56 protein-coding genes, 1 tRNA gene and 1 riboswitch (2 of these 58 only partly in view) are annotated in these 57,410 nt (G+C 55.4%); of the genes, 26 read left to right on the forward strand and 31 right to left on the reverse strand.

What is annotated here, in order from left to right; genetic code table 11:
• From BLV48_RS02475 to BLV48_RS02520, 10 genes are all read right to left on the reverse strand, one after another.
• Nucleotides 1–629 carry the 5' portion of a flagellar basal body P-ring protein FlgI gene (locus BLV48_RS02475; protein ID WP_091822883.1) on the reverse strand. 466 nt of this gene lie to the left of the window's left edge, so 629 of the gene's 1,095 nt are visible here — the first part of the coding sequence; the start codon lies at nt 627–629; the stop codon falls past the left edge of the window.
• Between the two features lie 29 nt (nt 630–658).
• Entirely contained in the window at nt 659–1,339 is a 681-nt protein-coding gene (flgH, locus tag BLV48_RS02480) for a flagellar basal body L-ring protein FlgH (protein WP_340147925.1), read from the reverse strand.
• 21 nt (nt 1,340–1,360) lie between these two features.
• Nucleotides 1,361–2,146, reverse strand: a complete 786-nt coding sequence (gene flgG, locus BLV48_RS02485) for a flagellar basal-body rod protein FlgG (protein WP_091822542.1) — start codon at nt 2,144–2,146, stop codon at nt 1,361–1,363.
• Nucleotides 2,147–2,164: 18 nt separating this feature from the next.
• Nucleotides 2,165–2,908, reverse strand: a complete 744-nt coding sequence (gene flgF / locus BLV48_RS02490; RefSeq protein ID WP_091822545.1) for a flagellar basal-body rod protein FlgF — start codon at nt 2,906–2,908, stop codon at nt 2,165–2,167.
• Nucleotides 2,909–3,027: 119 nt separating this feature from the next.
• Nucleotides 3,028–4,980: a flagellar hook protein FlgE gene (locus BLV48_RS02495; protein WP_091822547.1), complete on the reverse strand. Its 1,953-nt coding sequence runs from the start codon at nt 4,978–4,980 to the stop codon at nt 3,028–3,030.
• Between the two features lie 29 nt (nt 4,981–5,009).
• Entirely contained in the window at nt 5,010–5,693 is a 684-nt protein-coding gene (locus tag BLV48_RS02500) for a flagellar hook capping FlgD N-terminal domain-containing protein (protein ID WP_091822550.1), read from the reverse strand.
• Between the two features lie 21 nt (nt 5,694–5,714).
• Nucleotides 5,715–6,149, reverse strand: coding sequence for a flagellar basal body rod protein FlgC (gene flgC, locus BLV48_RS02505; protein ID WP_091822552.1), 435 nt, complete (start codon nt 6,147–6,149; stop codon nt 5,715–5,717).
• Between the two features lie 2 nt (nt 6,150–6,151).
• Complete coding sequence (gene flgB, locus BLV48_RS02510) at nt 6,152–6,550, reverse strand: flagellar basal body rod protein FlgB (protein ID WP_091822555.1); 399 nt, start codon at nt 6,548–6,550, stop codon at nt 6,152–6,154.
• 194 nt (nt 6,551–6,744) lie between these two features.
• Nucleotides 6,745–7,584 carry a CheR family methyltransferase gene (locus BLV48_RS02515; RefSeq protein WP_091822558.1) on the reverse strand — a complete coding sequence of 280 codons (840 nt, stop codon included), beginning with the start codon at nt 7,582–7,584 and terminating at the stop codon, nt 6,745–6,747.
• Nucleotides 7,585–7,600: 16 nt separating this feature from the next.
• Complete coding sequence (locus BLV48_RS02520; RefSeq protein ID WP_091822560.1) at nt 7,601–8,539, reverse strand: chemotaxis protein CheV; 939 nt, start codon at nt 8,537–8,539, stop codon at nt 7,601–7,603.
• 65 nt (nt 8,540–8,604) lie between these two features.
• Here BLV48_RS02520 and flgA point away from each other — a divergent pair, with 65 nt between their 5' ends.
• The 8 genes from flgA to BLV48_RS02560 all read left to right on the forward strand — a co-directional run bounded on the left by flgA (nt 8,605) and on the right by BLV48_RS02560 (nt 15,172).
• Nucleotides 8,605–9,309 carry a flagellar basal body P-ring formation chaperone FlgA gene (flgA, locus tag BLV48_RS02525; RefSeq protein WP_091822563.1) on the forward strand — a complete coding sequence of 235 codons (705 nt, stop codon included), beginning with the start codon at nt 8,605–8,607 and terminating at the stop codon, nt 9,307–9,309.
• Between the two features lie 126 nt (nt 9,310–9,435).
• A complete protein-coding gene (gene flgM / locus BLV48_RS02530; protein WP_091822566.1) occupies nt 9,436–9,756 on the forward strand; it encodes a flagellar biosynthesis anti-sigma factor FlgM in 321 nt (106 codons plus the stop codon).
• A gap of 6 nt (nt 9,757–9,762) precedes the next feature.
• Nucleotides 9,763–10,260 carry a flagella synthesis protein FlgN gene (locus BLV48_RS02535; protein WP_091822568.1) on the forward strand — a complete coding sequence of 166 codons (498 nt, stop codon included), beginning with the start codon at nt 9,763–9,765 and terminating at the stop codon, nt 10,258–10,260.
• Between the two features lie 41 nt (nt 10,261–10,301).
• Nucleotides 10,302–10,378, forward strand: a tRNA-Arg gene (locus tag BLV48_RS02540).
• 524 nt (nt 10,379–10,902) lie between these two features.
• Nucleotides 10,903–11,895, forward strand: coding sequence for a helix-turn-helix transcriptional regulator (locus BLV48_RS02545; protein ID WP_091822571.1), 993 nt, complete (start codon nt 10,903–10,905; stop codon nt 11,893–11,895).
• 94 nt (nt 11,896–11,989) lie between these two features.
• Nucleotides 11,990–12,880, forward strand: coding sequence for a transporter (locus BLV48_RS02550; RefSeq protein WP_091822574.1), 891 nt, complete (start codon nt 11,990–11,992; stop codon nt 12,878–12,880).
• An 11-nt stretch (nt 12,881–12,891) separates the two neighbouring features.
• Nucleotides 12,892–14,064: an MFS transporter gene (locus BLV48_RS02555; RefSeq protein ID WP_091822577.1), complete on the forward strand. Its 1,173-nt coding sequence runs from the start codon at nt 12,892–12,894 to the stop codon at nt 14,062–14,064.
• Nucleotides 14,057–15,172, forward strand: a complete 1,116-nt coding sequence (locus BLV48_RS02560) for a class II histone deacetylase (protein ID WP_091822580.1) — start codon at nt 14,057–14,059, stop codon at nt 15,170–15,172. Before BLV48_RS02555 ends, BLV48_RS02560 begins: the two co-directional genes overlap by 8 nt.
• Before the next feature lie 348 nt (nt 15,173–15,520).
• Here the strand turns inward: BLV48_RS02560 and BLV48_RS02565 are convergent, their stop codons facing one another.
• Nucleotides 15,521–16,381, reverse strand: a complete 861-nt coding sequence (locus BLV48_RS02565) for a helix-turn-helix domain-containing protein (protein WP_254774950.1) — start codon at nt 16,379–16,381, stop codon at nt 15,521–15,523.
• 222 nt (nt 16,382–16,603) lie between these two features.
• Here BLV48_RS02565 and BLV48_RS02570 point away from each other — a divergent pair, with 222 nt between their 5' ends.
• The 7 genes from BLV48_RS02570 to BLV48_RS02600 all read left to right on the forward strand — a co-directional run bounded on the left by BLV48_RS02570 (nt 16,604) and on the right by BLV48_RS02600 (nt 23,312).
• On the forward strand, nt 16,604–17,743 hold the full coding sequence (locus BLV48_RS02570; protein ID WP_091822893.1) for an ornithine cyclodeaminase family protein: 1,140 nt from the start codon (nt 16,604–16,606) through the stop codon (nt 17,741–17,743).
• An 82-nt stretch (nt 17,744–17,825) separates the two neighbouring features.
• Nucleotides 17,826–18,248 (forward strand): RidA family protein, encoded by a 423-nt coding sequence (locus BLV48_RS02575; protein WP_091822583.1) that lies wholly within the window; start codon nt 17,826–17,828, stop codon nt 18,246–18,248.
• Between the two features lie 48 nt (nt 18,249–18,296).
• Nucleotides 18,297–19,589 (forward strand): NAD(P)/FAD-dependent oxidoreductase, encoded by a 1,293-nt coding sequence (locus tag BLV48_RS02580; protein ID WP_091822587.1) that lies wholly within the window; start codon nt 18,297–18,299, stop codon nt 19,587–19,589.
• A gap of 110 nt (nt 19,590–19,699) precedes the next feature.
• Nucleotides 19,700–20,185: a universal stress protein gene (locus BLV48_RS02585; RefSeq protein WP_091822590.1), complete on the forward strand. Its 486-nt coding sequence runs from the start codon at nt 19,700–19,702 to the stop codon at nt 20,183–20,185.
• A 41-nt stretch (nt 20,186–20,226) separates the two neighbouring features.
• Nucleotides 20,227–21,174, forward strand: coding sequence for a tripartite tricarboxylate transporter substrate binding protein (locus BLV48_RS02590; protein WP_091822593.1), 948 nt, complete (start codon nt 20,227–20,229; stop codon nt 21,172–21,174).
• A 90-nt stretch (nt 21,175–21,264) separates the two neighbouring features.
• Nucleotides 21,265–21,810 (forward strand): hypothetical protein, encoded by a 546-nt coding sequence (locus BLV48_RS02595; RefSeq protein ID WP_091822597.1) that lies wholly within the window; start codon nt 21,265–21,267, stop codon nt 21,808–21,810.
• A gap of 14 nt (nt 21,811–21,824) precedes the next feature.
• Nucleotides 21,825–23,312: a tripartite tricarboxylate transporter permease gene (locus tag BLV48_RS02600; RefSeq protein WP_091822600.1), complete on the forward strand. Its 1,488-nt coding sequence runs from the start codon at nt 21,825–21,827 to the stop codon at nt 23,310–23,312.
• A gap of 538 nt (nt 23,313–23,850) precedes the next feature.
• On the opposite strand, the gene BLV48_RS02605 is transcribed toward BLV48_RS02600, so the two are convergent.
• The 3 genes from BLV48_RS02605 to BLV48_RS02615 all read right to left on the reverse strand — a co-directional run bounded on the left by BLV48_RS02605 (nt 23,851) and on the right by BLV48_RS02615 (nt 29,797).
• Nucleotides 23,851–25,266: a diguanylate cyclase gene (locus BLV48_RS02605; protein ID WP_091822603.1), complete on the reverse strand. Its 1,416-nt coding sequence runs from the start codon at nt 25,264–25,266 to the stop codon at nt 23,851–23,853.
• A gap of 172 nt (nt 25,267–25,438) precedes the next feature.
• Nucleotides 25,439–25,516, forward strand: a riboswitch (cyclic di-GMP riboswitch).
• A gap of 73 nt (nt 25,517–25,589) precedes the next feature.
• Complete coding sequence (locus BLV48_RS02610) at nt 25,590–28,703, reverse strand: efflux RND transporter permease subunit (protein WP_091822606.1); 3,114 nt, start codon at nt 28,701–28,703, stop codon at nt 25,590–25,592.
• A 2-nt stretch (nt 28,704–28,705) separates the two neighbouring features.
• Entirely contained in the window at nt 28,706–29,797 is a 1,092-nt protein-coding gene (locus BLV48_RS02615) for an efflux RND transporter periplasmic adaptor subunit (RefSeq protein WP_217632930.1), read from the reverse strand.
• Between the two features lie 207 nt (nt 29,798–30,004).
• Here BLV48_RS02615 and BLV48_RS02620 point away from each other — a divergent pair, with 207 nt between their 5' ends.
• From BLV48_RS02620 to BLV48_RS02630, 3 genes are read left to right on the forward strand one after another with little or no spacing between them, the layout of a single operon-like run.
• Entirely contained in the window at nt 30,005–30,814 is an 810-nt protein-coding gene (locus tag BLV48_RS02620; RefSeq protein ID WP_091822612.1) for a putative ATP-dependent zinc protease, read from the forward strand.
• Complete coding sequence (locus BLV48_RS02625) at nt 30,811–32,328, forward strand: inactive transglutaminase family protein (RefSeq protein ID WP_091822615.1); 1,518 nt, start codon at nt 30,811–30,813, stop codon at nt 32,326–32,328. The genes BLV48_RS02620 and BLV48_RS02625 overlap by 4 nt, the downstream gene beginning before the upstream one ends.
• Nucleotides 32,328–33,365 carry an alpha-L-glutamate ligase-like protein gene (locus BLV48_RS02630; protein WP_091822618.1) on the forward strand — a complete coding sequence of 346 codons (1,038 nt, stop codon included), beginning with the start codon at nt 32,328–32,330 and terminating at the stop codon, nt 33,363–33,365. Before BLV48_RS02625 ends, BLV48_RS02630 begins: the two co-directional genes overlap by 1 nt.
• Here BLV48_RS02630 and BLV48_RS02635 read toward each other — a convergent pair.
• Nucleotides 33,331–34,539 carry an MFS transporter gene (locus BLV48_RS02635; protein WP_254774951.1) on the reverse strand — a complete coding sequence of 403 codons (1,209 nt, stop codon included), beginning with the start codon at nt 34,537–34,539 and terminating at the stop codon, nt 33,331–33,333. The genes BLV48_RS02630 and BLV48_RS02635 overlap by 35 nt on opposite strands.
• 69 nt (nt 34,540–34,608) lie before the next feature.
• Nucleotides 34,609–35,961 carry an NADP-specific glutamate dehydrogenase gene (gene gdhA / locus BLV48_RS02640; protein ID WP_091822620.1) on the reverse strand — a complete coding sequence of 451 codons (1,353 nt, stop codon included), beginning with the start codon at nt 35,959–35,961 and terminating at the stop codon, nt 34,609–34,611.
• Nucleotides 35,962–36,301: 340 nt separating this feature from the next.
• Here gdhA and BLV48_RS02645 point away from each other — a divergent pair, with 340 nt between their 5' ends.
• The 4 genes from BLV48_RS02645 to BLV48_RS02660 all read left to right on the forward strand — a co-directional run bounded on the left by BLV48_RS02645 (nt 36,302) and on the right by BLV48_RS02660 (nt 38,656).
• Nucleotides 36,302–37,300: a cytochrome-c peroxidase gene (locus BLV48_RS02645; RefSeq protein ID WP_091822622.1), complete on the forward strand. Its 999-nt coding sequence runs from the start codon at nt 36,302–36,304 to the stop codon at nt 37,298–37,300.
• A 108-nt stretch (nt 37,301–37,408) separates the two neighbouring features.
• On the forward strand, nt 37,409–37,930 hold the full coding sequence (locus BLV48_RS02650) for a disulfide bond formation protein B (protein WP_091822625.1): 522 nt from the start codon (nt 37,409–37,411) through the stop codon (nt 37,928–37,930).
• A gap of 64 nt (nt 37,931–37,994) precedes the next feature.
• Nucleotides 37,995–38,198, forward strand: coding sequence for a hypothetical protein (locus tag BLV48_RS02655; protein WP_091822627.1), 204 nt, complete (start codon nt 37,995–37,997; stop codon nt 38,196–38,198).
• 152 nt (nt 38,199–38,350) lie between these two features.
• On the forward strand, nt 38,351–38,656 hold the full coding sequence (locus tag BLV48_RS02660; protein WP_091822630.1) for a c-type cytochrome: 306 nt from the start codon (nt 38,351–38,353) through the stop codon (nt 38,654–38,656).
• Nucleotides 38,657–38,743: 87 nt separating this feature from the next.
• Here BLV48_RS02660 and lipA read toward each other — a convergent pair whose 3' ends face one another.
• From lipA to BLV48_RS02725, 13 genes are all read right to left on the reverse strand, one after another.
• A complete protein-coding gene (lipA, locus tag BLV48_RS02665; protein ID WP_091822633.1) occupies nt 38,744–39,721 on the reverse strand; it encodes a lipoyl synthase in 978 nt (325 codons plus the stop codon).
• A gap of 6 nt (nt 39,722–39,727) precedes the next feature.
• Nucleotides 39,728–40,381: a lipoyl(octanoyl) transferase LipB gene (gene lipB / locus BLV48_RS02670; protein WP_091822636.1), complete on the reverse strand. Its 654-nt coding sequence runs from the start codon at nt 40,379–40,381 to the stop codon at nt 39,728–39,730.
• Entirely contained in the window at nt 40,381–40,656 is a 276-nt protein-coding gene (locus BLV48_RS02675; protein WP_091822639.1) for an HP0495 family protein, read from the reverse strand. Before BLV48_RS02675 ends, lipB begins: the two co-directional genes overlap by 1 nt.
• A complete protein-coding gene (locus BLV48_RS02680; RefSeq protein ID WP_091822641.1) occupies nt 40,653–41,519 on the reverse strand; it encodes an aminotransferase class IV in 867 nt (288 codons plus the stop codon). The genes BLV48_RS02675 and BLV48_RS02680 overlap by 4 nt, the downstream gene beginning before the upstream one ends.
• Before the next feature lie 70 nt (nt 41,520–41,589).
• Nucleotides 41,590–42,762, reverse strand: coding sequence for a D-alanyl-D-alanine carboxypeptidase family protein (locus BLV48_RS02685; protein WP_091822643.1), 1,173 nt, complete (start codon nt 42,760–42,762; stop codon nt 41,590–41,592).
• Between the two features lie 78 nt (nt 42,763–42,840).
• Nucleotides 42,841–43,686 (reverse strand): septal ring lytic transglycosylase RlpA family protein, encoded by an 846-nt coding sequence (locus tag BLV48_RS02690; RefSeq protein ID WP_091822646.1) that lies wholly within the window; start codon nt 43,684–43,686, stop codon nt 42,841–42,843.
• A gap of 1 nt (nt 43,687) precedes the next feature.
• Complete coding sequence (mltB, locus tag BLV48_RS02695; RefSeq protein ID WP_091822649.1) at nt 43,688–44,686, reverse strand: lytic murein transglycosylase B; 999 nt, start codon at nt 44,684–44,686, stop codon at nt 43,688–43,690.
• A gap of 12 nt (nt 44,687–44,698) precedes the next feature.
• On the reverse strand, nt 44,699–45,841 hold the full coding sequence (gene rodA, locus BLV48_RS02700; RefSeq protein ID WP_091822651.1) for a rod shape-determining protein RodA: 1,143 nt from the start codon (nt 45,839–45,841) through the stop codon (nt 44,699–44,701).
• Entirely contained in the window at nt 45,838–47,727 is a 1,890-nt protein-coding gene (mrdA, locus tag BLV48_RS02705; RefSeq protein ID WP_091822654.1) for a penicillin-binding protein 2, read from the reverse strand. The genes rodA and mrdA overlap by 4 nt, the downstream gene beginning before the upstream one ends.
• Before the next feature lie 9 nt (nt 47,728–47,736).
• Nucleotides 47,737–48,204, reverse strand: coding sequence for a 23S rRNA (pseudouridine(1915)-N(3))-methyltransferase RlmH (gene rlmH / locus BLV48_RS02710; protein ID WP_091822656.1), 468 nt, complete (start codon nt 48,202–48,204; stop codon nt 47,737–47,739).
• A 10-nt stretch (nt 48,205–48,214) separates the two neighbouring features.
• Nucleotides 48,215–48,568, reverse strand: a complete 354-nt coding sequence (gene rsfS, locus BLV48_RS02715) for a ribosome silencing factor (RefSeq protein WP_091822659.1) — start codon at nt 48,566–48,568, stop codon at nt 48,215–48,217.
• Entirely contained in the window at nt 48,558–49,235 is a 678-nt protein-coding gene (gene nadD, locus BLV48_RS02720; protein ID WP_091822662.1) for a nicotinate-nucleotide adenylyltransferase, read from the reverse strand. Before nadD ends, rsfS begins: the two co-directional genes overlap by 11 nt.
• Nucleotides 49,235–50,491: a glutamate-5-semialdehyde dehydrogenase gene (locus BLV48_RS02725; protein ID WP_091822904.1), complete on the reverse strand. Its 1,257-nt coding sequence runs from the start codon at nt 50,489–50,491 to the stop codon at nt 49,235–49,237. The genes nadD and BLV48_RS02725 overlap by 1 nt, the downstream gene beginning before the upstream one ends.
• A gap of 179 nt (nt 50,492–50,670) precedes the next feature.
• On the opposite strand from BLV48_RS02725, the gene BLV48_RS02730 reads away from it, so the two are divergent.
• Entirely contained in the window at nt 50,671–52,398 is a 1,728-nt protein-coding gene (locus BLV48_RS02730; RefSeq protein ID WP_091822665.1) for a hypothetical protein, read from the forward strand.
• Nucleotides 52,399–52,418: 20 nt separating this feature from the next.
• Here the strand turns inward: BLV48_RS02730 and parC are convergent, their stop codons facing one another.
• Entirely contained in the window at nt 52,419–54,668 is a 2,250-nt protein-coding gene (gene parC, locus BLV48_RS02735; RefSeq protein ID WP_175527550.1) for a DNA topoisomerase IV subunit A, read from the reverse strand.
• Between the two features lie 165 nt (nt 54,669–54,833).
• Between parC and BLV48_RS02740 the strand changes: the two genes are divergently transcribed.
• From BLV48_RS02740 to BLV48_RS02750, 3 genes are read left to right on the forward strand one after another with little or no spacing between them, the layout of a single operon-like run.
• Nucleotides 54,834–55,157 carry a hypothetical protein gene (locus BLV48_RS02740; RefSeq protein ID WP_091822666.1) on the forward strand — a complete coding sequence of 108 codons (324 nt, stop codon included), beginning with the start codon at nt 54,834–54,836 and terminating at the stop codon, nt 55,155–55,157.
• Nucleotides 55,157–56,041, forward strand: a complete 885-nt coding sequence (locus BLV48_RS02745; protein WP_091822669.1) for a ChaN family lipoprotein — start codon at nt 55,157–55,159, stop codon at nt 56,039–56,041. The genes BLV48_RS02740 and BLV48_RS02745 overlap by 1 nt, the downstream gene beginning before the upstream one ends.
• A 39-nt stretch (nt 56,042–56,080) precedes the next feature.
• Nucleotides 56,081–56,899: a TlpA disulfide reductase family protein gene (locus tag BLV48_RS02750; protein WP_091822671.1), complete on the forward strand. Its 819-nt coding sequence runs from the start codon at nt 56,081–56,083 to the stop codon at nt 56,897–56,899.
• Here the strand turns inward: BLV48_RS02750 and mepK are convergent.
• Nucleotides 56,884–57,410: the 3' portion of a peptidoglycan L,D-endopeptidase MepK gene (gene mepK / locus BLV48_RS02755; protein ID WP_091822674.1), read on the reverse strand. The gene runs 70 nt beyond the window's last position; the window shows 527 of its 597 coding nt (coding positions 71–597); its start codon lies beyond the right edge, outside the window; it ends in the stop codon at nt 56,884–56,886. The genes BLV48_RS02750 and mepK overlap by 16 nt on opposite strands.

A 57,410-nucleotide genomic window follows, 5' to 3' on the forward strand; every position in this document is an offset into this window, starting at 1 on the left:
GGCCCCAGCAGGTTATTGATCTGCTCGGCCACTCGACGAGCGGTAGTAAAGTCCGGATGGTTGAGGTTGAACATCAAGCTGTCACCCTGTGCAAACGCATTGGGCACTGTGCGCTCAACAGTCGCACCGTTGGGAATCCGCCCGACACTGGGCACGTTCAGAGACAAGCGCGAGCCGTCACTGCCCTGTACACCGAAACCGGACACCACCAAGTTACCCTGTGCTATGGCATAGACATTGCCGTCAGCACCCTTGAGCGGCGCCATCAACAGACTGCCGCCACGCAGGCTTTTGGCATCACCAATGGTGGAAACGGTGACATCAATCGGCTGACCCGGTTTGGCAAAAGGAGGCAAGTCCGCATGGATCGCCACTGCTGCAATATTCTTTGATTTCGGATCAACATTGGGTGGAATCGCCACGCCGAAATTGTTCAGCATGTTACGGAATGTCTGTGAGGTAAAACTGGTTTTGTCACCAGTACCGTCAAGCCCCACTACCAGACCATAGCCCACCAGCTGGTTGGTACGCACACCCGCGACGCTGGTGATATCCTTCAGCCGTTCAGCCTGCACAGGAGCAGCCAGCAGGGCCGACAGAGACAGTAACAGCAATCCAAGTCGAAACATTTTATTCATGGTGTTCTCCTCAGAAGCTCTTAAAACGGCCACAACGGACTGATAAAGAAGCGTGCCAACCAACCCATAACGTTTGCGTCATGAGTAGCTCCGGTGCCGCTGTAGGTAATGCGAGCATCAGCAAGGCGTGTAGACTCGATACTGTTGTCAGGTCCGATATCCTGTGGCCGCACCAGACCACTCACGCGGATATATTCATCTCCCTGATTCAGGGTCAGCCATTTTTCACCGCGAACCAGCATTGTACCGTTGGGCATCACCTGATGAATGGTCACGGTAATATTGCCACTGAGGCTGTTACGCATATCGGAATTACCCGTGCCTTCAAAACCGCTGTTGCTGTTCATGGAAGCACTGAGAGGGTTGCCGAACAGGGTCAGATCCTGACCCAATACGTTGGGTACACCAATACCGATATTGGTGGTTTTGTCGGTATCGGTTGATGAGCTTTTAGAAGACTGGGTGCGCTCCGTCAGGACCACCGTGATAATGTCACCCACACGATGCGCACGCCCGTCGCTGTACAGATCCATTCCGGTGCCCGCCTGATAGATAGAGCCATTCACCGGTTTGGGTTGCTGCATCTGCGCGGGCTGAATTGGCGCATAATAGGGATTGTCCGGCTTGGGGGCCTTATTGACACATCCCGTCAGCAGCACCAAGCCAAACAATGGCCACAGTCGCAAAAGTCTGGTCATCATTATGTTCACCTTAGCCTGTCATTAGAGCTGCTGGCTAACATAGGACAGCATCTCGTCTGCGGTCGAGATCACTTTGGAGTTCATCTCATAGGCGCGCTGGGTGGTGATCATATCCACAAGCTCTTCGACCGCATTCACATTCGAGCCTTCAAGCATCCCCTGCTTGATGATGCCGCGCCCCTCTTCTCCGGCAAGGCCAACAATCGGCGCACCGCTTGCAGCCGTCTCAATGTACAGGTTCTGGCCTGTTGCCTGCAGCCCCTGAGGGTTAACAAAATCGGCCAATTCCAGCTGTCCCAACTCTTGAGGGTTGGGATCACCCGCTACCGTTACACTCACGGTGCCATCATTGCCCACCGAAAAATTGGTTACCTGGTCCGGCAGGGTGATTGCAGGTTCAACCAGGTAGCCTTCTGAAGTGACCAGACGGTTCTCGCCATCAAGGTGCAACTCGCCATTGCGGGTATAGGCGATGTCACCATTGGGCATGGCAACTTGTAAAAAACCACGACCATTGATTGCCACGTCAAAAGGCTGGTCAGTGATCTGCATGTCACCGGTACGAAACATCTTCTGGGTGCTGACGGTACGGACACCGCTGCCCAGCTGCAGACCAGAGGGCAGCATTGAGTCTTCACCGGTAGCCGCACCGGGCTGGCGACGGATCTGATACAACAGATCCTCAAACTCCAGCCGATCTTTCTTGAAGCCAACAGTACTGACGTTGGCCAGATTGTTGGAAATCACCTTGAGCTGAGTATCCTGTGCACTCAGACCGGTTTTAGCAACATGCAAGGCACCGTGCATGGGTCATACTCCTTAATATCAGCTCAGTGAAAGAATTTCAGACGCAGAAGTAGACATCTCTTCTGCCGTCTTCATCATTTTGACCTGCATCTCGAACTGACGCTGCAGGCCGATCATGGCCGTCAGTTCGGAGATGGCGTTTACATTACTGGCTTCGAGATAGCCCGAACGAAGCTGGGCATTGAGCGCCTGAGGCAAGGGCACATCATTATCGGTGTGCATGAAGCCATCACGCCCCTTGAACAGCTGACCATTTTCCGGCTGTACCAGTTTTATCTGGTCTACCAATGCAATTTCGACCGCATTCTCACCCAGCGGACGGATGGTAATGGTGCCATCATTGCCGATCGTAATATTTTCGGCTGGCGGAATGATGATCGGAATGCCTCCCGCGCCGATCACCGGCAAACCGCTGCCCGTCACCAGCTGGTTGGCGGCATTGATCTGCAGGGAGCCATTACGGGTATACACTTCGTTGCCGTCCGGTCCCTGAATGGCGATCCAGCCATCACCTTCCACAGCCACATCAAGATCGCGACCGGTCTGCATCAGCGTACCGCTGTCCATATCCGTTCCTGGGCGTTCGCTCATGGAGTACACGCGAGACTCGAAGCCCTCACCCAGCACCCGCATGGCACGGGCCTGCTCGAAATCACTTTTGAAGCCGGTGGTCGTGGCATTGGCCAGGTTGTTGGCATGAGCTTGCTGCGCATACATGTTCTCGCGCGCGCCGGTCATGGCGACATACAGCACTTTATCCATCGTTTACTCCGGTAAAACCTTGCCGTTTTAACTGGCTTTACCTTGCATCAAGCAAACTATGTGCCATAAACGAGAAAGCCGGGCATATAGCCCGGCTTGTGGTGTTGATATACCACTGATCAGATCTGCAGAATCGTCTGCGTAATCGCATTCATGGTCTCTAGGGTCTTTGAGTTGGCCTGATAGTTGCGCTGACCTTCAATCAGCTTCACCAGCTCTTCGGACAAATCAACATTGGACGCTTCAAGTGCAGCGGAGCGCAACGTGCCGTTCAAGCCTGTTCCGGGCGGGTTCACAATCGCGTCGCCTGAATCCAGCGTGGCGGCCCACTCGGTATCACCACTCGGCTGCAGACCCGCCTGGTTTTCAAAGGTTGCAACGGCCACAACACCCAGCGACTTGTTCTGTCCATTACTGAACGAAGCCACCATTTCCCCGGTTGCTGAGAACGTCACACCGATCAGATCACCTTTGGTGTAACCATCCTGCAGCGACCCTTTCACGATGGATGCGGAAGCAAACTGAGTACTACCGGTCAGATCCAGTGTGATTTCCGTCAGAGAGTTGGCTGGATCCGCACCCTTAATGGTAAGAGCAGGTACCTGTCCACCAGCCGGAAACGCCTGACCATTAATCTCTCGCAGCAGACCGTTGGTGGGGTTAAACTGGACCAGTATCGGCCCCGGCTCAGTAAGCGTTCCCTTGCCCGGATCCTGTACCTTACCAATATCCAGCAACTCTTCATTGTTCAGGTAGGCATACATGCGATAGTAGCCTCTGTAAGAGTTATCGCCCTGGATTGAAGCATCAGCATCATGCGCAGCAGTGACGTTACCGGTTACAGTTACTGGATAGGGATCGTTAAGCTGGCCAGGCTCTGGAGTGATGTCACCCTCATCTGCTTTAAAGCGCACCTGCAATATAACGTCGCCTGCAGCGTTGGTCGTAGCCTGTATTGATTCTATCGAAGGGTTGTTCTCCAATATACGGGCTTCACGTGCCGCAATCAGCCCAGCAATGCCATCGGCTGTATTATCAGCAGCTGAAACCTGAATTTCTTCCCCTGCCAAAGAAATGGTTCCGCTGCCTGCACCCGGGGTCACGGTATATACGCGGACCTCATTAGCATCACGATAACGGTCTTCTACCGCTGTATTGAGGTTCGCAAGGGTGGCTCCACCCTCTTCCACCAAAACATCACCAGAATCCGTCGCCCACGCTTTCAATTCAAAGCTGAGCTCTCCCGTGCCGGTATCGTATACAACCGTCGAGAGATCGATGCGGTCATCAGCAACTGCCAGTTCATCATAGCCAGTTGTCGCGGGCGAGTTGTCAATCAATCTTCCATTAGCGTCAAAATCCCCTGCCTGAAGCTGGATACCGGATATTTCTGGATAGTTGGTGGGGGTTGTAAGCTGAAAGTTGAGCACCTGTTTGACTGGGCGCTGTTCCGCAAAGTTGTACTTGATAGTGTGCTCATTACCCAAGCTGTCAAAAGTACGGTCTGTCGTTGTCCAGGTAAAAGAACCCGGCTCATCCTTGTTGTATGTCGGTAGAAGAGAGGCCGCATCAGAGCGCGCATCAATATTGAACGACAAATCGATGTTTTCAGTTGCTTTTGGTGGACTTTCTTTCTCAGTGACTGCCATGTTGCCAATTGGTAGCCTGTTACCATCGGCATCAAGGCCATACCCTTGCAGGTATTTCCCGTTTTTGGAAACGATAAAGCCTTCTTTGTCCAGCTCAAACGCACCGGCTCGGGTGTAGGTCACACTGCCCTGACCATCATCAAGCTGGAAAAAGCCTGAACCATTGATCGCCAAGTCCAGGTTGTTGTTGGTGAACTCAATGGTACCGGCACTGAAATCCTGGGCAATATCGGTCACGGTGACACCTGACCCAGGGGTATTGGACGAACCCGCACCGACAACGGCAGTGGCATAGATATCACCAAACTCGGTACGCGATGACTTGAAGCCTACAGTGCTTGAGTTTGCGATGTTGTTACCGGCCACATCCAACATGGCTGTAGATGCTTTGAGACCTGTTACGGCTGTGCTGAAACCTGCCATTGTTATTACCTCGCTAGACTGTGACTGGGTTAGCCCAGCTGTTTCACTTCACTCATGTCAATGGAACCGATGGCCGTATTCACTTTCATGCCAATTCCATTTTGCCCCAGAGTGACGCTGTTGATATTGAAGCCCATGTAGGTGGCCACCTCTTCGTACTCGCCGTCCGCCCCCATAGGAACTTCAGCCACTATCCGGTAGTTACCCGGTGGCACGCCTTCTCCGCCCTGCCACACAAAGTTATGATCACCCTTCGGTTGCGCCCCCATACTGACTTGGTCAATCTGATTGCCGCCCGCATCATAGATGGTGATGCGTACATCATTGACACTGTTCTCCAAACTGACCAGCCCATCCACATAACCTTCTTCCTGATGCAATTGGGCAATATTCGTATTCACGTATGCACGCTGCCCAACCATCGACGAAGCCTGTAACGCTGCCTGACTACTCAGCATTGAGTTACTCATGTTTTCCATGGTCTTGGACAGGTTTTGAATACTTTCCACGTTGCTCAACGTGGAAATTTGCTGCATGAAGTCAGCTGGATCCGCCGGGCTAGTCGGGTCCTGATTCTGCAGCTGCGCGATCAGCAGCTTCATGAACATCTGACTTTCTTCAGACTGAGAATTCAGCGCCTTGGACTGCGCCTGGTTCTTCTGATTGATCTGATCGTAGATGTTGTTACTGCCGACGCCGTTTACATTACTCATGGCGTTATCCTCTTACTGACCTTATTGCCCCAGCGTCAGCGTACGCTGCAGCATCTGTTTGGCCGTATTCATAATATCGGCGTTGATCTGGAACGAGCGCGAGGCTGAAATCATATCCGCCATCTCTTCCACCACATTTACGTTCGGGTACCAGATATACCCGTTTTCATCGGCCATCGGGTGATTCGGTTCGTACGCCATGCGCAGGGGCGAATCGCTTTCAATGATCCCTTTAACATCAACGCCTTGGCCCGGCACCAATGTCTGCAGGTGATCAGGCAGGTGTTCAGTCTGAGCTTCCTTGAGTGCAAACACCGGCTTGCGGGCGCGGTAGGTTTCCGCTTCGCTGGAACTGATGCTTTCCGCATTGGCCATGTTACTGGCGGTGGTGTTAAGCCGCACTGTTTGCGCTGTCATGGCGGAGCCCGCGATGTTGAAAACGTTACTCAACGACATGTTTATTCACCCTTGATTGCACGTGTCAGCCCCTGGAACTTGCTGTTCAGAAACTGAAAGGACGTTTGATAACGGAGCGCATTGTCTGTGTAGCGAGCCATCTCTTCCTGGGTCTCTACCGTATTGCCATCTACTGACGGCTGGTTCGGAATACGGAACATCAGGTCAGCCGCGGCATCCGGTGACAAAAACTCGGATTGATGACCGGATGCCGTTTTCTTCAACGACAGATTGGCGCCAGCGGTTTCACCTTCGAGCACGGCACTAAAATCCAGATCACGGGCCTTGTAGTTGGGCGTATCCGCATTGGCAATATTGTTGGCCAGCACTTCAGCTCGTCGCGCTCTGAGTATCAGGGCGTTTTCATGAATCCCCAGTGCTGAGTCAAAGTTGATCGCCATTGCCGCTTATCCGTTACAGGTTGCTATATCTACAATCAAGCAAGCAACGTGCCAGTAGCGGCAAAAACCCATGATGGGTGGGTTTGGGAAAGTTCGGACAGTTTCAGGGAGGCAATATACAGCGGCAAGCGGCAAGGCTGTACCGCTACAAATAATGCCGAGCGGCAAAGGGCGGCAAGACTGCCGCTCAGTTTTCAGATTGCCTGGTAGATAATACCGGGGCGGCAGTGGATCATTTTATACAAGTCAGACAGGCCTGAGAGAGACTCGGAAGCACCCAGCAGCAGATACCCCCCCGGGCGCAGCTGCTTGTGCATTTTGCGCAGGATTTCGAGTTTTACGTCTGACGAGAAGTAGATCAGCACATTGCGGCAAAAAATCAGATCAAACTGCCCCAGTGAACTGTAAGGCCCAAGCAGGTTGAGGCTTTGAAAGCGCACTCGGCTCTTGATGTGGGGTTTGATACCCCAGCTACCGGTGGGTGATGACTCAAAGTAGCGGTGCAGCCGCTCCTGAGACAGACCACGCCCCAACGCCAGCATTTCATATTCACCCCGTCGTGCCTGATCCAGCACTGTGGTGGAAATATCAGTCGCCAGTATTTCTTCGCCGGACGAAAAAGCTCCGGCATGACTCTGTTTGAACTCGTCAATTACCATACTGATGGAGTACGGCTCCTGCCCGGTGGAGCAGGCCGCAGACCAGATTCGCAGCTTCTGAAAGCGACTTTTCTCATGCAGCTCAGGCAGAAGTTTATTACGCAATATTTCGTAGGGATGAATATCACGAAACCAGAGGGTTTCGTTGGTGGTCATGGCGTCAATCACCTGCTCTTTCAGGCTGTTGCCACCCGCTCTGCCAAGACGCGCCACCAGCTCACTGAGGCTTGAACACCCTTGCTGCTGCATGATCTTGCCCAAGCGGCTTTGGACCAGGTACTGCTTGTGTTCAGCCAGCAGAATGCCGCAGCTTTTTTCAAGAAAGCTGCTGAACTCACGGAATTCCGCTGGTGTAATACTAAAGCTGCTGCTCACCCGGAGACGCTCCCCGTCAGCCTTGTTCGATCTGGCGGATACGGTTGACTACCACTCCGGCCAGATCGTTCGGGTTGAATTTGGCCAGGAATCCGTCGGCCCCTACCTTTTTCACCATCGATACATTGAAACCGCCGCTCAGTGAAGTGTGCAGCACCACATGCAGTTTAGACATACGCTGGTCTTCACGGATCATAGAGGTCAGGGTGTAGCCGTCCATTTCAGGCATTTCGATATCAGAAATCACCATCAGGAAAAAGCTTTCAACATCCACCCCTTTTTCGACCAACCCTTTCAACAGATCAAGTGCCTGACGCCCATTGTTGGCAATCGAAACTTTCACGCCAAGGTCTTCCAGGCTGCGCTGCATCTGATTGCGCGCCACGGCCGAGTCATCGACGATCAGAACGTGGCGCTGGCGTGCGCGGGCGCGATCATCCTGAGTCGCTACTTCATCGCTGACATCAGTGGACATCGGGTACAGGTCCGCGAGGATCTGTTCTACATCCAGAATCTCAACCAGCTTACCTTCGTACTCGAAAACAGCCGTCAGGTAATTCTCGTTACCGATCTCTTTCGGCGGGGCCATGATCTGGTCCCACTGAGTATTCAGGATACGGTCAACCTTGCGCACCATGAAGGCAAGCGTACGGCGGTTATACTCGGCCACAATCAGGAAGGTTTTGGGCAGATCCTCTTCCGGGATCGGCCTGCGACCAATCGCTTCAGACAGATCAAGTACCGGGATGGTTTCGCCGCGGATATGCGCCATCCCCTTGATTGCACTGGTCTGGCGCGGCACTTCAGTCAGATCCGGACACTGCAGCACTTCTCGTACCTTGAATACGTTAATGCCGTAGCGCTGATTGGTTTCCAGCCCGAAAAGCAACAGTTCAAGACGGTTCTGACCGACCATCTGCGTGCGCAGGTTTACAGTATCCAGGATCCCTGACATGATTTAACCAACCCCGAGGTCGCTAACAATGAGTTTCGCCCGGCTTCGAAAGCCAGGACACCCGCGTGAATAATATCAATTTAACACCAGTTGCCACTGTTTTTGCCATAGTCTGCATCCTGATGCTGCCTTTTTCGGCCTATGCAGATGATACCGCAGCACGGATCAACTTGCAGGTGACTGAAGCCATTAAACAACACTTGTTGTCTAAAGTACCAGACAGCCGGGTCGAGGTCAGCCTGAACCCGGTCAATCAGCACCTGCAACTCGCACCCTGTGAAGCTCCCGTTCATGTAACACTGCCCTTCCACAGTGGTGAGCGCATCACCGCAAAAGCCAGTTGCAGCACTCCACGCTGGAGCCTTTTTGTCACCGGCCGAGTGAAGCAGTATAAAGCGATTGTGGTCGCTGCAACGCCAATCGTCAAAGGCAGCCGTATAAGCGCCGGAAAATTGCAGCTGCGGGAGCGCGATATTGCCAGTTTGTCAGGTGATTATTTTTATCGTCAGCAGGATGTCGTCGGAAGTCAGGCCCGCATCAGTATCAGCGCCGACACTCCGATCACCCCCCGCATGCTGACTCAGGCAAACGCCGTCAGCCGAGGCGATCTGGTGATAATCGAGGCATCCCGAGGCGGCGCTGTCATCCGTACCGAAGGAACTGCACGTGAAGACGGACGTATTGGCGACATAATCGATGTCATCAACAATCGCTCAGAGCGACAAATCCGTGCACGTGTAGAAGGCGGCGGTTTGGTTCGCGTTCCATGATCACCGGTTAGCAGCCGCTGGCCTGTTCCGCTATACTGCCGATTAGTTCACTAATGTAAAAAACCTTAAAGTTTTACTCAGGGCGACCGATACCCTTGCATAGAACTGATTGCGAGGTAATTTAAAATGGCTATCGATTTTCCCGGCCTGTCTCCCGCCCAGTCGGCAGGCAACCGAGGTAAAGTCAGTGAGCAGCAGACCCAGGCCACCGGCAACAACACCGGAAACAAGCCTGCAGACAATACACCTGCTCGGAGCGACGACACTGTACGTATCAGTGATACAGCGCAAGCGCTGCAGCGCTCTGTGGGCGAAAACAGCGGAAACGCAGATGTGGACAGCAACCGTGTCGCTCAGATCAAGGCAGCCATCGAAGATGGCTCCTACAAGATCGATAATGAGCGTATCGCCGACCGTATGCTGCAGCTTGACAGTTTACTCGGCTGATAACTGATGACAGGCCAGCCCGTCAAGGATATCAGTATCCAGTTTGGCGCCCTGATCGACCAAGGCACTGCACTATTGTCACAGCTGCAGATACTGCTCGACACAGAACTCTCTGCGCTTGAGACGCGCGATCTTGAACAGCTCAAACAAAGCAACCAGCAGAAACAGGAATGCCTGCTGGGACTTGATCGCAACATTCGTGAGCGCAACGATCTGCTGACAAAGCTTCAGGTTGAAACCAACCGCGATGCTGTCATTGTCTTCATCCGTACCCTGCCCGCACCCGCCAGCGAACTGCTGGAGCAGGCATGGCAGCGCCTGGAACAGTCACTGGAACAGGTACGCGTGCTGAATCAGCGCAACGAGCAGACGTTGGTACGCAGTAAACAAAATACTGACCAACTGCTGGCATTACTGCAGGGGCATGCCCAAGGCAACTCCATTTATGACCAGAAAGGTGACAAGGGCCGCTACGAAGGTCAACGCAGGCTGGGTAAAGCCTAGAAAATTTGGACTGCTGGCGGTAGAATCCACAGCCTTGAAATGCCTCAGTAGCTCAGTTGTATAGAGCAGCCCCCTCCTAAGGGGCAGGTCGCAGGTTAGAGTCCTGCCTGGGGCACCAGTTAAATCAATACATTACACAGTTAACACTCCTTCAACTTCTTTCAGAACACGTCAAAAACGCCAAACAGCCCACCACCTAGCACATGCTTAATTTTTAAGCTGCAACTCTCGACGCTTTACATAGTTATATTTACAGGCTCGTCAAATCTGGTGTTCGACCATCAGACTGTGTTTCTGGCTAATTGGTCTTGTACTTACTTGCCGTTCTGTAACCTCACGCTTTTGTCCACGAGAGTCAGAAGTTACTCCGTTCTTCGCGCAGGCTTGTCATAGAACGGAGTACTTCTATTCGAAGCGTAACAAAACCCGCTCAAAGTTTTGTGCGCCTTGCCCCACTTCTTGTCCATCCATATCTCATGCAATACTACTTTCAACTTTGACTAAACTAACTTCGGCAATGCGCTGAGGATAATAACTGCAAAGCCTCCCATGCATTTGCAGGGTATTGCCAACGCTTTAAAACGGCTAGCCTGAGATAGAGCTCACGCCCACAAAGAAAAAAACATAAAAGAGGCCAGCCCAATGCCAACCCACACCCGCATCGACAATGCCGAGCTGCTGAATCAATTCAGCCATACATTGCTGGAACTTTACCGTTTGGCCCGTGAGGAACCGCTGGAGCGTTTTCTGCAAACGATGCTGGAATGTATCCAGCCCCTTATCCCTTTTCAGTCAGCTTGGTGGGGGCGCGGCACACCCTCATTTGACGAGCCTGAGTTACTGCAAAGCTTCTTTTTACTGGGTTTACCGGCCAGCTATTTTGAAGATTGGAAAAGCATTCGCAAACAAGACGACACCGTTGAGCGCGTATTCAAGGAACCTGGCAAGCCCGTTGTATTGACTATGGACCAGCCTGACATCTCTGAGGGCCTCAAGTGGCTGGCACACAAGTACGCTTTTTCAGAACTGATATGTACCATTTCCCGTGACGAGATCACCGGCTTTATCAATCACTTGAGCCTCTACCGTGGCAGTAATGCCCCTGCCTTTTCTGCAATAGAGCTGACCTTGATGCAATCGTTGATGCCCCACCTGTTATCAGCGGCATCTATTAACCAGATCCGTAACACTAATGTTTTCATGGAGTCCAATACAGAAAACCCCATGTCGCTTGCCGTTTCAGACACCAACGGCGTACTGCAGAGTTCGGAGCCTGGATTAGTCGACTTGTTGCTCACCGAGTGGCCTGACTGGCGCGGCCCCCAACTGCCGTTTACGCCAACCCCTAAGGGCTACCAAGGCCAAGCACTTGCCATTGATTGCCAGGCACGTGGCCAAAATTTCCTCTTGATTGCGCGCCCGCTATTCCCGATCGAGCAGCTTTCAGCTCGGGAGCAGGATGTCGCCGTACGCTTTGGCCAAGGCCGTACCTATAAAGAGATTGCCCGTGAAATCGGTATTTCCCCCAATACCGTTCGCTACTATCTGCGCTCCATCTACATGAAGCTGAACATCAACAGCAAAGCCGACATTAGCCGCCTGTTACACGACCTGCCCAACAGCAAACCCATATAAACCGCTAACCCAACCCGCAACACCCCACTTTTTAACTATCAGGTTTGATCTGAGGCCTCCACTCGCCCTGATAACAACCCAGGAAAACAAAACAATGAAAACAAAAAGAGACTTGCTGAAAAAAAGCCTGATCGGTGCCACTCTAGCAGCCACCCTACCTTTGAGTATGGGTGTGCAGGCCGCCGATACCAACGCCAAGGACTTTTACAGTGCTCCATCGGGCACTCAGCTGGGCGTTCTGTACCTGCCCATCACACAAGCCAGCCAGTACGACTCAGAAACAGGGACCTTCAAGGATGCTGAACTGAATGTGAAGGCGATGGCATATCGTCACATCTGGTTTACCGATATCTGCGGCACCCTATGTACACCTCAGGTCATCCTGTCCGGTGCTCGCATCAAGGCGAAATTGCCCGGCGCTACCGAAAGCATGAGTGATTCTGGCTTGGGTGATGCCCAGATCGGCGGCACCCTGTTCCTGTTGAATAATCCGGAGCAGCGTGAGTACAGCGGTTTTTTGTCACTCCTGACTGTGCCAATTGGCGACTACGACAGTAATACTGCGGATGTATCCGCTGGCGCCAACCGTTGGGGGGCCACTTTTCTACTCAACTACACCCGCGGTATCAGCGACAAGTGGACACTGGAAGGCTCTCTTGAAGCCCAGCTTTACGGTGATAACGACGATTACTACGGTCAAACTCTTTCCCAAGACCCGCTTTACCGCCTGCAGGCTTTTGCCTCCTACGACTTTACTCCCTCCACCTATGGCGCTTTGCGGCTTTACCACGCTCAGGGTGGCGAGCTGGAGATCAATGGCAACAGAGTCGACAACTCACGCCAGGAATATACCCAGGTGGGATTTGAAGTCGGTCACTGGTTCGATGGCCGCAATCAGGTGATGTTCACCTATGCGGACAACGTCGACTCTGAAAACACCTTCGACAGCAGCCAGCTCATGCTGCGATTCGCCCACGTCTACTAGGAGGCACTGAGATGACAAACGTTCATACCTCCACAGACAACCGCAAGACCATTTTGGCACTGACCCTGATAGCAGCAGTCGCCCCTGCACTGCTGATGATGGCTCCTGTCGTGGCTGGACAGTTGGGTGTCGAATTACATCTGGGTCCGGCTGCCATCGGCTCGCTGTTCACTGCTGAATTAGGCGCCATGAGCCTCGCCAGCTTACCCGCCTATTATTGGCTTTCCCGCGTTAACTGGCGTTTGGCCGGCACGCTGGCTGCATCGGTCTTCATTTTGGCGAATCTTGGCTCAATGCTGGCCGATTCGGCCTCTACGTTGATACCTTTACGTATTCTCAGTGGTCTCGGGGGCGGCTCCCTGATGATTCTGTGCATGGGTACAGCCTCCATGCTGCCCAAACCTGACCGAATCTATGGTTGCTGGGTGATGGGACAGCTGGTACTCGGAGCCCTTGGCCTGACCCTGCTGCCCAGCCTGTTTGCCCACTATGGGCTTGCTGTCTTCTTTGCCGTGCTCGCGGTACTGATGCTGCTGTGCCTGCCGCTGATTCGCTACCTGCCCGCCAACAAGCAGCAGAGTGCTTCCACGGCGAAAGCGGAAACAACAGCGCGCCTGTCCCTGCCTGCACTGGTGGGCCTGCTTGCAGTCCTGCTGTTCTATATCAGCCTGAATGGCGTCTGGACATTCCTTGGGGCCTTGGCAGAAAGCATCAATATCGACGCACAAGTGAGTGGCAATGTGCTGGCAATGGCCTCACTGCTGGGCATAGCTGGCGCCCTCAGCGCCACGCTTCTGGGTGGTCGCAAGCGCTTTCGTTTGCTGCTGGTTGGCGGTTATGCCGTGATGATCGCCGGCATTCTGCTGTTGACCGGCTCGCCGGACGAAACGCGCTTCACTCTGGCGGCACTGGGCTTCAAATATGCCTGGACCTTCGCCCTGCCCTTCATATTGGCCAGCCTCGCCAGCATCGACCGCAATGGACAGCTGATGAGCCTGGTCAATCTGGTGATTGGCGGCGGCCTGGCGCTGGGCCCTCTTGTCGCCGGCCGCATGATTGAAGAGCTGCACGGATTTCAGGCCGTGTTACTAGGCTCAGCCCTGATGGCCTTCCTTTCCCTTGTACTGATTCTGCTACTGCAAAGTAAAACCGAACAAACCCTTGGAGAACCTGAACATGTCTAACACAGCCTTTCTGTTTGATGAGCACTGCTTCTGGCACTCAGCCGGCAGCCATGTGGAAATTCTGCCGGTCGGTGGCTGGATTCAGCCGCCTTCTGCAGCAGGTCATGCCGAATCACCAGAAACCAAGCGTCGCCTGAAAAACTTGCTGGATGTGTCCGGCCTGAGCCAGTCACTTCAGGTTTCCAGTGCGCCAGCTGCTACTTTGGACGATTTGCTGCGCGTCCATCCCCAGACTTACCTGGAACATTTCAAGACATTGAGCGACAACGGCGGCGGCCCTTTTGGTGACAACGCCCCTGTTGGCCCCGGTACTTTTGAAATCGCACTTAAGTCCGCAGGTCTTGTGTGCGCTGCCGTTGAAAAAGTGATGCGAGGTGAAGCCGATAACGCCTATGCTTTATCCCGTCCACCTGGCCATCATTGCCTGCCGGATCAGGCCATGGGCTTCTGCTTCCTGGCCAATATCCCGGTGGCCATTGAACGGGCAAAAGCGATGTTCAACCTGGAGCGTGTTGCTGTCATCGACTGGGATGTCCATCACGGTAACGGTACCCAGGCGGTCTTCTATGATCGCCCGGATGTTTTGAGCATTTCCCTGCATCAGGCAAATTGCTTCCCACCGGGATACTCAGGTGCTGAGGATCGTGGTGAAGGGGCCGGCGAAGGCTGTAATCTGAATATTCCGCTCATGCCCGGCAGTGGCCATGACGCCTACATGTTCGCTTTTGACGAATTGGTCGCCCCGGCCTTACGCCAGTACAAACCCCAGTTGATCATCGTGGCCTGTGGCTACGATGCCAACGGTATTGACCCGCTTGCACGCATGCTCGCTTACAGCGATACCTTCCGCCAAATGACCGAAAGGACCAAGGCCCTGGCCGAAGAGCTGTGTGACGGGCGTTTGGTTTTGGCTCACGAGGGTGGGTATTCCGAAGGTTATGTTCCCTTCTGTGGCTTGGCGACCATCGAAGCACTGTCCGGGGTTCGCACAGAAGTGGAAGACCCTCTACTGGATCTCATTAAGCTGCAGCAGCCCAAAGGGGCTCAGCCCGAGTTGCAGTACAGCTTGTTGGAAAAGCAGGCCAAGTCCTTAGGCTTTAAAGACTGACGATAACGCACCTCCCACCGGCATTTTCCCCGGTTTGGTGGGAGGTGCAGCCACATTTTCAACGACTGTTTTCAGTGCCGCTTCGGTCATGGATCAACCGAGCGAAACGTTCATTATGCTGAGTCTGCTCTGTGGAAATCAGGGGCTAATGATAGGTTCGTTTATGACTGAAACATGAAGACAAAAAAACCAACGACCTGCCGGAGTTGATCAACAGGCACTAATTTAACTGGGGCAAGGCAACAGTAGGTCAGTCATAAGAATCAGCCCACCCTATCTGTACAAGGCAGCCTACCCAAAAAAACGCACCGTATGGGGGCAAATATTTGTTCCGCGCCTCGTTTTAGCTCACGCGTAACGAATCCGTTGCAAGTACGCGCTCTGCTTAACCTGACGTTGGTAGTTAACCGGAGTGGCCGAGACGAATTTTTTGAACTCGCGCAGAAAGTGTGGTTGATCACTGAAGCCGAGATCACAGGCCAGCTCAGAAAAAACGACACTGCTCTGGTGGTTGATCTCATGCACAGCGGACTGGCAGCGTACAATCCGACTGAATGTTTTCGGTGACATTCCCATATCACTTTGAAACTGTCTCTGCAGGGTCCGGCAGGTATAGCCGGTGATCTTTTCCAGCTGTTTAATGCGCAGATCGCCCTTTGCGTCGCATATGGCCCGGACGGCCTCCAACGTTAACACTGACAGTGTACGGGGGGCTTTCCCCGAATGAAACCGCCCGAAAAGCCTCACCTGACCCTCAAAGCAGTTCTCTGTAACGATTTGGGAAAATACAGACTCAATTCGAGGAGCAATATCAAGTAAATTCAGTTCACAATTCACCAGTTCATCCGCAGAGACGCTCAGAAATCCGGGAATCACGCCTAACTCGTAACGTACACCAAAGTAACGGTGGCCATGCTTCAGGCCTGCACTGCGTGCCTCCAACGTAGAACCGCAAACCTTGGCTTTCGGGTTGGTCTGATCGCAGTCAAAGAGAATATCGATACAGCCGTCGGGTATTGCGAATGTCGAGCCACCGGAGAGGTCTGCCTCAAACGCATAACAGTGAGAGACGACGGGATCGTCACTGACGGCGAGGTCATAGTGTTTTGCTGAGTTCAGTACAAACCAAGGCTGCTCAACATGAGCATACGCCATTCTGTTACCAAACGAAGCATTACGATTGCTACCATTGGAAACACTTAACATCATAAGTACCACTCAGAATGCAGGTTCCAATATCTGAGCAAGAATCATTCCACTCTATCTTGCGTCTTGTTTTTTCGCATGTCGTAAAAATTCAATACGACTATCACCCTCCCCGCTAGCATCGAAAGAAATGGCTGCCGGGAACAAGGAAATTCTGAAGTTCGAAGAAACAAATCGACATTTTCTTTACTTCGGCAGCAGCACCACATGATTACAGGTGATGTTATGTCTGAAACAACAAGAATCGATTTTATTTACCTGTCCGAGCCGGACATGATAAAAGCAGGCGTTACCGATATGTCTGCTTGCGTAGATACGATGGAAGAGATGTTCGTGCTGCTTCACAAGGGCGACTATCGCATGGCCGGGCCCAACAGTGACTCTCATGGCGCCATGATCACTTTCCCTGAGGAATCCCCCTTTCCGACCATGCCCAAACCCACTGCCGATCGTCGCCTCATGGCCATGCCCGCCTACCTGGGCGGTGACTTTCAGACCTGCGGTGTGAAGTGGTATGGCTCCAATATCGCCAACCGCGAGAAAGGCCTGCCTCGCTCCATCCTGATGTTCATCCTCAACGACATCGACACTGGTGCCCCTCTGGCCTACATGTCCGCCAACCTGCTGTCTGCCTACCGTACCGGTGCGATTCCGGGCGTTGGCGCGCGTTACCTGGCGCGCAAGGACGCCAAGGTCATCGGACTGCTGGGCCCTGGTGTAATGGGTAAAACCTCTGTGGCTTCGTTCATGGCCGCGCGCCCGAGCATCGACACCATCAAGATAAAAGGTCGTGGCAAGGCGAATCTGGAAAGCTTCCTAGCCTGGATCAAGGAAGAATATCCGCAAATCACCAACGTTGAGGTAGTCAACGCCGACGAAGACGTGGTTCGCGATTCCGACATTGTTACTTACTGTAACTCCGGCGAAGTCGGCGATCCTTCCAAATACCCGATCGTCAAGCGCGAATGGGTCAAGCCCGGTGCCTATCTGGCCATGCCCGCCAGCTGCATGCTGGATGACGGCATGAGCGGTGAAGGCGTACGCAAGGTGATGGACAGCATCGGCCTGTACGAAGCTTGGTATGAAGAGGTACCCAAGCCGGCACACAATGTCATCCCGCTGATTGGCATGCGTTTCATGGACATGATCGAAGACGGCCTGATGTCCAAGGACGAACTGGAAGACTTGGGTGCCATCGTGGCCGGTGACTCCCCCCCCCGTCAGAACGACGAGGAAATCATCATCATGTCCGTTGGCGGCATGCCGGTGGAAGACGTGGCCTGGGCTACCAAGATCTACCGTAATGCACTCGATAAGGGTATCGGCGTCAAGCTGAACCTCTGGGACACACCGGCGCTGCGCTAAGCACACCCAATACTTGTCGGGCCGGTCACACACAGTAAAACCGACCCACTGACTGACTCAGTTTTATACAGGACCAACTCCCATGACCAAGATCGTCAAAGTCAAAACCGGCTCCAAGTTCGAAGAGATCGCCAGCTACTCCCGTGTGGTTGCCGTAGACAACCTGATTCACGTGTCCAACACCGCCGGTCGCAACCCGGACACCCAGGAGATCCCGGAAGACGTAATCGAGCAGACCGAGCAGGTATTCAAGAACATTGAACGCGCTCTGGCGGCCGTGGATTCATCTCTGGCGGACGTTGTCATGTCCCGCGTGTTTATCCAGAACCCGGAAGATACACCGGCAGTCATGGAATTCATCGGCACCAAGTTCCGTGGCGTGAACCCAGCGACCACCGTGACTTGCCCTCCGCTGGGCTCCACCGTGTACAAGGTTGAACTGGAAGTGACTGCTTATCGTGGCGCCTCCCAGGCCGACGTCGAAGAGATCACCATCGCTCAGTAACGCCCTTCGGGGCCTCGGCCCCGTCGTGCCGGCAACAGGACAACTGTTATGACCAAAGCACTGGAACGCATCGCCACATCAGACGAACTGCCGTCTTCTGCCAGTGTGGTAATCATTGGTGGCGGTATCGTAGGAGTATCGGCCGCCCTGGCACTGGTCGAGCGCAACATCTCCGTGGTACTGCTGGAGAAAGGCCACATCGCCGGCGAGCAGTCCTCCCGCAACCTGGGCTGGATCCGCAAAACCAGCCGTCATGCGGCCGATGTTCCCATGGCACAAGCCGCCGACCGGCTGTGGCAACAGATGCCCGAACGCGTGGGCCGTACTGTCGGCTACCGTCAGGCCGGCATCATGTTCCTGGCCAAGACCGAAGAGCAGATGGCGATGTACGAAGACTGGCACACGTCCGTCGCCCCCCTGTCACTGGATTCAAAACTGCTCAACGTGGCAGATATCAATCGCCTGGCGCCCGACGGCCAAGGCCAGTGGGTTGGGGGCATACATACCCCCTCCGATGGCTATGCCGAACCCGCCATCGCCACCAGTGCTATGGCCGAAGCAGCCATGAAAAAAAGGGCGACCCTGATTCAGCACTGCGCCGTACGTACCCTGTCCCTGGAAGCGGGCAAGGTCGCCGGTGTCGTCACCGAGAAAGGCGAAATCCGTTGCGAGCAGGTTCTGCTGGCCGGCGGCGCTTGGTCACGCCGTTTCCTGGGCAATCTGGGTGTAGCCCTGCCCACGCTGCCACTGATCTGCTCGGTGCTGCGTACTCAGCCGATGGAAGGCCCTACCGATACCGCGGTAGGCGGTCCGAACTTTTCTTTCCGCAAACACCAGGATGGCGGCTACATCATTACCCAGCGCGGCAAACTGGATGCGCCGGTAACACTGGATCATCTGCTGATCGGTCACCGCTATCTGGATCAGCTGCGCACTCAGCGCAGTTTCCTGAAGATCGGTTTCGGCAAGGCCTTTTTCAAGGATCTGACCATGAAGCGTCGCTGGAACGCCGATTCGACGACGCCATTCGAGCAGGTGCGCACCAACGATCCGGCACCCAACATGGGCCTGAATCAGGACGCACTGAACAACCTTAAAGCAGCCTGGCCGGCGTTTGAGGAGGCCCGAATTGAGGAAGCTTGGGCGGGTTTGCTCGACGTAACCCCGGACTCCAATCCGGTGATCGACCGTATCGAAGCCATTCCGGGCTTGGTAATTGCTACTGGTTTTTCGGGGCATGGCTTTGGTACAGGCCCGGCTGCTGGTCAGTTGGCTGCGGACCTTTTGGCTCAGGTCGAGCCAATTGTTGACCCAAGACCTTACCGCTTTGCGCGACTGTGAGCTCTTACTTGCGCTTGATACTACCGGGAAAAGCAACATCAGCCCTATGGTTGGTACCTTAATTGTTCTGTAATCAATCACATTGCGATTTATCAAGAGGGCACAACATCATGCTGCCGAAAGTAAGGACCATCATCTATGCATCGGACATTGCAGAAGGCAGCCGCCCTGTGTTTCGTATGGCAGTGGAAGAAGCCGTTGCGCACGGTGCACATATTATTTTCCTCCATGCCATAGAGCCACTGGTCGCAGAGACCGATGAGATGGTGCGCGACTACCTGTTGTCCAAAGCCCAGCTGAAGCATACCGGCCAATTAATGGATCAATACCGGCTCAAGATAGAGCAGCGAATTGACGGCTTTCTGGAAAGTGAAATACCCGATGATGCCAGACTAAGCCATCCACCCCAGATCGAGGTAAGAATCGGAAAACCAGACAGCGTCATCGTCAAGGTTGCGCAGGAGCAAAACGCCGACCTGATCGTGATGGGAGACCGTGGTGGCTCTGCTGCATCGCGCATCTTCCTGGGCTCCACAACACAGAAAGTGATTCAACAAACCTCCACTCCGGTGCTGATCGTCCCCTTGAGGGGGTAGCCCGGCGGATCTGAAAACCTTGCCAATTACGAGGGAACACCATGAAAAAGCTAACAAAAATCCTGTCCATCGCTACACTGGCCATCTCACCTATCCTTGCCAGCGCCCCAGCAATCGCTGAGTACCCTGAACGGCCGGTCAAGTTTATTGTGCCCTGGCCTCCTGGCGACCTTGAAGACATTATCACCCGAATGATTGCCGAGGAGATGACCAAACAAACCGGCACGCCTGCTTCCGTCATCAACAAACCAGGCGGTGGTGGCATCGTTGGCGCATTGGACGTTGCACAGGCACGACCTGATGGTCAGACCATAGGCTCCTTTGTTGCTGACATTCTGACCACGCATATCCATTCGGGTAATGCACCCTACGACCAAACTACCTTTGAGCCGGTAGGCATTTTCCTGGATTACCCGTTCGTCATTGCGACAAAAGCAGATGCTCCCTACAACAACTTGGAGGAATTGGCGAAGTACTCCCAGGCGAACGACGTCTCTCTGGGGCATTTCGGTTATCAGGCACTGCCGACCGCACTCACGTTCAAAGCAGCCAAGCAGGAAGGTATTCGTATCGCCTCCGACTCAGCCTTCGATGAAAACAACTGCTCAACACTGGCTACTGGCGACGCTGACATCATCAATACCACGACTCAGCTTATTCTGTCCTGCCTGAAGTCCGGAGAGGTCAAACTTCTGACTTCCATTACGCAAGAGCGTTTAAGCATCGCCCCCGAAGTTGCCACTCTGGCCGAACAAACAGGGATTACCCAGACGCTATGGAACGGCCTGTTCGTGAAAAAAGGTACGCCTACTGAAGTGAAAGAGAAAGTGGCTGAAATCGCTCAGGCTGCACTTAAATCTGACCGTATTAAAGGTTTGAGCAACACTACTGGGGCTGGTATCTACTGGATTGGTGATAGTGCCGCAGAAGAGATGATAGCCAAGGATTTCGAAAGCTCCAAAGAATTGCTTGAGTTCATGAACAAGTAATCCCTGATGGAAACGGCAGGCCCCCTTTAGGCCGTTTCCTGCTCTCTTCGTCTTTACGACCAACATTGATTAGCCGCAAGAGTGATTGCCGTGTCAAACGAAACTGCTGTCAAAGCCGATATCTATTGGATTCTGCTCATCGCATCGATAGTACTGCTGGTACTGATGCCCGAACAGGCCCCGTGGGTGGAAACCAAACGTGGGTGGTATACACAGCCCATGATGGGGGCATTGCTGGGTCTGAGCATCATGGCTGTTTTCTCAGCATATCGCGTGATTCAACTCACCTGCGGCAACGGTAACAAGTGGCGCAGCACGGTGTTCCAGCAAAACCCTATCGAAAGTCTGGTATACATGCTGGACAGCTATCGCACCGCCCTGATTTCTTCCGTACTGTTTTATCTGTATATCAAGTCACTGCCCATTATTGGTTTCGTGCCTGCCACGTTCATTTTTGTAACCGTACTTCTGTGGCTGTCTCGGCTTTTTAACCGAACTTGGCTTCTTGCGACCATCGGTACCCTGATCGCGCTGGTGCTGATCTTCCGAGTAGCCGTGTCCGTCTGGATGCCAGACGTATGGCTCTATTCACTGCTGCCCGATCACATGGCGGACTTCGCCAATCGCTATCTCTGAGAGGCTAGAACACCATGGATGCAATACTGTTAGGCCTGAATGAAGTCGCCACACTGAATGTCATCATGGCGATCATTATTGGGGCCCTGATCGGCGTCACCATTGGCTCCATTCCCGGACTTGAGCCCGCCGGGGTCATGGCCATTCTACTGCCAATGACTTTTGCCATGGAGCCTCTACCCGGCGTTTCACTGCTGCTGGGTGTCTATGGTGGCGCCTGGTATGGCGGTGCAATACCCGCAATCCTGATGAACACTCCCGGCACCCCGGTAGCCGTGCTGACAACGTACGACGGCTACCCCATGGCTAAGCGCGGAGAAGCCCGCAGAGCACTGTCCATTGCTTACACTTCATCATTCGTCGGTGGTTTGATCAGCGTCTTTTCTCTGATCACGCTGGCGCCGATGCTGTCTCAGATCGCGCGCAAATTCGGTTCAGCCGAATTTGCCATGCTGGCGGCACTGGGGATGATCTTTGTGGTGCTGGCCCACCGCAAACATGTGGTAGAAGCGGCCATGATGCTAGGGTTGGGCATTTTTCTGGGCACTATCGGACTTGATCTGTCTTACAGCACGCAGGTCTACACCTTTGGTCAAAGTTGGCTGCTTTCCGGTATCCCACTTGTGCCTGCCGTTATCGGACTCTTTGCCATGTCGCAGGCATTTATCCTGCTGTCACAGCGTGGTAATGATGCCAGGGAAACAACACTGTCCGGAAGCGGCTTTTTCTCAGGTGTTTTTGACCTGCTCAGACACAAAATTACTGTCATTCGCTCAGCCGCGCTGGGCGTCGTGATGGGACTGTTGCCTGGCGTAGGTGAGTTTGGCTCGCAGTTCTTTTCGTACACGCTGGCACAAAGATTCTCTAAAACACCGGAGAAGTTCGGGGATGGTGCACCTGAGGGGCTGATCGCTTCAGAGACATCCAACAATGCCGTCACCGCATCGGTCATGATTCCTCTACTCGCGTTCGGAATACCTGCCGACGCGCTCATGGCCATGTTGTTGGCTGTGTTCATGGTCCACAACTACATTCCCGGCCCCACCCTGTTTGTTGAGCGTCCGGAATTTATCTCCGGGCTGTATGTTTCGCTTCTGCTGATGAACGTGGTGGTTTTCACCTATCTGACCTTTGCCACCAAGTGGATTGTGAACCTGACACGCATACGTGGACGCTTTATTGGCGCCTTTATTCTAGTGTTGGGTTTTATCGGCAGTTATAGCCAGAACTATCAGTTCAGTGACTGCCTGATTGCGCTCGGCTTTGCCATTTTCGGTTACGTGCTTAAACGTAACGAGATACCTGCCGTGCCTATCATTCTGGGACTGGTGCTTGGCCCACTATTCCTGACCAGAACACAGCAGGCACTGGGTATTGCTGGCGGTGATCTAACCATTTTCCTGCAGAGACCTGTCAGCTTGACGCTTTTCATCATGATTATTCTGTCGATTAGCATCTATGTATGGAGCCAAATACATCAGCGCAGAGCTGAAAGTCAGTAATCGATTTACCAAAGGTCTCACTAAGCTCTAATCCCTTTGGTTTTTGGGGGCCTTGCCCCCTTTTTTCCTGATTTTATTGTAGTGATCAACCAGTCCCGGACAGTACTTTAAGGTTTGCTTCTGTGGCAACAGACGAAATGCCGTCGTTAAATGCGTGAGGTTACTGCCTCCATCAGTACAACGATAAGTCGCGAGGTACAACGAAGTAGTGGTCGAGAGGCGTATCGTGCAGTAAAAGCAGACCGAAGGGTATGGAAGTACGCAAAACGCCCAAAGTCTGGGTTACGAGAATTAGTGAAACGCTTCAGGTCACGGCGTGGAGTGCGCCAGTCCAGGCAGAAGAGCAACCGCGAACCATTATTGTCGATGCGGTCTCGACACCAACCGGTTGCACTCACCGCTTCCTGCTCAAATTCAGGAGAAAAAGCACAGCGTTGTCTGATCATCAAACACCTCGTTTATGGTGGCGATTTTTCAACCTACGCTGGTGTACGGAATCATTGAACACTACATGCCTGGGACACCAGTCTTTTTTACATCAACCAGCTTCTGACGCCCCACCACCCATCGCCACTACCACTCTGTTGCGGCCATTGTTTTTGGCCTGATAAAGTGCATCATCGGCTTTGCGCAACACCCTCTGATAATCGGGGTGACCATCAAAGCAGGCCACACCCACGCTGATGGTGGCTTTCAGCTCTTTGCCATCGTACAGCAGGAAACTTTCCCGCTCGACGCTTTTACGCAGCTTCTCCGCCACAGTCCTGGCACGCGTGGCATCCATATCCACCGCAATGAGTAAGAACTCTTCACCACCCAAGCGGAACAGGTAATCGCCGGAACGGCTGTTGTTCAGCAATATCAACGCCAGCTGTTGCAGGACACTGTCCCCCGCCTGATGCCCATGAATGTCGTTTACTTGCTTGAAGTGATCGATATCAATAGCAAGGACGGCGAAGGCTGTTTTCTGAGTGCGGGATTGGCTAACCTGCTTGCTCAACACTACCGGCATGAACTTCCGGTTCAACAGCCGCGTCAGCACATCTCGACCGGATTCCAATTCATCGTTGCGCTCAAACAAATTGCTGAGGTGAAAGCGTATGCTTTTCACCTTGTCCCGCAGGTCTCGCAACAGGTGTACGCGTGAATCCTGGCTGATGGCGATGGTGTTGCCGCCATCCGATCCGAAAAGCGGCAGCAGCACACTGTCAATCTCTTCCATGGTATCCATCACCGCGCCGGCCTCAGCCGAGCCCTCAAAGGCATGAATACCTTTGTGACGGAACCATAAACCAAAGTCCGACGACTGTATGCGCGGCAGTTCACTCAGTTGAGTACCAACCGCCTGACTGAACATCAACTGATTTTCCCAGTCGAACAGAGCCGCCCTCTGCTGCTCTTTCTCGCTGGCAATATTCTGAGTGATGGCAAAAAGTCGATAGGCCTCTTCAGATCGCGAATTTCGATCGTGTGACAGGGAGTAGGCGTGTCCCATAACTTCCATTGTCAGATCGATGGTATCCGATGCCAGTCGCATCGCCGCATACTGATCTTCATCTGGCAGATTCGGTACTTCATGCAGGAGCTGAACAAAGCGATCCTTGAGGCAACGCGCACCTCTCAGCACCAGGTGAACAGGTATGCCAATGCGAGCATGCACTTCACCGATCTTGCGTTGTTCCGCTATCAATCGCAGCACATCACCTTCAGTGGTCGAGACAAACAGGCCCGCAACCCAACGCTGCATGGATTGACCCAAACGACTTTGTACCTCATCGTTTGACAGAAACTGTGATGCAGCGGGATCACCCAGCATCTCGCGATAAAAGTGCTCTGACAATGAGCTCGCGTGCCGCCGGGAAAAGTCGATGACAAACTGCTGAACCTCTGCGCTGAAGCGTTGATTGATTGCAGTCCACTCTGTACACAATTGCTCGGTCGAAAAGCGAGGCATGATCACTCCATGGCCCGTAGGAAGGAAACATCAAGTTAAAGTGTATCATGGCCCACGTTCTTATTGATCCGACTCAAAACCTTATGGTTGGCGAACGCACACTAATATTGCTAGTATGCAATCAGGTTTGGCTTTGATGTATGGCCTTTCCCGCTTTCCAGCGAAAGAATCTCTCCCGAAAGGGCAACCACTGTTCGCAGTGGGCGCAAAGCCTAGGGTCTGCAATGGATGAGACTGCCTGGCTACCGAAAGAGAGATTCGCCCTACCCTTATTTCCGTGCTACCCGTCCCGTAATAGACTTCGGGCCTCCCAAATTGCGTTCCTATTTGACCTCATCTTCTCGTCCTTTTGGCAACTCTCGGCTTAGTGCCTTTTCAACCGCACCCGCTGACTTGGCGTAGCGTGCCAGCAAGTTATACAGCACCGGAATGATGAAAAGAGTCAGCGTGGCGGCAAACAACAACCCGCCCAGAATGACCACACCAATAGCGGCACGGCTTTCCGCCCCCGCTCCTGTCGCCAGCACCAGTGGTATCGCACCGAAGATGGTGGAGATGGTGGTCATCAATACCGGTCTGAAGCGCATGATCGCCCCCTGGAGAATCGCCTCATGTACGTCCAGACCCTTATCACGCAACTGATTGGCAAACTCCACAATAAGGATGCCGTTTTTGGCCATCAGCCCCAGCAACATGATGATGCCGATCTGGCTGTAGATATTGAGACTGATCCCCGATGCCCAAAGCGCAGCCAGTGCTCCCGTCACAGCCAGAGGCACGGTCAGCATAATAATCAGGGGGTGAATCCAGCTCTCGAACTGAGCCGCCAACACCAGGAAGACAATGACAAATGCCAGTGCAAACGTCAGATAGATCGCCGCTGAAGATTCCTGAAATTCACGGCTGAGTCCCTGATAGCTGACACGGGCTTCAGGTGGCAAATAGTCCTGCGCCAGCCCGTTAAGGTAATTCAGTGCCGTACCCAGGTCATAGCCGGGCGCCAGTGAGCCACTGATAATGACGGCAGGCAAGCGGTCGATGCGCCGCAGGTCAGGGTTCGCCCCCACCTCCTCTACATCCACCAGTGCCTGCAGCGGAATCAGGTCGCCCCCTTCACGCGGGCGAAGATAGATCCGCCCAAGGTCAGCTGGCGTCGCCCTGCTCGCATCCTGCGCCTGTACGATAACATCATACTCACGGCCCCGATCCATGTAGGTGGTAACCTGACGTGACGCCAGTACGGTTTGCAAGGTCAGCCCCACATCTTCAACCGTGACATCAAGATCAGCCGCACGCTGGCGGTCGATGTCAACGCGCAGCTCTGGTCGAGTCAGCTCGAAGTCGGTTTCAAGGTTGATCAGGTTAGGGTTTTCCTGCGCTCGCTGCAGGATCTCTTGGCTCCAGCCTTGTACGCTTTCATAGTCAGGCCCTCCGATTACAAAAGAGACGGGCTGACTGAAGCCACTTTGCCCCAGCCCCGGCGGGTTGATCGGAATCGAGCGCACGCCGGGTACCTGTGCCAGTTTTGGAAACAACTCAGCGGCAATGCTCTGCTGTTTAACATCACGCTGATCCCAGTGGCTAAGACCCAAGATAATAAAAGCGTTGTCAGCTTCACCACGGAAACCGACAATCGACAGCAAGCGTTCCGCGACTCCGTCTTCAAGATAGGGCAGCAGTCGCTGTTCGACCTGGCGCACATGATGCTCGGTATAGTCGGCTGTGGAACCACGCGGTGCCTTGCTGGGCATGATAATGACACCCCGATCTTCGGTCGGCGCCAACTCCTGCGGCAAGCGCGGAAAGATCACGGCTGCCAGCACCAGGCCAGCAAGGCCAATCCCCAGCAAAAGACCGGGTTGACGCAATGAGAAACGCAGCAACCGTTCATAGCCTCGGTTAAGCGCCCCCAATACACGTTCGCTTGCCATCCAGATCCGGTGTCCCTCTTCCTGCTCTGGACTGTGTTGAAGCCACTTGGAGCACAACATCGGGGCCAGCGTCAGTGCCACAAAACTTGACACGATAACTGCCGAAGCCAGTGTGAAGCCGAATTCGCTGAACAGGCGACCAATATTCCCGCCCATAAATGAGATCGGCACGAATACCGCCACCAGTGTCAGCGTGGTGGCGATCACGGCAAAGGCAACCTGACGCGCCCCCAGATAGGCGGCCACCAGAGGTTTCTCACCCTCATCAATACGACGCTGAATGTTTTCCAGCATGACGATGGCATCATCCACCACCAGACCGATCGCCAGAATGATCGCCAGCAGTGTCAGCACGTTGATGGAGAAGCCGAGAAAGCCAAGGCCGATAAACGCACCGATGACCGCGACCGGTATGGTCACGGCCGGTATCAGAGTAGCCCTCCAGGAACGCAGGAAGATGAAGATCACCAGTATCACCAGTGATACCGAGATCGCCAGCGTGACCAGAACTTCCTTGATGGATGCGCGAATAAAGATCGACTCATCATAGCTTTCGGTGATGCTTACTTCAGGCGGAAGACTCTCCCGAATCCGGCTCAGCTCTTCCTTCACCCGGTCTGAGACCGCGACCGTGTTGGCCTTCGACTGACGCGTAATCCCCATGCCGATAGCGGTCTGTCCATTGGCACGCAAACGACTTACATCAGACTCAACTCCCAGTTGCACATCGGCCACATCGCCCAGTCGCAACAGCACGTTACCGTCACGGCGAATCACCATCTCACGAAACTCTTCAACCCGGTTGAGTCGCCCCTCCGTGCGCACGGTAAAGTCACGACTGACCGACTCCACCGAACCACCGGGTAACTCGACATTGTTGGCCCGCAGTGCCCGCTCCACTTCAGCCACCGTCATATCACGCGCCGCCAACCGCTCCGGATCCAGCCAGACACGCACGGCATAACGACGCTCGCCGCCAATCCGTACCTCCGCCACACCATCGACCACCGCCAAACGGTCTTTCAGTACCCGGTCAGCAAAGTCACTCAGCTGTGCGGAATCCCAAACATCGGATCTCAGGGTAATCCACATCATCGGTCGTGCATTGGAGTCCGCCTTGCGAACCACCGGGGGGTCTGCTTCATCCGGTAATCGGTTAATCACACGAGCCACGGCATCACGCACGTCATTGGCCGCCACATCCACATCACGCGAGGTGGTGAACTCGATGGTGGTGCGTGATTCGCCTTGCTCGGTACTGGATTCAATGGAGCGAATACCCTCGATACCGCTGATTGCACCCTCGATCACCTGCGTAATCTGGGTATCCACAACCTCGGCGGCGGCGCCGGTATAGTCAGTCGAAACAGATACTACCGGCGGATCGATGTCGGGATATTCACGCACCGGCAGCTGATTCAAGGCCGCCAATCCAAACACCAGAATAAGCAGGCTCATGACCGTGGCAAACACGGGTCGCTTGATGGAAATATCGGACAACACCATGTTCAGGACTCCTGCCGGATCAACTCAGACGCCGGAATGGCATCATCCGTACCTTCAAGAATCTGCAATGCATCACCACTGGAAAGCCGATCCTGAGCCGTGATCACGACCCGATCTTCCGTGTTGATGCCCGAGAGAATTTCGACCTTGCCCGGCTCACGACTGCCGAGCTGTACCGAACGGCGTTCGGCCGTATTGTCGTCAGTGGCGACAAACAGATAGCGCTCATCCCCCTGCAGCAGCACTGCCTGCTCAGGTACGACCAGCGCCTCGCGCTGCCTGAGTGTCAGCCGAACCGACATGAATTGCCCCGGACGCAGACGTCCTTCACTGTTGTCGATCAGTGCCCTGACCTTTAGCGTTCGGCTAAGCGGGTCGATTCGGGTATCCAGTTCCGCCAGTTCACCTTGAAACACTTCGCCAGGCCAGCTCGAGGTAACACTGTTTACAGGCTGCCCTGACTGCAACTGGCCGACAAAACGCTCAGCTACGGCAAAGGTCAGCTCCATCTCACCGCTTGCATCCAGAGTGGTCAGCGGGTCTCCGCTTTCAATATAGGCACCTGGACTGAACTCACGCAGCCCGACTACGCCTGCAAAGGGGGCCACGATACGGTGGTTGGCTGCCCTGACTCTGGCTGCCTGTCGCTCGGCTTCGGCCACATTGACGGTTGTACGCAGTTCATCCACCTGAGCCTGAGATATGCTGTTGCTGTTGCGCAGCTGCTGGGCTCGGCGCAATTGACGCTGAGCATCGGCCAATCGTGCCTCCGCCACCGCCAGATCAGCCTGAGCCTGACGATCATCCAGCTGCACCAAAAGCTGCCCCTTTTCCACTTGCTGACCGGTGGTGAAATCAATCGCCACAATCCGCCCGGTAACCTCACTGGTCACCACAACTTCATCGCGCGAGCGCAAGGTACCAACCGCTTCAATTCTATCCCTGACTGTCTGTACTTCAGGCTGGACCACGTGTACGGCTTGAGGACGTTTTTCCCGTCCCTGTTGCTGCTCAACGGGGGCAAGCCGATGCCAGGCAAGAGCCGCCAATGCCGTCATGACCATGATCAACAATCCTGTTAGCCATTGCTTCACGAATTTTTTCTCCCTCTATTGCCCGGGTTAGTGACAGACGATCCTTTGCGGTCTTATCATGCCCACGTCACGTTGCACGCTGCAGCAAAACATATTCAGGTGAACTTTTCACCGTCTGTTAAGCTGCACTACTGCAGAGTCGGCACCCACATCAGAGTCAACTGACACTGTCAGGTTCCTTACTTTATCTGCTGGCTGGAGTTATCCATGCTTTCTACTCGTTCGTCCCGATCAAGGATCACCCGTCTTACTTTTCTGCTGGGCCTTGCCGTACTGCTGTCAGGCTGTAGCCACGATCGTTACCTGTTTCTGGAGCGTGCCGAGCTGGATCAACTGGAGCAACAGCACAAACTGCAACAGCAGCGCATTGAAGCTCTTGAAGCTCTTGAAACACGCACTCTTGAGCAGTTTGATGTTATGGAAACGCGCCAGCAGCTGCGCCAGCAGGCACTGCTCGACCGTTTGAGCCGACAACAGGACCTGATTCAGTCACTGCCGCAACAGCAGGCAAGCATTTTGCCACCGCAGCCAACCACCAGCGAACCGTCCGCTCGTCTCAAGGGCAAACTGGTGGTGGGTGAGACGGAGCCGATTTACATTGCCGATCCAGGCCTAGTCTATACTGCACGCATTGACAGCGGAGCCACAACCTCTTCCCTGCATGCACTCAATATCCAGCGTTTTGAACGCAACGGACAGCCTTGGGTCCGGTTTGATATCAGTGTACCCGGCCGTGATGAAACCCTGACCATGGAGCATGAAATTTCCCGACGTGCTCGCATCATACAATCAAACACCGATGATCCCGAACGACGAATTGTCGTAGAGCTGCCGTTCATGATTGGCGATCACCGTGACCTGGCTGAATTTACCCTGAGCGATCGCAGCCACCTGACCTACCCGGTACTGGTTGGACGCAATATCCTGCGTGATGTGATGCTGATCGATGTGGGCCAGGAGTTCGTGACCGAGCTGCCCGAAGGCCTTAATACTGAACAGGGAGCCAAAACACCTTGAGCCGACATTCCAAAGCCCCGTTTTATATTGCAACAGGCCTGCTGATTCTGGCCGGCGTTCTGCTGGCCGTTCTGCGTCATTATCAGCTGGGGGTTCCCTGGCTGCCAGGCCAGCAACAGCCTGTCTGGCTGGTCGAAGCACGGGTCGATTTTCGTGCCTGGGGCGAGCCCGTCACGGTCAGCCTCAACCTGCCGGACAGTCCGCCGGGATTTTCGGTACTGTCCGAGCAGGCAGCTTCACCCGGTTACGGTTTTGCCATTACACAACGTGGCCATGATCGCCGTGCGGAGTGGACAATCCGTCAGGCAAACGGTCCACAAACACTCTACTTCAAGAGTCGACTGATCGCTTCCGCACAGACCGACACTGAGCCCGACAATACTCCAGTCACCGCCAGCGAAGTTTTTCTGGAGGGACCGGACATTGCGGCCGCACGCGCGGCGATTGAGCTGGCGGGCAGTCGCTCCAGCAATCCGGCCAGCTTCACACGCGAGTTGATCACCCTGCTTAACAGCCCAACACCGGACCAGAATACACGTCTTTTGCTGAGTGACAGAACCCGCGCCGAAGTACTTTACCTTCTCATCAACCACAGTGGCACACCGGCCCGCATCGCCGAAGGGCTGCGACTTGAGGACGCTCGCCGACAGCAATCGCTGCTACCCTGGCTGCAGGTACATGACGGCAAGCGCTGGCTCACGTTCAACCCACGTACCGCTGAGCAAGGGGTGCCGGATGATGTACTGCTCTGGCGGCAGGAGGCCAGCTCATTACTGGATGTAACGGGAGGCAGCAACTCGGTGGTCAGCTTCTCAATGTTGCGTCAGACAGTTCCCGCCCTGCAAATCATCCGCGCCGAGGCTGACGGGCAGGCGTTCGGGGCCTTCAGCCTGCATCAACTCCCGGTTGAGCAGCAAGGCATGTTCCGCATGCTGTTGTTGCTTCCGTTTGGTGCACTGGTGGTCTGCCTGATGCGAATAGTGGTTGGCATCAAGACTTCCGGCACATTCATGCCGGTATTGATTGCGGTGGCCTTTGTGCAAACCTCTCTACTGCCAGGCCTAGCAGCCTTTATCGGCGTCGTCACACTGGGGCTCTTGATGCGAGGCTATCTATCCAGCCTGAACCTGCTGCTGGTATCACGCATATCGGCTCTGATCGTACTGGTGCTGTTCATCACCGCCGGCATCAGCATTATCGGCTACCAAATGGGCTACAGCACCGGCATGACCGTCACCTTTTTCCCGATGGTCATTCTGGCCTGGACCATTGAGCGCATGTCGATCCTGTGGGAAGAAGAAGGTGCTCGCGAGGTAGTTACTCAGGGCTTTGGCAGCCTGTTGGTCGCCATTTTTGCATTCCTGGTGATGCGCGCGCCGCTGGCAGAGCACCTCAGCTTCAATTTTCCCGAGCTACACCTTGTAGTACTGGGGCTAATCCTGCTGCTGGGTCAGTATACCGGTTACAAGCTCACCGAACTGCGCCGATTCACCCCGATGAAAAGGTACGACTAATGGGCTGGTGGGGCGATTGGATCAGCCCGCGCCGCATGAACCGGCTCGGCATCCTCAACATGAACAAGCGCAATATTGACTATATTTCGCGCTATAACGACCGCAGTGCCTACCCACTGGTAGACAACAAGCTGTTGACCAAACAGACCGTGGCAGAGTACGGCGTCGCCACACCTGCTCTGCTGCAGGTGGTGCGTGAGCAGCACGAAATTGGCCACTTCATGGAGCGGGTTAAAGGCTTCGATGGCTTTGCCATCAAACCGGCCAAGGGCTCCGGCGGCAAGGGCATTCTGGTGATCGGCTCGCATGAGGGTGAGCGCTTTATCAAAGCATCCGGGATGGAAATTTCGCTGCAGGAAATCGAACGCCACCTGTCCAATATTCTGGCGGGACTCTACTCACTGGGCGGCGCCCCCGATGTAGCCATCGTTGAAGCTTTGGTACGCTCCGAACCAGGCCTTGCACGCCACTCTTTTCAGGGTGTACCGGACATTCGCATCATTGTGTTCCAGGGCTATCCCGTAATGGCAATGCTGCGGCTGGCAACGCGTGCTTCAGATGGCAAGGCCAACCTGCATCAGGGTGCAGTGGGTGTCGGGCTGGATCTTGCCAACGGCCGCGCCCGCAACGCCGTACAGTTCGACCGTCCATTGACGCTGCATCCCGATACCGGCCTTGAACTCAACAGCATCGAGATCGAAAGCTGGCAGTACCTGCTGAACATGGCCAGCAGCTGTTATGAAGCCACCGGGCTTGGCTACATGGGGGTGGACCTGGTCGTCGACGCATTACGTGGCCCGCTGCTGCTGGAGTTGAATGCCCGCCCCGGGCTAGCCATCCAGATTGCCAATGGCAAGGGCCTGCTGCCACGCCTGCAGGCGGTTGAGGCACTGCGTCGTCCTCACCTGACCCCCGAGGCGCGAGTCGAGTGGGCCATGCAGCAGGCAGGCGCCAAGCCGGGCGATATTGATCCTGCACCGCTCTGCCTGGTAAATAGCATCCTCAGTGAGCAGCAGCGAACCCCGGCAGACGGCTGACCCTGGTCACCAGCACGACACCAAGCAGTGACATCGCACCAGTTGCCATCCAGGTCCAGTGCCAGCCACCAGCCTGAGCTGCCAGCCAGGCGATGGCTGGTGGTGCCACAAACTGACCAAAAGCCGACCATTGCAGCATCCAGCCAACACAGGTCGACACCACAGAGCTGTCCGGTGCCAACCTTACCGCCAGCGAGAACAACGCTCCCGGCACCATGCCGCCGATGGCCGAAAACAGCAGTACAGCAAGGTAACGCAGCCAAGGGAAGTCAGCTGTCAGAGCCGAGAAAGCAAACCACGTGGTCATTGCCATTACAGCAAAACCGCCATAAAGCAACTGCCTTGCCCCTACCCCCACATGCAGTAAACGCCCCGACAGGACATTACCAATAATGTTGACCACCGCCGCCAGAGCCGTCAGCGGACCCACCAGCCCGGCACTGATGCCCGCCTCGGAATAGATTGAGGGCAGAAAGCCGATGACTGAAAGCCACTGACCGGAATAGGTGGCGAAAATCATCGCCACCAGCCAGGGGCCCGGATGACTCAGGGTCAGTTTCAGTCGCCCCAGCACACGTCCCAAGGCACCGCCTACCGGCCCCTCCTGGCGCGTATGCAGTTGCTGATCCGGCGGCACGGCACGCCAGACCCAGAACAGCATCAGCAGAGACAACAGTGCCATCAATATCCACCAGCCTTGCCAGCCCACCTTTGCCATTACCCACAGCCCAGTCAACAAGGCCGTGCCGGTGCCCAGCCCCATATAGCACCCCCACCAGCCAAGCCGCAGGCTCAGCTTCTCTGCCACCACCAGGTGCCGAATCAGCCCCGGACCGGATAGCGTCACCAGCAGAAAACCGAAACCCTCAATACCCCTCAGCAACAGCAGCATGGCCGCACTCTGTGCCTGGCTGCCGAGCAGGCTGGCAAGCATCAGGATACCCAGCCCCAACAGCACACTGCGGCGCAAGCCGGCACTGTCCGCCAGCAGCCCGATCAAGGCCCCTGCCAGCATGCCGGCCAGCTGCACCAAAGACAGCAGGAATCCGGCCTCAACCAGCGTGACACCAAGAGCATCCTGCAGCACCGGAATAGCTGGTGGCAGTTTTCCGATATGAAGGGCAGCCGTGATACCTGCCAGCATCACAACAAATTCAGGGGCCAGAGACCGCATCCTTAGACTCCAATAAGCAAAAGCCCGGGCACAGGGCCCGGGCTATGATGGCAAAACCGGTTCAGGTGATTAAACCACACCCTGCTCCAGCATGGCATCCGCCACCCGGCGGAAACCGGCAACATTGGCACCCAGTACCAAATTATGTGGCTGGTCAAACGCCTTGGCCGTTTCACTGCAGCGCTGGTAGATACCGGCCATGATCTGTTGCAGACGTTCATCGACCTGCTCGAAGGTCCACTGTTGCATGCTGGCATTCTGTGCCATTTCCAACTGGCTGGTAGCAACGCCGCCTGCGTTGGCCGCCTTACCTGGGCCATAGTGAATACGCTCGGCGATAAACACTTCCACCGCCTCAGGCGTTGAAGGCATATTGGCACCTTCACTAATGCAGCGCACGCCATTGCCGATGAGTGCGCGCGCATCCGCTTCGGTCAACTCGTTCTGAGTTGCGCATGGGAAGGCAGCATCCGCCGTATAGCGCCATACGGCATGGCCATCTTCAGGGTAAGCCTCAACCGGGGTAAACTCCGCTTTCGGATGTTCTTCCAGATATTCGGCCAGCGAGCCACGACGCTCTTCCTTGATCTGTTTGAGGGTCTCCAGATTGATACCGTGACAGTCATACAGCGTACCGGTAGAGTCAGAACATGTAACCGGACGGGCGCCAAGGTGATACAGTTTCTCGATGGTGTAGATCGCCACGTTGCCGGCACCGGACACCAGACAGGTTTTGCCCGCCAGCGAGTCGGCATGGGCCTGCAACATGTTCTGGGCGAAGTAGACACAGCCGTAACCCGTGGCTTCCTTGCGTACCAGTGAACCACCCCACAGTAACCCCTTGCCGGTCAGAACTCCTTCATAACGGCCAGTCAAGCGCTTGTATTGCCCGAACAGGTAGCCGATCTCACGCGCGCCCACACCAATGTCACCCGCCGGCACGTCGGTCGTCGGGCCGATATGACGGTACAGCTCGTTCATGAATGATTGACAGAAGCGCATGATCTCCTGATCAGAGCGCCCTTTGGGGTTGAAGTTGGCACCGCCCTTGCCACCACCAATTGCCAAACCGGTCAGGGCGTTTTTGAATATCTGTTCAAAACCGAGAAATTTGATGATGCCGGCGTTTACGGAAGGGTGAAATCGCAGACCGCCCTTATACGGGCCCAAAGCCGAATTGAATTCGATGCGGTATCCCTTGTTGACCTGCACCTTGCCCTTGTCATCAACCCAGGGAATGCGGAACATGATCTGGCGTTCAGGTTCTACCATGCGCTCAATGATACCGCTGTCCCGGTAACGCGCTTCTGACTCCAGCAAGGGTCCCAGCGACTCAAGCACCTCTTCAACAGCCTGATAGAACTCTGCCTGGGCGGGGCTGGAAGCCATCAGCTGCGTGATGGTGTTATGGATGTAGGACATCAATGTACCTCTGATGAATGGATTAAAGCTTCACGGGCAACACCAGAGTCGATGAAAGAATGACAACTGGCAGAAACACCCCAGTTGAACAGGCAGAACCGGGACACCCGCCGGAAAAAAGCTCGGTATTATACAGCACCACATTGGTGCAATAAAAGCACTGATGTAGTGCCCTGCACCATATTTGTGCTAAATGCTGTTGCGATAAACATCTACAGTCATTTTTTGGGTCAGGCACTTCAACCCAGAGAAGCCCGGCGCATTACTTGATCCCAATCAACGCGACCGAAGATTAACAAGGCCATGATGGAACTCAAGCCCACTGGAAAGAGGCACAGCCATGACACTTACACGCCTGTTGAAACATTCACTGTTGGCTCTTGCCATCGGTACTGTGAGCCACTCGGCCATTGCCAACGAGCCGATCCAGCCAATCGAACCGCTCAAGAACGTGAACCTGGCCCTGGCCGAACTGGGCAAGAAACTCTACTTCGACCCACGCCTGTCCAAGTCAGGTTTCATCTCCTGCAACTCCTGCCACAACCTGAGCATGGGCGGCACCGACAATATCAAGACGTCCATCGGACATGGCTGGGCACAGGGTCCGATCAACTCGCCCACTGTTCTTAACTCCAGCCTCAACGTGGCACAGTTCTGGGACGGTCGTGCGGCTGACCTGAAGGAGCAAGCCGGTGGTCCGATCGCCAACCCGGCCGAAATGGGTTTCACTCACGTGCTGGCCGTCGATGTCATTCAAAGCATTCCAGGCTATGTACGTGAATTCCGCCTGGTATTCGGTGATGAAGAGGTGAATATCGACAAGATCACCGATGCCATTGCCGAATTCGAAAATACACTGGTGACACCAAACGCCCGTTTTGACCAGTGGTTGCTGGGCGATCAGGATGCCATCACCCCGTTTGAGCGTGAAGGCTACGAGCTGTTCAAGACCAGCGGCTGTGTCGCCTGCCACAACGGCCCGGCAGTCGGCGGCAACTCGTTCCAGAAAATGGGCCTGATTGAGCCCTACCAGACCAACAACCCTGTTGAAGGCCGCGCGGCGGTTACCGGCAAGGATGCGGATCGCTTTACCTTCAAGGTACCGACCCTGCGCAACGTGGAGCTGACCTATCCGTACTTCCACGACGGTGAGGCGACCACCCTGACCGAAGCCACCGACATCATGGGTCGCCTGCAGCTGGGCCGTAAATTCACCGATGAAGAAAACGCCAAGATCGTGGCCTTCATGAAAACTCTGACCGGTGACCAGCCCCAGTTCCTGATGCCGATTCTGCCCCCATCGGTGGATGCGACTCCGAAACCTCAACCGTTTGATTGAAACATCCCGACAGAGGCTTTCTCAGAGCCTCTGTCGCTTGCTTCAAATTTCCTGCCCCGTTACTCTCCTGCAACACCCTTTCTCTGAACGTTATCGTGAGCACCTCAGATGAGCACACCAGCTGTTGAGTCATTTCTGAATCATGTATTCAGGCCCGGCATTTACTGGTCAATTCTATTGGTCGGCAGCCTGTCGGCTGAAGGCGTGGCACTATATTTCCAGTATGGGCTGGACTACGGCCCCTGCGTGCTCTGCATCCACATCCGCCTCTGGGTTGCGGCTCTTGTTCTGGTTGCAATAACAGGCCTCTTGGCACAGCGCTGCACTCATCTGCAAAAGGTCTGTCACCTGCTGACTGCCGCTATTGCGCTGGGCTTTACCGAACGCAGCTGGCGCTTATTGGCCATTGAGCGCAACTGGATTGAGGGCAGCTGCAGTTTTGACTCTGGACTGCCTGACTGGTTTGCACCAGACCATTGGTGGCCCTGGATGTTCGAGATCTGGGAGTCCTGCGGCTATACACCGGAAATGCTGGGCGGCCTGACCATGGCCGAGATGCTGGCCGGTGCAGGTTTGGTGTTTGTACCACTGGCATTCATCGGCCTTATCCGCAGCCTGCTGCAACGCTGATTGACATGTTTCTGCAACGAACGTCAGGTTCAATGATCCCATGACATATTCGGAGGATCAAAGCATGAGCACCATTCACCTGACAGCACAGCTGAAACAGCTACTAAACCGCGGCTACTCAATCGATGATGTCCGCAACCTAGTGACCGTTCCGCATGAAGTACTGGAACAGGCTATCCACGAGCACCACTTGCAGGAACACAGCCGACGTCATGACCGGCTGCTGCAGGGCCAGGCCGAGTTTGCCATGCGCCTTGGTCGACACTGAAAAATCCAGTTGGGGCCTCCATGCGTAAACACTGATATTAAACCGGGATTAACGACCTTTGCGCTATTTACAACAGGCCAAAGGCCGCTCTACACTCTGACGGTTTTTTATACTCCGGCCCTTGCTGCCGGCCATAACAAAGGAAGCCTGCAATGAAAAAAACTCTGCTGGTCGCTGCCGCGGCCCTGACGCTGTCCTCGACTGCCGCCATGGCCGAGCGCAGCGGTGAAGAACTCTACAACACCAAGTGTTCCGTATGCCACGCTACCGGTGTTGCCGGTGCTCCGAAGTTCGGTGATGCTGCTGCTTGGGCACCCCGTGCCGAGAAAGGTTTGGATGCACTGCTGGCAATTTCTCTGACCGGCATCAACGCCATGCCGCCCAAGGGCACCTGCATGGATTGTTCCAATGAGGAAATGAAATCCGCTATCCAGTACATGCTGAACGCTGCCAAGTAATTCAGACATGTGCTGAAACGAACGAGGAGGCTCCATGCCTCCTCTTTTGTTTTTACCACCGCGAGGCAGTCCGCCCACAAGGAGCCTTCAGCTTACACGTTCACCCTTGGCCTGCAGATCCGCATGGTAGGAAGAGCGTACCAACGGGCCGCTGGCCACATGGGTAAAGCCCAGCTCCTTCGCAATCCGCTCAAATTCAGCAAATTCGTCAGGCGTCACATAACGCTCCAGCGCCAGATGGTTACGACTTGGCTGCAAGTACTGACCGATGGTAATCATGTCAACGTCATGTGCTCGCAGATCACGCATCACTTCGATGATCTCGTCATTGGTTTCGCCACAGCCCACCATCAGGCCGGATTTGGTCCGCACTTCAGGTCGCAGTGCCTTGTAGCGCTTGAGCAGATCCAGTGACCACTGATAGTCAGCCCCCGGCCGTACCTTACGGTACAGGCGAGGAACGGTTTCCAGGTTGTGGTTAAACACATCAGGCGGGGTCTGTTCGAGAATTTCCAGTGCCACGTCCATGCGACCACGGAAATCAGGCACCAGCGTCTCAATCTGTATCGACGGAATACGCTGACGGGTCTCACGGATGCAATCGGCAAAATGCTGGGCACCACCATCACGCAGATCGTCACGGTCCACCGAAGTGATCACCACATAGCGCAGTCCCATATCGGCAATCGCTTCGGCCAGCTCACGCGGTTCTTCCGGTGCCAGTGCGTTGGGGCGACCATGGGCCACATCACAAAATGGGCAACGACGGGTACAGATATCGCCCATGATCATGAAAGTCGCTGTGCCATGACTAAAACATTCACCCAGATTGGGGCAACTGGCCTCTTCACAGACAGACGCCAGCTTGTGCTTGCGCAGCTTGTCCTTGATCCGCTTAACTTCAGCATTGGAGCCCATGCGAACCCGCAGCCAGTCCGGCTTGCGCTGCATCTCCTCCTTCTCGGTCGGGATCACCTTGACCGGGATACGAGCAACCTTTTCAGCGCCACGCAGTTTGACGCCCTGCTCGACTCTACCGCTGTTTTTTTCGGTGGATTCAGCCATTCTGATTCAGTCTTCCAGTATTGGTGTGCGGGTGATCTGATTATACCTCAATTTTTTAACCAAGTAATTTACTAGGTTATTGGGCAGTTGCGCCAGATCGGCGTCGGGCACCAGGGTCTGCACCTGAGTCATTTCAAGCCCCGCGTAACCGCAGGGGTTTATGCGCAGAAAAGGCTCCAGATCCATGTCCAGGTTAAGTGCCAGACCATGAAACGAGCAACCCCTGCGGATACGGAGTCCAAGCGAGCAGATCTTGCGCTCATCGACATATACACCCGGCGCATCCGGTTTCGGGTAGGCGTTGATACCGTAGTCAGCCAACACGGCAACGATTGACTGCTCAATAATATCGACCAGATCACGTACTCCCAACTTGCGTCGACGCAGGTCCAGCAAGAGGTAAGCGATGAGCTGGCCGGGGCCGTGGTAGGTTACCTGACCACCGCGATCCACCTGTACTACAGGTATGCTGCCGGGGTTGATCAGATGCTCTGCCTTTCCTGCCTGCCCTTGTGTGAAGACCGGTTCATGCTGAAGCAGCCAGATCTCGTCGCGACTGTCCGCTGTACGGTTGTTGGTGAAAGTTTGCATCCGCTGCCAGATGGAGGCATAGGGCTGAAGCCCCAGCTCACGCACAATCAGCTGGTCAGCTAGCGTCATCAGAGCACCATCTTCACACGGCCGGTCGCTTTGAGATCCTGATGCAGATTTTCCAGCTGTTCCTTGCTGGTCGCGGTAATTCTCATACGCACCGAGCTGTAGTTGCCGTTGCCGCTTTCCTGAACGGTAACCTGTTCAATATCCAGATCCGGTGCATGGACTTGCACGATTTCGACCACCATTCCCTTGAAGTCGTGCTCATTGTCACCAATCACCTTGATCGGATAGTCGGGATGAGGAAATTCAATTTTGGGTGCTTTGGGTTCTGTACTCATGAGCTCTCTCCGGTCATCAACCGGTGTTGGAAACGGGTAAACAGGGTAAACATGCGCTGCCACAGCGGGCCCCTAGCGCCATCGGCAACGGGGCATCCATCAATCTCCAGCACTGGCACAACTCCACGAGTGGAGCTGGAAATCCAGACCTCATCCGCACCGGCCAGTTCATCCGGTCGTAAATCAACCTCTTGATAGGGGATGCCATTCTCGGCCGCCAGTTCCAGAATAAGTTCCCGCGTGGTACCACCCAGAATTTCCGAACTGCGTTTGGGCGTATAGATCACGCCCTGACGTACCAGAAACAGGTTGCAGGAAGTACCCTCACTCAACAGACCATCGCGTACCAGCAAAGCTTCATCAGCGCCTGCTTCGCGTGCCTGCTGCAGTACCAGAATATTGGGCAACAGACCGGTGGACTTGATATCACAGCGATGCCAGCGCAGGTCAGCAGTAACGATCACCTTGAAGCCCTGAACCTGCTCCGGGCCATCTGCATAGATGTCGCGGATCGGAGAGCAGCAGGCAAACACGGTTGGTTGCATCCGGTCGTCATAGGCATGGGTACGGTAACCAGCACTGCCACGGCTGATCTGTAGATAGACCGAGAGGTTACCGCCTCCGTTCCGACTGACAAGCTCATCCAAAATAGCCGCCCAGTCATACTCTGTCTCGATTCGGATGGCACGCAGGCTGTAGGCAAGACGGTCTAAATGTTGCTGCAGGCGAAAGCCAACCCCCTGATAGTAAGGGATCACTTCATACACACTGTCAGCAAACAGAAAGCCGCGATCAAACACAGAGATCTGTGCCCGATCCGCCGGCAGGTATTCACCGTTGAGGTAGACGATATCTTTATTCATAAAACGCAACTGCCCACATCAGTAGTAGATGTGGGCAGCATAAACCGGATTCAAGGTTTTTGTCTGATTTTTAGCCGATCAAGCCAATGAAGAAAAGAAGTATCGCGTGCCAGATACGCTTGAACAGCCCGCCTTCAGGAATGGCTTCCAGCGCAACCAGGGGAACCGATGCCACGCGTTCTCCCTGAAGAGTTATCTGAACCTGCCCCAACACATCACCGCTGGCCACCGGGGCCTTAATCACCTTATCCAGCTCAATACTAGCTTCAAGCTGGTCGGTCTGGCCACGCGGAACGGTCACGGCCAGGTTTTCGGCCACGCCAAGTCGAATCTGGTCGCGGCTGCCGGCCCAGACTTTTTCGTCACGCAGCACCTGTCCCGCTTCGTACAGCGCGTGGGTTCGGTAGTAACGGAAACCGTAAGACAGCAGCTTCTGGCTCTCCTGTGCCCTTACCTCTTCACTGCTGCTACCCATTACCACTGAGATCAGGCGCATATCATCACGTTCGGCCGAGGCCACCAGACAGTAGCCGGCTTCGTCAGTATGACCGGTTTTGATGCCATCCACGCTATCATCACGCCACAGCAGCTTGTTGCGGTTGGGCTGACGTATATTGTTATAGGTAAAGTACTTTTGTGAATAGAGAGCGTAGTGCTGGGGGAATTCGTTAATCAGGGCCTTGCCCAGTTTTGCCAAATCGATCGCCGTTGAATAATGGTCTTCTGCCGGCAGGCCAGTGGCATTCTCGAAATGGGTGTTTTCCATCCCCAGCAGGCGCGCATGCTGGTTCATCAAGTCAGCAAATGCCCGCTCGCTGCCGGCAATATGCTCGGCCAATGCAACTGAGGCATCGTTGCCTGACTGGATAATAACGCCGTGCAGCAGATCATCCACGCTGACCTGCGTTCCTTCCTGGATAAACATGCGTGAGCCACCAGTACGCCAGGCCTTTTCACTCACCAGAACCATGTCTTCAAGTGCAATATTGCCCTTGGCAATCTCGTATTCGACCACATAGCTGGTCATCATTTTGGTCAGACTGGCGGGCGGGAAGCGCTCATCTTCACGGTCTGCGGCGATGACATGTCCCGTATCGGCATCCATCACCAGATAGGCACGCGCTGCAATCTGGGGCGGAGCCGGAATCAGGGCTGAAACCGCCTGGGCTGTGCTCGCCACCAGCATCAGCACCAGCAGGACAGAAAGAGCGAAGAAGTGTTGAAGAGTGAGTCGTTGCGCCATAGTCTCGTTACATCGTGGAAGTGAAGTCTTGCAGCAGTGACCCGCTGCCCGTACAAAGGTTCAACTCTACCCGCCGGTTCAGGGCAAGTCCACCAAGTGTGCGCCCGGATAACCCGCTGCCTTAAGCTGATCCAGAATCCAGCTCAGTGTATGACTGCCAGTCAGTGGACCCAGATGAACCCGGTAAAGGGTTCGCGCTTCACGCTGCACCGGGTTGATCTGAACCGGCTCTTGCAGCAGACCACGCAGACGTTCCGCAACATCCCGAGCACCAGATTCGGTTGAGAATGCCGCGATCTGCAACATGCGTCCAGTGATCGCAGCTTGATCAGCGCTGACCAGGCTGCGCCCTTCCTGCTCTCTGGACTGCGCCAGCACGGCACCGGTACTGCCTGGAATGATTGCCTCCACTTCAACTCGGGCCGTGCCCTTCTGCAGCATGTCCAGACGGTAGGCCGCCGCGTAGGACAGGTCGATTACTCGGTCATCATGAAATGGACCCCGGTCGTTAACCCGCACGACCACCTGACGGCCATTGTCGAGGTTCGTCACTCGAACAAAACTGGGTAACGGCAGCGATTTGTGCGCCGCTGTCATCTGGTACATGTCGTATATTTCACCGTTCGAAGTGGTGTGGCCATGGAATTTTTTGCCATACCACGAGGCGTTGCCCCGCACACGATAACCTTCGGCATTCGGCAATACGTAGTAGCGCTTGCCAAGCACCTCATAGGGGCTTTTGTTGCCCCAGCGGCTGACCGGCTCGTAGCGCGGCACGGCATCCGGCACATGAGCCATACTGATCGCCTGATCAGGCCCACGATCATGCTTCATACTGTAACGACTGCTGCTGCCGCTGTCCTTGGAAGCGCAACCGCCCAGGGTCAGTGCTACTGCCAGCAGCGGCAACATCAGCCTTTTCATCTCAACGCCCCTGTGATTCACGTGCTTCACGAATCGCCTGACTCAGCTCATACACCGCCATGGCATAGAGGTGGCTATGGTTATAGCGGGTAATGACATAAAAGTTATGCAGCCCGAACCAGTAATGCTCGCCGTCATCCATGGTCAGTTCCATCAGGGTTGCCTTCTGTTCCGGATCAAGGTTACGTCGCGTGGAGACACCTCGCGCCTCCCACTCGGCCAGACTGACTTCGGGCTTAAGGCCAGCATTAACCCATTGAGGGTCAGCCGGTTCATTCATGACCACGTTGGAACGTACCGGTTCACCGGCCTTCCAGCCATGCTTATTAAAATAGTTGGCGACACTGCCAATGGCATCAACCTTGTTGCTCCAGATATTGCGCTTGCCATCAGCATCGAAGTCCACAGCGTAGTTGCGGAAACTCGAGGGGATGAACTGGCCATACCCCATGGCACCGGCATAGGAACCCACCAGCTCAGTGGGATCGAGATCTTCCTCTCGCACCATCTGCATGAACTCGATCAGCTGTCCCCTGAAGAAATCAGCCCGTTTTGGGTAATCAAAGCCGAGTGTCGCCAGGGCATCCAGTACTCGATAACGTCCCATGATACGGCCGTAGCGAGTCTCGACACCGATAATGGCAACGATAATCTCCGCCGGGACACCGTAGGTTTCTTCTGCTCGCTTGAGGGTGTCTTCATGCTCATTCCAGAAGCTGACTCCCTGACTGATCCGGTTCGGTTCCACAAAAATCTTGCGATACTCACCCCAGGTCAGGCGGCGCTCCGCAGGGCGCGAAATCGCTTCCAGAATCGACTCCTGTCGCTGAGCTTCAGCCAGTACCTTACGCACTTCATCAGCATCAAAGCCCTGTTCAGCGAGCCTGGTTACTACGTCGTCGGCGAGTGGATGAGTGTCATATCCGTCAGCCGCATAACCTGTGCCTGCTCCGGCCAGCACCAGTCCCGTCAGCAGCAGTGTTCCGATCTTCTTGCGCATTCCATCTCTCCCTCAGCGGGTCAGCATCTGTCTGTGTGTCCTGATGGACATCAGTATGCCAAACCCCGCCATCAGCGTCACAATTGAGGTCCCGCCGTAACTGACCATTGGCAGGGGTACCCCCACCACCGGCAGCAACCCGGTCACCATTCCGATATTCACGAACACATATACAAAAAAAGTCAGCGTAATACTGCCGGCCAGCAGGCGAGAAAAGCTGTCTTGTGCCTGCACCGCAATAATCAGCCCTCGAGCAATGATCAACAGGTATAGCGCCAGCAGAATCAATACGCCGGACATTCCCAGCTCTTCACCAATTACCGCAATAATGAAGTCGGTATGCGACTCCGGCAGGAAATCGAGCTGTGACTGGGTGCCATGCAGCCAACCCTTGCCCGGCAGGCCACCGGAGCCAATGGCGGTTTTGGACTGGATAATGTTCCAGCCTGCCCCCAGCGGATCACTTTCAGGGTCCAGGAAAGTAAGTACCCGCTGACGCTGATAGTCTTTCATAATGGCCCAGAGCGCCGGCAAGGCAGCCCCAACCAGTCCAAGGGCAATAAAAATCCAGCGCCAATAGACACCCGAAAGCAGAATAACGAACACACCTGAAGCCGCGATTAACAATGAAGTCCCAAGATCGGGCTGCTTCATGATCAAAGCGGTGGGGATTGCCAACAGTACCAGCGTACTGAGCAGATGCCGAAAAGTGGGTGGCAACTGTTGTCGCGTCAACCAGGCGGCAACCATCAAAGGCACCGCCAGCTTCATCAATTCTGAGGGCTGAAAGCGGAATCCCGGCAATTCCAACCAGCGCTGCGCACCCTTGGCACCAACACCAAAGAACAGCACACCGAGCAGCAAACCAACCCCGGCTAGATAGGCCAGCGGAGCCAGAAACCGATAGGTTCTGGGCTGGATCTGTGCCAGCGCCAGGATGACCACAAAGCCGGCCCCCATTCTGACGGCCTGGCGCTTCACATAGCCAAAATCCTGCCCTGAGGCACTGTAGAGCACAAAAAGACCAAACCCACACAGCAGCAGCAGTAACAGCAACAACCAACCATCCAGGTGGGTATAGCGCCAGAGCCCATTCGACCGTTGAAGGTGCACATTGCTGCCTGGCATGGTGCGTTGAAAGTCACGATTACTCATGGTTTCACCTGCAGGTCATTGTTGTAATCGCCTACGAGCCAGGCATCCATCACTTCACGTGCAATGGGAGCTGCGGTACTCGACCCACCGCCCCCATTTTCGACCACGACGGCCACAGCTATACGGGGATTATCCGCTGGCGCGAACGCAATAAACAGGGCATGGTCACGGTGCCGTTCTGCCAGTGCTTCAGCATCGTATTCCGCATCCTGCGCAATACCAACCACCTGGGCCGTACCGGTCTTGCCCGCGATACGATACCGCGCCCCTTGGGCGGAGCGGCGAGCAGTACCTTTTGCGCCATGCATGACCGACACCATGCCATCAATCACGTGATCCCAATGGTCAGGATTTTTGAGTACAACATCAGCCGGCTTTGGCTTGCGTCGGTAGATCGGATTAAACGGCACAGGGGTGTCTCCCAGCTCCGGCACCAGCCCCTGCAGCATATGCGGCTGTACCCAACGCCCACGGTTGGCCAACACGGAGGCTGTCGTTGCCAGCTGCAGTGGCGTCATAACCAGAAAGCCCTGTCCTATACTCAGGTTGATCGAGTCACCAGGGTACCAGGGCAGGCGACGATCATTCTCTTTCCACTCCCTCGAGGGCAGAAAGGAGGTAATGGCTTCCGGCAGGTCCAGACTGGTATCCGCCCCCACTCCGAAACGACCGAGGAAGTCTGACATCGGGTCAACGCCCATCTTGTGACCCACCTCATAGAACCAGACATCGCAGGATTCGGCCAGGGCATCGTTTAGATTGACCCAGCCATGGCCGCTACGCTTCCAGTCACGATAGCGGCGGCCATTCTGATTTATCTGATAGAAGCCGGGGTCCCAAACTCTTTTTTCTGGCGTAATCGTATCCGTTTCCAGTGCCGCCAGCGCGATGACCGGCTTGATGGTGGATCCCGGTGGATAACCGCCCCGCAGAGCACGGTTGAACAATGGCAGATCAATAGAGTCACGCAAAGCGCTGTAGTCACGACTGGAGATTCCGGTCACGAACAGGTTGGGGTCATAACCCGGTGTACTGACCAGTGCCAGTATTTCGCCGCTGCCTGGCTCAATCGCCACAATGGAAGCTCGCCGTCCCTCTAACAGAGACTCGGAAAACTGCTGCAGGCGCAGATCCAGACTCAGCTGTATATTCTGTCCCGGCACCGGGTCTTCCCGTTCAAGCACGCGCAGAATACGCCCCCGGGCATTGGTCTCTACCTTCTGGAAACCCACTTGCCCGTGCAGAAGGTCTTCATAGAACCGCTCGATACCCAGCTTGCCAATATAGTGTGTGGCGGCATAGTTGATCGGGTCGACCTGCCCCAACTCACGCTCGTTTATCCTGCCTACATAGCCCAGCGCATGCGCCAGGGATTCTCCGTAGGGGTAGCGCCGGATCAGGTCAGCTTCAACCTGCACACCGGGGAGCCGATGGTAATTCAGTGAAATACGGGCGATTTCGTCTTCGCTCAGACCAAAACGTAACGGAACCGTTTCGAACGGTCGCCGGCGCTGTTGCAGACGCTGCTCGAAACGCTCGATATCACGCTCACTCAATTCAATCAGCTCGGCCAGTTCGGCCAGTGTGGTATCGAGATCCTGCACTTCCTCTTTCAGCAGAGTGATAGAAAAGTTGGGCTGGTTATCGGCCAACAGCACCCCGTTGCGATCATAGATAAGCCCTCGACGAGGGGCAACGGGCTGTAGCTGCACTCGATTTTTTTCGGATATGGCCGCATAGCGGTCAAACTCGATCACCTGCAGATAGTAAACGCGCCCAATCAGTATCAGCATCAACAACAGTACACAGCCGAAGGCAAAAGCGGCCCGGTTGGTAAAGGTGATGCTTTCCTGAGAATAGTCCTTCAAGCGCTCAAAGGGTGCCATGGTGCGCCACTATTTATGGTAAGGGTGGCCCTGGAGAATGGTCCAGGCACGGTAGAGCTGTTCAGCGAGTACCACTCGCACCAGCGGGTGCGGCAACGTAAGTGCAGACAACGACCACTTCTGATCGGCCAATGCAAGGGCTCGCGGATCAAGGCCATCAGGCCCACCGATCAGCAGGCTGATATTGCGGCCGTCCATGCGCCACTGTTCGGACTGCTCGGCCAGCTGTGGAGTTGACCAGGGGCGACCTTTCACATCCAGCGCCACCACCCGGTCCCCCTTGCCGATGGCCGCGAGCATGGCATCACCTTCACTGCGAATGGCGCGGGCGATGTCGGCATTCTTGCCTCGATGGCCCGGCGTCAGCTCCACCAACTCCAGCTGGAAGTCCGGCGGCAGGCGACGGGCATACTCGTTATAGCCCTCCTCAACCCAGGCAGGCACGCGGTTACCAACGGCAAGCAGGCGAATACGCATACTTCAGTGCTTACTCCTGCACAGGCTCTGCGCTGTCTTCGGCATCAAACCGCCACAGACGTTCCAGATCATAGAAGCTGCGTGCATCCGGCATCATCACATGTACGATCACATCGCCCAGATCCACCAGTATCCAGTCACCCACCGCCTGGCCTTCGGTGCCCACGGGTTGCAGACCAGACGCCTTGACCTTGTCGAGCACCTCCTGTGCCACGGACATCACGTGCCGCTTGGAAGTGCCGCTGGCGATAACCATGTAATCGGTCACACTGGACTTGCCGCGCACATCAATTTCAGTGATGTCACGGGCCTTGATATCTTCCAGTGCACTGTGCACCAGTTCACGCAGTTGCTCAGTTTGCATTAGCGCTTTGTACCTTCTCTTTTGAGTGAAAACCATAAAGTTCATGCAGGCTGATATAGTGCCACACCGGCTCAGGTAACAGATAGCGCGGCGACTGTCCGGACGCTATCAACTGCCTGATCTGGGTGGCGGATATCCCCAGCGGGGTTAATTCCTGAATATGAATACGCCCTGAGGGCAATCCAAGCAGCTCCTTATGATCACGGCTTCGATGCTGCTGCAACAGCGCCTGCAGCACTGGGCTGAGATCACTGTCAACATAGCCCGGCCGTGCAATAACCAGAATATGGGCATAATCCAGAAACGCCTGCCAACGGTGCCAACGCTCCAACGTCTGAAAGGCATCCATACCCATGGTCATGACAATGGGGCAACCGGGCCCGCGCTCCTGCCGCAATGACTGCAGCGTCAGCAGTGAGTATGAAGGCTCATCCGCTTCGACTTCTCGCGCATCGGCACAAAGTGCCGGTTCGTCTGCCACTGCCAACTGCACCATTTCAAGCCGTTCACGCGCTGTGCAGCCGGGCCGACCACGGTGTACCGGCTCGCCGGAAGGGATCAGACAGACCTGTTCGACTTCAAGCCACTGCTGCAGTTCCAGCGCCGTACGCAGGTGGCCATTGTGAACAGGGTCGAAGGTTCCACCCATGAACACCAGCGGCGGCATCAGCTGCGAACCTGACCGTCACCCAGCACGATGTATTTTTCCGATGTCAGCCCTTCCAGCCCCACCGGACCCCGCGCATGGATTTTGTCCGTGGAGATGCCGATCTCGGCGCCAAGACCATATTCGAAACCATCGGCAAAACGGGTCGATGCATTCACCATCACCGAGCTGGAATCCACCTCGCGCAGGAACGCACGCGCCTTGGTGTAGTTCTCGGTGATAATGGCATCGGTGTGCTGTGAACTGTGGCGATTGATGTGTGCAATCGCTTCATCCATGCCATCCACAATCCGAATCGACAGAATCGGCGCCAGGTACTCGGTGTCCCAGTCAGCATCGGTGGCCGCATTCAGTCGCGGCAGCAGCGCAAGGGTACGCTCACAGCCACGCAACTCAACGCCCAGCTGCTCATAGTGCTCCGCCAGCTCCGGCAGCAGCTCACCGGCCACGGCCGCGTCAACCAGCAGGGTTTCCATGGTGTTGCAGGTGCCATAGCGATGCGTTTTGGCGTTGATGGCGATATTCAGCGCTTTGGTACGGTCGGCCTCGGCATCAATATACACATGGCAGATACCGTCCAGATGCTTGATCACCGGCACGCGGGCATCGTTGCTGATCCGTTCGATCAGGCCCTTACCGCCACGTGGCACGATGACGTCGACATATTCAGGCATCGTAATCAGACGGCCAACAGCCTCACGGTCTGTGGTTTCCACCACCTGTACCGCTTCATGAGGCAAGCCAGCAGCTTTCAGTCCTTCTGCGATGCAGGTTGCAATCGCCTGATTGGAATGGATCGCTTCCGACCCACCGCGCAGAATCGCCGCGTTGCCGGATTTCAGGCACAGGCTTGCCGCTTCGCAGGTCACATTGGGACGCGACTCGTAAATGATGCCGATAACCCCCAAGGGTACGCGCATCTTGCCAACCTGAATGCCGGACGGGCGATAGCTCATGTCGCGAATCGCGCCGATCGGGTCCGGCAGCGCCGCGACCTGGCGCAACCCCTCGATCATGCCGTCAATACGGGCCGGAGTAAGCTCAAGCCGGTCCAGCAATGCGTCATCCAGCCCTTTGTCGCGACCGTTTTCCATATCGGTACGGTTTGCCTCTGCCAGCGCTTCACGGCGGGCATCAATCGCCTCAGCCATGGCCAGCAGAGCCTTGTTCTTACTGTCGGTGTCAGCACGGGCCATCAGACGTGAAGCCGCGCGTGCCTGTTCACCGAGTTGGGTCATATACTGTGCTACATCCATCATCGTCTATCCGCTTGGACATTGTCAGCCGCACAGTATAACGCCAGTGACACAAAAGGTCTTTTGGTGCTGCAAAAAGCTGGTTTATGCTGCGGGGGTATTGCTGTGACCTTGAGATGATTGTTGCTATCATCGGACATCTATCTTTCGCTATCAGTCACCCGATGCAAGAAGCCCCCATGGAGCCACAAGACGACACTCACCACAGCCCTCGCTCGCTGTCCCTGCGCGCATTGCTCTCGGTCGCCCTTATTCTGCTGCTGAGCCTGTCCCTGGGCGGTGTACTCGAGTACCTGCGCAGCAGCGACCTTGCACGCCAGCAGGCCAATGAGGTAGGTATGATGTTTGGCCGCAGCAGCGCCATCCTGATCCAGCCGCTGGTACTATCCGATGACCGTATCAGCCTGAACTTCATGTTCAACGAACTTGCGGCACAGCCCCTGATCAGCGGTTTACGACTGACCGCTCCAGACCAGACCCTGATCGCGCTGGCGGGGCAGCCTCAGGGGCGTGGCCACAGCCTTGACCTGGTACAAGGGGACGAAGTCATTGGCCAGCTGACCTACTGGACCAACCCGACTCCCTTCGAACAGTTACTGCACCGACAACTGCTGGAAACAGCACTGTTGCTGGGTGGCAGTCTGCTGTTGACTGCATTGCTGCTGGGCCTCAGCCTGCGCCGCCAGCCTGTTTCGGACCAGACCGAAGCCAAGCCCGATTTCCGTGAACTGGTCAGTGAACTGACCCCTGCCGCTTCCCGAGACTCCATTCCGGCTTTCAGCTTCGACGACATGGACAACACGGGTACGGAGCCCCGTTCACCAACACCGGCAGCGTCAAACAATACGGACCCTGTGACCAAGAGGCAGCCACCTGAGCAAGCTCAAGTTGAAGCCGAAATCAAACCCTCTCCCGCACAACCGAATCGGGACTCGCAGGGCGATATGGCGGCTAAGTCCGCCCCTCTAAAGCCTGAACAGGAACTGGAAACCGAGCCGAAGGCTGCATATCCGTTAGATGACCGCCGCGAGCCCAGTTTTGATACAGATGAACTGGTGTCACTGCTTAAGCCGGAACGGGATGATGCCCGCATGCCCAGCTTCATCCCTCAGGTACCGCACATTAGTGATCTGGCCGATGACAGTGACGAGGCGATGGTGCCCGACACCGATGAGATGGAGTTGGAGGAGCACACGGGACAAGAGGAAGAGTATACCCCCTTGCATCCCAACCCGTTGAAGCTCGGTAGCAACGAGGAACAACTGGGCCTGTACAGTTTCGAACACGAACTGGAGCTGATGCTGACTCCCGATGAGGCAGGTTACCTGCTGCTGATCGACACCCGAAGCGCCCACTCCGACAATGTGGAGGATGACGAGCGCAATGCACTGCTGAAAAACTACCGAACCCTGGCCAACTCTGTGGCCCGCATCTACAGCGGCAGCATCGAGCCGATGAGCGATGGCAACCTGCGCGTACTGTTCACCAACGCGGATGACAAGGACAGTCATGGCATCAATGCACTCTGCTGTGCCATGTTGTTCACCCATCTCTACAAGCAGTACAACCAGAGTCAGATTCGCGCTTTCCAGCCGGTCATGAACCTGCACATGGCCCTGGTGCGTGGCGCACACGATCGCATCGAACGGATGCAGGAGGAAGCCCACTTCCTCACCCGCACCACTCAAAGCAATGAGCTGATCAGCCATACGGCGTTGACCGAAGCGCCGCTGCTGAAGGAGAGCCTGCTGCAGAAAGCGGATATTCGGCGCGAGGATGAAGACAAGGTGCTGATTCTCAGCGTCAGCGAATCCTATCAGGCCCTGCTGGAGAAACAGGCAAGACACCTGCTGAGCAAGCTGAATGAACGTCAGCAGGGGGCACAGAACAGCCAGCCGACCTCCTGAGGAGGCTGGCTGGCAAGCTATCAGTCGCTGATGACCTCCATGCCATCAACCCGCTGATACCCCCGCGGCAGCTTGTTGCCGCGACGGCCGCGTTCACCGCGATAGTGTTCCAGTTCGACTCCCTTGAGCTTCAGGTGCTGGCGACCAGCATGCACCACCAACGTATCCTCAGGCCCCAGCAGCATGATATGAGTCATGAGTTCTTCACCGCTGGCGGCACGCGCCGAAGGAATGTTGATGATCTTGTTGCCCTTGCCGCGCGCCAGCTCGGGCAGCTCTGATACCGGGAACACCAGCAGCCGCCCTTCACTGCTGATCGCCGCCAGTAATGCATCACCACTCGGTACCAGCACCGGCTGCAGCACCTTCGCTCCCTTGGGCAGGGTCAGGGCGGCCTTGCCGTTTTTGGTTTTGCTGGTGAGCTGATCAACCCGGGTGACAAAGCCGTAACCTGCATCCGAGGCCAGCAGCACCGCGTCTTCGTCACGGCCACAGACCAGTGCATCCACCACCGCGCCCTTGGGCAGGCTGATATGACCGGTCACCGGCTCGCCCTGTCCCCGTGCCGAAGGCAGCGCATGGGTATCCAGCGTGTAACTGCGCCCGGTCGAGTCCAGCAAAACGGTCGGCTGGTTCATCCGTCCGGCACAGGCCAGTTTGAAGCCATCACCGGATTTGTAGCTGAGCCCCGATGCATCAATATCATGCCCCTTGGCTGCGCGAATCCAGCCCTGCTTGGACAGCACCACCGTGACAGGGTCGGCGCTGAGCAGATCCTTTTCACTGAAGGCACGCGCCTCGCCGCGTTCGGCCAGAGGCGAACGGCGGGCATCACCAAACTCCTCTGCCGCCGCTTCGATCTCTTCCCGGATCAGTTTGCGCATCAACTCATCCGAGCCCAGGGTTTCCTCCAGACGCTGGCGCTCTTCACTCAGCTCGTCCTGCTCGCCCCGGATCTTCATCTCTTCCAGTCGCGCCAGGTGACGCAGCTTGAGATCAAGAATTGAATCGGCCTGCACATCGGTCAAGCCAAAACGGCGCATCAGCTCATTTTTCGGCTTTTCCTCCTCCCGGATGATGGCGATCACCTCATCAATATTGAGGTAGGCCACCATGAGGCCTTCGAGGATATGCAGACGATCGCGTACCTTCTGCAGGCGATATTCCAGACGACGACGTACTACGCTGGTCCGCCAGCTGAGCCACTCGGTCAGGATCTGGCGCAGGTCCTTGACCTGCGGTCGGCCATCAATGCCGATCATGTTCAGGTTGACGCGGTAGCTGCGCTCCAGATCCGTGGTGGCAAACAGGTGCGCCATCAACTGGTCGCAGTCGACCCGGTTGGAGCGCGGCACAATCACCAAGCGCGTCGGATTTTCGTGGTCGGATTCGTCACGCAGATCACTCACCATCGGCAGTTTTTTCTGCTGCATCTGGGCGGCAATCTGTTCCAGCACCTTGGCGCCTGATACCTGTGCAGGCAGCGCCGTCACCACAACTTCACCATCTTCCCGGTTCCAGATCGCACGCATGCGGAAACTGCCGCGGCCGGTGGTATAGATTTGACGCAGATCCGTCGCCGGCGTGATGATCTCTGCCTCGGTGGGCATATCCGGACCACGCACAATATTGCACAGGTCTTCCAGCGTAGCCTGAGGATAATCCAGCAGATGACAGCAGGCGGATGCCACCTCACGCAGGTTGTGCGAAGGGATATCGGTCGCCATGCCAACGGCGATCCCGGTACCACCGTTGAGCAGCACATTGGGCAGCCGTGCCGGCAGCACTTCCGGTTCGTCCATGGTGCCGTCAAAGTTGGGAACCCAGTTCACCGTGCCCTGCGCCAGCTCCTTCAGCAGCAGCTCAGCATAGGGTGCCAGCCGCGATTCGGTATAACGCATGGCAGCAAATGACTTGGGATCATCCGGCGAGCCCCAGTTGCCCTGACCATCCACCAGCGGGTAGCGGTAGCTGAACGGCTGTGCCATCAACACCATCGCTTCATAGCAGGCCGAGTCACCATGAGGGTGAAACTTGCCCAGCACATCACCCACGGTACGGGCCGACTTCTTGTACTTGGCCGTGGCCTTCAGCCCCAGCTCCGACATCGCATAAACGATACGGCGCTGTACCGGTTTCATGCCATCGCCGATATTGGGCAGCGCCCGATCGAGGATGACGTACATGGAATAGTCGAGATAGGCTTTCTCGGTAAAGTCGCGCAGTGACAGTTTTTCGGTATCACCGTCAAAGGTGGTCTCTACACTCATCAACTGATCCTTGAACACTGGATTCCGTTAGCGCAGGCAGCTGTTCCAGCCTGCAGATTGGCAGGGAGTATGCCAGCTCGACAGGAAAAGCGCATCCTGAGCGCTCCCGTCCGTGCATTTTTGCGTATAGGATAATAGAAAAGGACAACCACCGAGGAACCGCCCATGTCACAGGACAACAATCGCCTGCTGCTGGAGCTGGAAAAACAGCGCCGCGACATCAACCGTGAAATCATCAACCCGAAGATTCCCGAGCTGAGTCTGGACAGCCTGAAGCCTGTACTGTCAATGGTAGCGCATGCCCGTGCGGCCTATATCAGCGAATTGATCGACATCGCCAACATCAGTGGCGGTAACGCGCCATCATCTGACCAGATCAAACAGCTGACAGCCTGCCGTGAACACTTCGATGAGCTGGTGGCAGCCATGAACGCGCTCGAAACCGTTATTCAGCGGGATTATCTGGATGTGAAGAGCCGGGGGCAGTAATGCGTCGACGCATCATGCTGTTGCTGGCCCTTGGTCTGTCGTTTCCAGCACTGGCTGAGCATCCGCTAAGCGGCAAGCTCTGGCGCTTATCCGAGCAACGCTTTGTATCCGAGGCTGAGCTTTTCGCTCAACTGCCCACGGATGGCTGGTTACTGCTGGGCGAGCAGCACGACAATCCGCACCACCATCAGCTGCAACGGCGCTGGATAGCAAGTCTTGCCGATCGTGGCCAGCTGGGCGCCGTCGCTCTGGAGATGGCAACAACAGTGCAACAGCCCCTGCTGGATCAGGCACTGATGCGTGGCAGCACCACCACACCAGACAGCTTGAACTGGAATGCGGGCTGGAGCTGGGCGCTGTATGCCGATGTGGTCCGCCTGTCACTCGACCGAGCACCCGCTGTCATCGGTACCGACCTGACCCGTGAACAGCAACGCAGTGTCTATCGAGAGGGCGCACCCTCCGATGACATGGGGGAGCTGCACGCCAACTACATGCGTCGGCTGCTGTTCGAGAGCCATTGTGGTCAGCTTCCCAAAGACTCGCTAGAGGGGATGCGACAGGTGCAACTGGCCCGGGACCAGCAGATGGCCGAGCGTCTTGATCAGGCACAGCTTAAGGCACTCAGCGGTGTCATGCTGACCGGCACCATTCACGCCCGAAATGACCTGGGGATTCCGCTCTGGCTTGAAAAGCCGGCGGTTACTGTGTTGCTGACATCAGTGCAGGAGGGACGCCAGGAACCCTATGACTATCTGCCGGAAAGTTATCCCGGAGCACCTGTAGCCGCTGACTATCTGCTGTTCACCGATGCCATTGCCGAGCGCGATTACTGTGCTGAGCTGCAGTCTTCACATAGAAAAACGGAATCTTCCGGATCCTGACGGGTCACTGTACCAGTCCTTTTTGCCATGGAGTCTGCGATGCTGTCACTGTCCATCGGTCCCTTTGCCATCTCGGCAGACCGCCTTGCCCTGCTGATCGCCTTTCTGGTTGCCTTGTTTGCCGGCTGGGTGAGCAGTCGCCGCGCTGGCAGAAATCCGGAAAGCGCCCTGTTCATCACCCTGCTGCTGGGACTGATCGGCGCTCGACTGGGATTTGTGTTGCGGTATGCCGATGAGTACCTGTCGCAGCCTGTGCAGATCCTCGATATTCGCGACGGTGGGTTTTGGTGGGTCAGTGGTCTGCTAACCGGATTGGCCTGCGCCCTGTTTTTCGGGCTGCGCCAGCCTGCACTGCGTCGCCCGCTCACCATCGGGCTGGTGAGCGGCGCACTGTTCTGGACCGCCACTGCACTGCCGCTGCAGTTGTTGCACAAAACGACTGAAGCGCTGCCTCCCTTGAACTTCAACACCCTCAGCGGAGAGACCGTGAGCTTGCAGCAGTTCAGCGGTCAGCCGATCGTGATCAACATCTGGGCCAGCTGGTGCCCTCCCTGTGTGCGTGAGATGCCGGTGTTGGCCGAAGCCCAGAGGTCATTACCGGATGTACATTTTCTGTTCGCCAATCTTGGAGAAGATGCACAGAGTGTGAAGGGATTTCTGCAGCAGCTGAATATCGAGCTGGACAACGTGCTGTTGGACCAGCGGAACCAGCTTGGGGCGCACTATGGCTCTCGCGCTCTGCCCACAACCCTGTTCATTGATGCACAGGGACGGTTACAGGATTCTCATCTGGGCGAGCTGTCAGCGGCCAGCCTAAGGGACAAGCTGACCGTCATTCGCGCTCAGCTACCCCAGTAGCGCACGTTGCCGGTATCGATATGAACAAAATTGGAGCTGGTGTAGAGGCCTACCCCACCAGCCTTCGCCTCGCAGGCGATTCGGTGCAGCTCTTTCAGGGATGTTCCGGGCAGGCGAATATCGATCGCCTTGCCCTGCATGTGCAGGCTCTTCTTGGCCACGCCCCCATTACCGTTGCTGCGCAGCTGGTTGTTGGTTTTTGGTGATCGGTAGCCGGACACGATCTCGAACGGATTGTTGATGTTGCCGCTCTCCACCCTGATGGTGTGCAACAGGTCCAGCAGCCGAGGATCAATTGGATGAATTTCGCCAGTGCGGAAATCACGCAACAGGTAGTTGATCTCATCCAGACTGGCGCTGAGGTAGCGCCCTTCTGCCCAGTACGTGGTTTTCAGTTGCTCACCGGTATGCAGATGACTGAACTGGAGTTTGCGTTCAAACAGAGGGCGGATATTGGCTGCCGCCTGTGGCACATGGAGAGCAGCTGCCGTCAGTGCCAGCCCGGTCAACA

Source organism: Marinobacterium iners DSM 11526 (assembly GCF_900107855.1).
GTDB lineage: Bacteria > Pseudomonadota > Gammaproteobacteria > Pseudomonadales > Balneatricaceae > Marinobacterium > Marinobacterium iners.

Bases quoted from the DNA above. Each gene is read 5' to 3' on its own strand.
- BLV48_RS02520 (WP_091822560.1), bottom strand. From the start codon at position 8,539: ATGTCAGGGATCCTGGATACTGTAAACCTGCGCACGCAGATGGTCGGT.
- nadD (WP_091822662.1), bottom strand. From the start codon at position 49,235: ATGCCGCCGCTGGTGTTCATGGGTGGAACCTTCGACCCTGTTCACAAT.
- gdhA (WP_091822620.1), bottom strand. From the start codon at position 35,961: ATGTCCTACATCCATAACACCATCACGCAGCTGATGGCTTCCAGCCCC.
- BLV48_RS02620 (WP_091822612.1), top strand. From the start codon at position 30,005: ATGCTTTCTACTCGTTCGTCCCGATCAAGGATCACCCGTCTTACTTTT.
- BLV48_RS02645 (WP_091822622.1), top strand. From the start codon at position 36,302: ATGACACTTACACGCCTGTTGAAACATTCACTGTTGGCTCTTGCCATC.
- BLV48_RS02585 (WP_091822590.1), top strand. From the start codon at position 19,700: ATGCTGCCGAAAGTAAGGACCATCATCTATGCATCGGACATTGCAGAA.
- BLV48_RS02650 (WP_091822625.1), top strand. From the start codon at position 37,409: ATGAGCACACCAGCTGTTGAGTCATTTCTGAATCATGTATTCAGGCCC.
- mrdA (WP_091822654.1), bottom strand. From the start codon at position 47,727: ATGGCACCCTTTGAGCGCTTGAAGGACTATTCTCAGGAAAGCATCACC.
- flgC (WP_091822552.1), bottom strand. From the start codon at position 6,149: ATGTCGTTGAGTAACGTTTTCAACATCGCGGGCTCCGCCATGACAGCG.
- BLV48_RS02690 (WP_091822646.1), bottom strand. From the start codon at position 43,686: ATGAAAAGGCTGATGTTGCCGCTGCTGGCAGTAGCACTGACCCTGGGC.
- BLV48_RS02740 (WP_091822666.1), top strand. From the start codon at position 54,834: ATGTCACAGGACAACAATCGCCTGCTGCTGGAGCTGGAAAAACAGCGC.
- BLV48_RS02725 (WP_091822904.1), bottom strand. From the start codon at position 50,491: ATGGATGTAGCACAGTATATGACCCAACTCGGTGAACAGGCACGCGCG.
- BLV48_RS02685 (WP_091822643.1), bottom strand. From the start codon at position 42,762: ATGGCGCAACGACTCACTCTTCAACACTTCTTCGCTCTTTCTGTCCTG.
- BLV48_RS02550 (WP_091822574.1), top strand. From the start codon at position 11,990: ATGAAAACAAAAAGAGACTTGCTGAAAAAAAGCCTGATCGGTGCCACT.
- BLV48_RS02750 (WP_091822671.1), top strand. From the start codon at position 56,081: ATGCTGTCACTGTCCATCGGTCCCTTTGCCATCTCGGCAGACCGCCTT.
- parC (WP_175527550.1), bottom strand. From the start codon at position 54,668: ATGAGTGTAGAGACCACCTTTGACGGTGATACCGAAAAACTGTCACTG.
- BLV48_RS02580 (WP_091822587.1), top strand. From the start codon at position 18,297: ATGACCAAAGCACTGGAACGCATCGCCACATCAGACGAACTGCCGTCT.
- flgM (WP_091822566.1), top strand. From the start codon at position 9,436: ATGGCTATCGATTTTCCCGGCCTGTCTCCCGCCCAGTCGGCAGGCAAC.
- BLV48_RS02555 (WP_091822577.1), top strand. From the start codon at position 12,892: ATGACAAACGTTCATACCTCCACAGACAACCGCAAGACCATTTTGGCA.
- BLV48_RS02590 (WP_091822593.1), top strand. From the start codon at position 20,227: ATGAAAAAGCTAACAAAAATCCTGTCCATCGCTACACTGGCCATCTCA.
- lipB (WP_091822636.1), bottom strand. From the start codon at position 40,381: ATGACGCTAGCTGACCAGCTGATTGTGCGTGAGCTGGGGCTTCAGCCC.
- BLV48_RS02730 (WP_091822665.1), top strand. From the start codon at position 50,671: ATGGAGCCACAAGACGACACTCACCACAGCCCTCGCTCGCTGTCCCTG.
- rodA (WP_091822651.1), bottom strand. From the start codon at position 45,841: ATGAGTAATCGTGACTTTCAACGCACCATGCCAGGCAGCAATGTGCAC.
- rlmH (WP_091822656.1), bottom strand. From the start codon at position 48,204: ATGCGTATTCGCCTGCTTGCCGTTGGTAACCGCGTGCCTGCCTGGGTT.
- flgH (WP_340147925.1), bottom strand. From the start codon at position 1,339: ATGATGACCAGACTTTTGCGACTGTGGCCATTGTTTGGCTTGGTGCTG.
- BLV48_RS02630 (WP_091822618.1), top strand. From the start codon at position 32,328: ATGGGCTGGTGGGGCGATTGGATCAGCCCGCGCCGCATGAACCGGCTC.
- BLV48_RS02605 (WP_091822603.1), bottom strand. From the start codon at position 25,266: ATGCCTCGCTTTTCGACCGAGCAATTGTGTACAGAGTGGACTGCAATC.
- BLV48_RS02600 (WP_091822600.1), top strand. From the start codon at position 21,825: ATGGATGCAATACTGTTAGGCCTGAATGAAGTCGCCACACTGAATGTC.
- flgF (WP_091822545.1), bottom strand. From the start codon at position 2,908: ATGGATAAAGTGCTGTATGTCGCCATGACCGGCGCGCGCGAGAACATG.
- BLV48_RS02560 (WP_091822580.1), top strand. From the start codon at position 14,057: ATGTCTAACACAGCCTTTCTGTTTGATGAGCACTGCTTCTGGCACTCA.
- BLV48_RS02565 (WP_254774950.1), bottom strand. From the start codon at position 16,381: ATGATGTTAAGTGTTTCCAATGGTAGCAATCGTAATGCTTCGTTTGGT.
- BLV48_RS02655 (WP_091822627.1), top strand. From the start codon at position 37,995: ATGAGCACCATTCACCTGACAGCACAGCTGAAACAGCTACTAAACCGC.
- flgG (WP_091822542.1), bottom strand. From the start codon at position 2,146: ATGCACGGTGCCTTGCATGTTGCTAAAACCGGTCTGAGTGCACAGGAT.
- BLV48_RS02675 (WP_091822639.1), bottom strand. From the start codon at position 40,656: ATGAGTACAGAACCCAAAGCACCCAAAATTGAATTTCCTCATCCCGAC.
- mltB (WP_091822649.1), bottom strand. From the start codon at position 44,686: ATGCGCAAGAAGATCGGAACACTGCTGCTGACGGGACTGGTGCTGGCC.
- BLV48_RS02745 (WP_091822669.1), top strand. From the start codon at position 55,157: ATGCGTCGACGCATCATGCTGTTGCTGGCCCTTGGTCTGTCGTTTCCA.
- BLV48_RS02575 (WP_091822583.1), top strand. From the start codon at position 17,826: ATGACCAAGATCGTCAAAGTCAAAACCGGCTCCAAGTTCGAAGAGATC.
- BLV48_RS02680 (WP_091822641.1), bottom strand. From the start codon at position 41,519: ATGAATAAAGATATCGTCTACCTCAACGGTGAATACCTGCCGGCGGAT.
- BLV48_RS02495 (WP_091822547.1), bottom strand. From the start codon at position 4,980: ATGGCAGGTTTCAGCACAGCCGTAACAGGTCTCAAAGCATCTACAGCC.
- rsfS (WP_091822659.1), bottom strand. From the start codon at position 48,568: ATGCAAACTGAGCAACTGCGTGAACTGGTGCACAGTGCACTGGAAGAT.
- BLV48_RS02545 (WP_091822571.1), top strand. From the start codon at position 10,903: ATGCCAACCCACACCCGCATCGACAATGCCGAGCTGCTGAATCAATTC.
- BLV48_RS02500 (WP_091822550.1), bottom strand. From the start codon at position 5,693: ATGAGTAATGTAAACGGCGTCGGCAGTAACAACATCTACGATCAGATC.
- flgB (WP_091822555.1), bottom strand. From the start codon at position 6,550: ATGGCGATCAACTTTGACTCAGCACTGGGGATTCATGAAAACGCCCTG.
- BLV48_RS02635 (WP_254774951.1), bottom strand. From the start codon at position 34,539: ATGCGGTCTCTGGCCCCTGAATTTGTTGTGATGCTGGCAGGTATCACG.
- lipA (WP_091822633.1), bottom strand. From the start codon at position 39,721: ATGGCTGAATCCACCGAAAAAAACAGCGGTAGAGTCGAGCAGGGCGTC.
- BLV48_RS02535 (WP_091822568.1), top strand. From the start codon at position 9,763: ATGACAGGCCAGCCCGTCAAGGATATCAGTATCCAGTTTGGCGCCCTG.
- BLV48_RS02570 (WP_091822893.1), top strand. From the start codon at position 16,604: ATGTCTGAAACAACAAGAATCGATTTTATTTACCTGTCCGAGCCGGAC.
- BLV48_RS02610 (WP_091822606.1), bottom strand. From the start codon at position 28,703: ATGGTGTTGTCCGATATTTCCATCAAGCGACCCGTGTTTGCCACGGTC.
- BLV48_RS02660 (WP_091822630.1), top strand. From the start codon at position 38,351: ATGAAAAAAACTCTGCTGGTCGCTGCCGCGGCCCTGACGCTGTCCTCG.